This is a genomic window from Arenicella sp. 4NH20-0111 (genome assembly GCF_040366405.1).
Lineage (GTDB): Bacteria > Pseudomonadota > Gammaproteobacteria > Arenicellales > Arenicellaceae > Arenicella.
In genome coordinates this window covers 1-57671 of record NZ_BAABWF010000013.1, presented here as the reverse complement: position 1 = coordinate 57671, position 57671 = coordinate 1, and the positions used below count along the sequence as shown (strand labels likewise).

The 57671-nt window shown below is 46.0% G+C and carries 54 protein-coding genes and 1 tRNA gene (1 of these 55 running past the window's edge); 30 read left to right on the top strand and 25 right to left on the bottom strand.

What is annotated here, in order from left to right; translation table 11 throughout:
* From lolB to ABWW54_RS18670, 16 genes are all read left to right on the top strand, one after another.
* Positions 1-400 carry the 3' portion of a lipoprotein insertase outer membrane protein LolB gene (gene lolB / locus ABWW54_RS18745; protein ID WP_353414575.1) on the top strand. The gene continues 263 nt to the left of window position 1, outside the view, so only the last 400 of its 663 coding nucleotides appear in the window; the start codon falls outside the window, past its left edge; its stop codon occupies positions 398-400.
* Entirely contained in the window at positions 369-1322 is a 954-nt protein-coding gene (gene ispE / locus ABWW54_RS18740) for a 4-(cytidine 5'-diphospho)-2-C-methyl-D-erythritol kinase (RefSeq protein ID WP_353414573.1), read from the top strand. The genes lolB and ispE overlap by 32 nt, the downstream gene beginning before the upstream one ends.
* A 108-nt stretch (positions 1323-1430) precedes the next feature.
* Positions 1431-1507, top strand: a tRNA-Gln gene (locus ABWW54_RS18735).
* Positions 1508-1750: 243 nt separating this feature from the next.
* A complete protein-coding gene (locus ABWW54_RS18730) occupies positions 1751-2707 on the top strand; it encodes a ribose-phosphate pyrophosphokinase (protein ID WP_353414571.1) in 957 nt (318 codons plus the stop codon).
* A 92-nt stretch (positions 2708-2799) separates the two neighbouring features.
* The gene (locus ABWW54_RS18725) at positions 2800-3450 is read left to right on the top strand and encodes a 50S ribosomal protein L25/general stress protein Ctc (RefSeq protein ID WP_353414569.1); all 651 of its coding nucleotides are present in this window, start codon (positions 2800-2802) and stop codon (positions 3448-3450) included.
* Between the two features lie 14 nt (positions 3451-3464).
* Entirely contained in the window at positions 3465-4046 is a 582-nt protein-coding gene (pth, locus tag ABWW54_RS18720) for an aminoacyl-tRNA hydrolase (protein WP_353414609.1), read from the top strand.
* 36 nt (positions 4047-4082) lie between these two features.
* Positions 4083-5174 carry a redox-regulated ATPase YchF gene (ychF, locus tag ABWW54_RS18715; RefSeq protein ID WP_353414567.1) on the top strand — a complete coding sequence of 364 codons (1092 nt, stop codon included), beginning with the start codon at positions 4083-4085 and terminating at the stop codon, positions 5172-5174.
* Positions 5175-5446: 272 nt separating this feature from the next.
* Positions 5447-6064, top strand: coding sequence for a TIGR02466 family protein (locus ABWW54_RS18710; RefSeq protein WP_353414566.1), 618 nt, complete (start codon positions 5447-5449; stop codon positions 6062-6064).
* A 52-nt stretch (positions 6065-6116) separates the two neighbouring features.
* Positions 6117-7028 carry an aldo/keto reductase gene (locus tag ABWW54_RS18705; RefSeq protein WP_353414565.1) on the top strand — a complete coding sequence of 304 codons (912 nt, stop codon included), beginning with the start codon at positions 6117-6119 and terminating at the stop codon, positions 7026-7028.
* Positions 7029-7144: 116 nt separating this feature from the next.
* Positions 7145-7807 (top strand): hypothetical protein, encoded by a 663-nt coding sequence (locus ABWW54_RS18700; RefSeq protein WP_353414563.1) that lies wholly within the window; start codon positions 7145-7147, stop codon positions 7805-7807.
* Between the two features lie 83 nt (positions 7808-7890).
* On the top strand, positions 7891-8649 hold the full coding sequence (modA, locus tag ABWW54_RS18695) for a molybdate ABC transporter substrate-binding protein (RefSeq protein ID WP_353414562.1): 759 nt from the start codon (positions 7891-7893) through the stop codon (positions 8647-8649).
* Complete coding sequence (gene modB / locus ABWW54_RS18690; protein WP_353414560.1) at positions 8649-9329, top strand: molybdate ABC transporter permease subunit; 681 nt, start codon at positions 8649-8651, stop codon at positions 9327-9329. The genes modA and modB overlap by 1 nt, the downstream gene beginning before the upstream one ends.
* Entirely contained in the window at positions 9326-10396 is a 1071-nt protein-coding gene (modC, locus tag ABWW54_RS18685) for a molybdenum ABC transporter ATP-binding protein (protein ID WP_353414558.1), read from the top strand. Before modB ends, modC begins: the two co-directional genes overlap by 4 nt.
* Positions 10397-10423: 27 nt before the next feature.
* Positions 10424-11314 (top strand): DMT family transporter, encoded by an 891-nt coding sequence (locus tag ABWW54_RS18680; RefSeq protein ID WP_353414556.1) that lies wholly within the window; start codon positions 10424-10426, stop codon positions 11312-11314.
* A complete protein-coding gene (locus ABWW54_RS18675) occupies positions 11311-12213 on the top strand; it encodes a DMT family transporter (protein WP_353414554.1) in 903 nt (300 codons plus the stop codon). The genes ABWW54_RS18680 and ABWW54_RS18675 overlap by 4 nt, the downstream gene beginning before the upstream one ends.
* Entirely contained in the window at positions 12206-12574 is a 369-nt protein-coding gene (locus tag ABWW54_RS18670) for a cupin domain-containing protein (protein WP_353414552.1), read from the top strand. The genes ABWW54_RS18675 and ABWW54_RS18670 overlap by 8 nt, the downstream gene beginning before the upstream one ends.
* Positions 12575-12616: 42 nt before the next feature.
* Here the strand turns inward: ABWW54_RS18670 and arsJ are convergent, their stop codons facing one another.
* The 4 genes from arsJ to ABWW54_RS18650 form a co-directional block, all read right to left on the bottom strand.
* Entirely contained in the window at positions 12617-13855 is a 1239-nt protein-coding gene (gene arsJ, locus ABWW54_RS18665; protein ID WP_353414551.1) for an organoarsenical effux MFS transporter ArsJ, read from the bottom strand.
* Between the two features lie 31 nt (positions 13856-13886).
* A complete protein-coding gene (locus ABWW54_RS18660) occupies positions 13887-14903 on the bottom strand; it encodes an ArsJ-associated glyceraldehyde-3-phosphate dehydrogenase (protein ID WP_353414549.1) in 1017 nt (338 codons plus the stop codon).
* Positions 14904-14978: 75 nt separating this feature from the next.
* Positions 14979-16127 carry a serine hydrolase domain-containing protein gene (locus tag ABWW54_RS18655; protein WP_353414547.1) on the bottom strand — a complete coding sequence of 383 codons (1149 nt, stop codon included), beginning with the start codon at positions 16125-16127 and terminating at the stop codon, positions 14979-14981.
* Positions 16128-16153: 26 nt separating this feature from the next.
* Entirely contained in the window at positions 16154-16615 is a 462-nt protein-coding gene (locus ABWW54_RS18650; RefSeq protein ID WP_353414546.1) for an Lrp/AsnC family transcriptional regulator, read from the bottom strand.
* Positions 16616-16769: 154 nt separating this feature from the next.
* Here ABWW54_RS18650 and leuA point away from each other — a divergent pair, with 154 nt between their 5' ends.
* Complete coding sequence (gene leuA / locus ABWW54_RS18645; protein ID WP_353414544.1) at positions 16770-18419, top strand: 2-isopropylmalate synthase; 1650 nt, start codon at positions 16770-16772, stop codon at positions 18417-18419.
* A gap of 131 nt (positions 18420-18550) precedes the next feature.
* On the opposite strand, the gene ABWW54_RS18640 is transcribed toward leuA, so the two are convergent.
* Positions 18551-19276 carry a FadR/GntR family transcriptional regulator gene (locus ABWW54_RS18640; protein ID WP_353414542.1) on the bottom strand — a complete coding sequence of 242 codons (726 nt, stop codon included), beginning with the start codon at positions 19274-19276 and terminating at the stop codon, positions 18551-18553.
* Between the two features lie 224 nt (positions 19277-19500).
* Here ABWW54_RS18640 and ABWW54_RS18635 point away from each other — a divergent pair, with 224 nt between their 5' ends.
* Positions 19501-20361, top strand: a complete 861-nt coding sequence (locus tag ABWW54_RS18635; RefSeq protein WP_353414540.1) for an alpha/beta hydrolase — start codon at positions 19501-19503, stop codon at positions 20359-20361.
* A 47-nt stretch (positions 20362-20408) separates the two neighbouring features.
* Here the strand turns inward: ABWW54_RS18635 and ABWW54_RS18630 are convergent, their stop codons facing one another.
* Positions 20409-22067: a bifunctional helix-turn-helix transcriptional regulator/alpha/beta hydrolase gene (locus ABWW54_RS18630; RefSeq protein ID WP_353414538.1), complete on the bottom strand. Its 1659-nt coding sequence runs from the start codon at positions 22065-22067 to the stop codon at positions 20409-20411.
* 243 nt (positions 22068-22310) lie between these two features.
* On the opposite strand from ABWW54_RS18630, the gene ABWW54_RS18625 reads away from it, so the two are divergent.
* Positions 22311-23672 (top strand): MATE family efflux transporter, encoded by a 1362-nt coding sequence (locus ABWW54_RS18625; protein WP_353414536.1) that lies wholly within the window; start codon positions 22311-22313, stop codon positions 23670-23672.
* Between the two features lie 72 nt (positions 23673-23744).
* On the top strand, positions 23745-24131 hold the full coding sequence (locus tag ABWW54_RS18620) for a hypothetical protein (protein WP_353414534.1): 387 nt from the start codon (positions 23745-23747) through the stop codon (positions 24129-24131).
* Positions 24132-24180: 49 nt separating this feature from the next.
* Here the strand turns inward: ABWW54_RS18620 and ABWW54_RS18615 are convergent, their stop codons facing one another.
* The 5 genes from ABWW54_RS18615 to ABWW54_RS18595 form a co-directional block, all read right to left on the bottom strand.
* On the bottom strand, positions 24181-25245 hold the full coding sequence (locus tag ABWW54_RS18615) for a DUF2799 domain-containing protein (RefSeq protein ID WP_353414533.1): 1065 nt from the start codon (positions 25243-25245) through the stop codon (positions 24181-24183).
* A 195-nt stretch (positions 25246-25440) separates the two neighbouring features.
* Complete coding sequence (locus tag ABWW54_RS18610; protein WP_353414532.1) at positions 25441-26514, bottom strand: DUF2799 domain-containing protein; 1074 nt, start codon at positions 26512-26514, stop codon at positions 25441-25443.
* A gap of 188 nt (positions 26515-26702) precedes the next feature.
* Complete coding sequence (locus ABWW54_RS18605) at positions 26703-28580, bottom strand: DUF885 domain-containing protein (protein WP_353414531.1); 1878 nt, start codon at positions 28578-28580, stop codon at positions 26703-26705.
* A gap of 263 nt (positions 28581-28843) precedes the next feature.
* Entirely contained in the window at positions 28844-29932 is a 1089-nt protein-coding gene (locus tag ABWW54_RS18600; protein ID WP_353414530.1) for a DUF2855 family protein, read from the bottom strand.
* Between the two features lie 3 nt (positions 29933-29935).
* Entirely contained in the window at positions 29936-31372 is a 1437-nt protein-coding gene (locus ABWW54_RS18595) for an NAD(P)-binding protein (protein ID WP_353414529.1), read from the bottom strand.
* A gap of 269 nt (positions 31373-31641) precedes the next feature.
* Here ABWW54_RS18595 and ABWW54_RS18590 point away from each other — a divergent pair, with 269 nt between their 5' ends.
* A complete protein-coding gene (locus tag ABWW54_RS18590) occupies positions 31642-32256 on the top strand; it encodes a TetR/AcrR family transcriptional regulator (RefSeq protein WP_353414528.1) in 615 nt (204 codons plus the stop codon).
* Positions 32257-32366: 110 nt separating this feature from the next.
* On the opposite strand, the gene ABWW54_RS18585 is transcribed toward ABWW54_RS18590, so the two are convergent.
* From ABWW54_RS18585 to ABWW54_RS18575, 3 genes are all read right to left on the bottom strand, one after another.
* Positions 32367-33842 (bottom strand): alanine/glycine:cation symporter family protein, encoded by a 1476-nt coding sequence (locus ABWW54_RS18585; RefSeq protein ID WP_353414526.1) that lies wholly within the window; start codon positions 33840-33842, stop codon positions 32367-32369.
* 31 nt (positions 33843-33873) lie between these two features.
* The gene (locus ABWW54_RS18580; protein WP_353414524.1) at positions 33874-34305 is read right to left on the bottom strand and encodes a hypothetical protein; all 432 of its coding nucleotides are present in this window, start codon (positions 34303-34305) and stop codon (positions 33874-33876) included.
* 329 nt (positions 34306-34634) lie between these two features.
* Positions 34635-37133 (bottom strand): TonB-dependent receptor plug domain-containing protein, encoded by a 2499-nt coding sequence (locus tag ABWW54_RS18575; protein ID WP_353414522.1) that lies wholly within the window; start codon positions 37131-37133, stop codon positions 34635-34637.
* Positions 37134-37515: 382 nt separating this feature from the next.
* On the opposite strand from ABWW54_RS18575, the gene nhaC reads away from it, so the two are divergent.
* The gene (gene nhaC, locus ABWW54_RS18570; protein WP_353414520.1) at positions 37516-39051 is read left to right on the top strand and encodes a Na+/H+ antiporter NhaC; all 1536 of its coding nucleotides are present in this window, start codon (positions 37516-37518) and stop codon (positions 39049-39051) included.
* An 8-nt stretch (positions 39052-39059) separates the two neighbouring features.
* Positions 39060-39929, top strand: coding sequence for a DMT family transporter (locus ABWW54_RS18565; protein ID WP_353414519.1), 870 nt, complete (start codon positions 39060-39062; stop codon positions 39927-39929).
* Between the two features lie 31 nt (positions 39930-39960).
* On the opposite strand, the gene lepB is transcribed toward ABWW54_RS18565, so the two are convergent.
* The 8 genes from lepB to ABWW54_RS18525 form a co-directional block, all read right to left on the bottom strand.
* A complete protein-coding gene (gene lepB / locus ABWW54_RS18560) occupies positions 39961-40527 on the bottom strand; it encodes a signal peptidase I (protein ID WP_353414517.1) in 567 nt (188 codons plus the stop codon).
* Complete coding sequence (locus tag ABWW54_RS18555) at positions 40517-41266, bottom strand: formyl transferase (RefSeq protein ID WP_353414515.1); 750 nt, start codon at positions 41264-41266, stop codon at positions 40517-40519. Before ABWW54_RS18555 ends, lepB begins: the two co-directional genes overlap by 11 nt.
* Positions 41263-41748, bottom strand: coding sequence for a YehS family protein (locus tag ABWW54_RS18550; RefSeq protein WP_353414513.1), 486 nt, complete (start codon positions 41746-41748; stop codon positions 41263-41265). The genes ABWW54_RS18555 and ABWW54_RS18550 overlap by 4 nt, the downstream gene beginning before the upstream one ends.
* A gap of 26 nt (positions 41749-41774) precedes the next feature.
* A complete protein-coding gene (gene metW, locus ABWW54_RS18545) occupies positions 41775-42398 on the bottom strand; it encodes a methionine biosynthesis protein MetW (RefSeq protein ID WP_353414511.1) in 624 nt (207 codons plus the stop codon).
* Entirely contained in the window at positions 42395-43588 is a 1194-nt protein-coding gene (gene metX, locus ABWW54_RS18540; RefSeq protein WP_353414509.1) for a homoserine O-succinyltransferase MetX, read from the bottom strand. The genes metW and metX overlap by 4 nt, the downstream gene beginning before the upstream one ends.
* Before the next feature lie 10 nt (positions 43589-43598).
* Entirely contained in the window at positions 43599-44171 is a 573-nt protein-coding gene (locus tag ABWW54_RS18535) for a YggT family protein (protein WP_353414507.1), read from the bottom strand.
* 39 nt (positions 44172-44210) lie between these two features.
* Positions 44211-45032: a pyrroline-5-carboxylate reductase gene (proC, locus tag ABWW54_RS18530; RefSeq protein ID WP_353414506.1), complete on the bottom strand. Its 822-nt coding sequence runs from the start codon at positions 45030-45032 to the stop codon at positions 44211-44213.
* 71 nt (positions 45033-45103) lie between these two features.
* Positions 45104-45790: a YggS family pyridoxal phosphate-dependent enzyme gene (locus ABWW54_RS18525; protein WP_353414504.1), complete on the bottom strand. Its 687-nt coding sequence runs from the start codon at positions 45788-45790 to the stop codon at positions 45104-45106.
* Between the two features lie 71 nt (positions 45791-45861).
* Here ABWW54_RS18525 and ABWW54_RS18520 point away from each other — a divergent pair, with 71 nt between their 5' ends.
* Positions 45862-46899: a type IV pilus twitching motility protein PilT gene (locus tag ABWW54_RS18520; RefSeq protein WP_353414502.1), complete on the top strand. Its 1038-nt coding sequence runs from the start codon at positions 45862-45864 to the stop codon at positions 46897-46899.
* Positions 46900-46937: 38 nt separating this feature from the next.
* Positions 46938-48065, top strand: coding sequence for a PilT/PilU family type 4a pilus ATPase (locus tag ABWW54_RS18515; RefSeq protein ID WP_353414500.1), 1128 nt, complete (start codon positions 46938-46940; stop codon positions 48063-48065).
* Between the two features lie 104 nt (positions 48066-48169).
* Here ABWW54_RS18515 and ABWW54_RS18510 read toward each other — a convergent pair whose 3' ends face one another.
* Together ABWW54_RS18510 and ABWW54_RS18505 are read right to left on the bottom strand one after the other, a co-directional pair.
* Positions 48170-48580 (bottom strand): DUF2177 family protein, encoded by a 411-nt coding sequence (locus ABWW54_RS18510; RefSeq protein WP_353414498.1) that lies wholly within the window; start codon positions 48578-48580, stop codon positions 48170-48172.
* Positions 48581-48629: 49 nt separating this feature from the next.
* Complete coding sequence (locus ABWW54_RS18505) at positions 48630-49811, bottom strand: metallophosphoesterase family protein (RefSeq protein ID WP_353414497.1); 1182 nt, start codon at positions 49809-49811, stop codon at positions 48630-48632.
* Between the two features lie 160 nt (positions 49812-49971).
* Between ABWW54_RS18505 and ABWW54_RS18500 the strand changes: the two genes are divergently transcribed.
* Positions 49972-51066: a methyltransferase domain-containing protein gene (locus ABWW54_RS18500; RefSeq protein WP_353414495.1), complete on the top strand. Its 1095-nt coding sequence runs from the start codon at positions 49972-49974 to the stop codon at positions 51064-51066.
* A 28-nt stretch (positions 51067-51094) separates the two neighbouring features.
* Here ABWW54_RS18500 and ABWW54_RS18495 read toward each other — a convergent pair whose 3' ends face one another.
* Positions 51095-52873 (bottom strand): S8 family serine peptidase, encoded by a 1779-nt coding sequence (locus ABWW54_RS18495; RefSeq protein WP_353414493.1) that lies wholly within the window; start codon positions 52871-52873, stop codon positions 51095-51097.
* Positions 52874-53014: 141 nt separating this feature from the next.
* Between ABWW54_RS18495 and ABWW54_RS18490 the strand changes: the two genes are divergently transcribed.
* The 4 genes from ABWW54_RS18490 (at position 53015) to fusA (ending at position 57388) form a co-directional block, all read left to right on the top strand.
* Positions 53015-53641 (top strand): LysE family translocator, encoded by a 627-nt coding sequence (locus tag ABWW54_RS18490; protein WP_353414492.1) that lies wholly within the window; start codon positions 53015-53017, stop codon positions 53639-53641.
* 374 nt (positions 53642-54015) lie between these two features.
* On the top strand, positions 54016-54390 hold the full coding sequence (gene rpsL, locus ABWW54_RS18485; protein WP_113954798.1) for a 30S ribosomal protein S12: 375 nt from the start codon (positions 54016-54018) through the stop codon (positions 54388-54390).
* Positions 54391-54513: 123 nt separating this feature from the next.
* Positions 54514-54984: a 30S ribosomal protein S7 gene (rpsG, locus tag ABWW54_RS18480; protein WP_353414490.1), complete on the top strand. Its 471-nt coding sequence runs from the start codon at positions 54514-54516 to the stop codon at positions 54982-54984.
* Positions 54985-55297: 313 nt separating this feature from the next.
* On the top strand, positions 55298-57388 hold the full coding sequence (gene fusA, locus ABWW54_RS18475; RefSeq protein WP_353414488.1) for an elongation factor G: 2091 nt from the start codon (positions 55298-55300) through the stop codon (positions 57386-57388).
* Positions 57389-57671 lie beyond the last annotated feature (283 nt).

The window sequence follows — 57671 nt, the reverse complement described above, 5'->3', positions numbered from 1 at the left end:
ACGTCTTTATGGCCCTTTAGGCGTCGGTGCGGTGCGATTGAGCTTTAATGGCGATCGCGCGGTGTTGAAAGATAATAAAGGCGTCGAACACGTTGGTGTTAGTCCACAAGAGCTGTTGATGCGAGTGGTTGGATGGCCGATGCCTATAGATTCTTTAGCTTACTGGGTGTTTGGGGTTCCAAATGAGTCTCAGTCTTACCAATATCAAGTGTTTGATGGTAGGGTGAGTCTGCTTGACCAAGGAGGTTGGTTAATCAACTACGAGACCTATAAACCACTCTTCTTGGATGATATAACGCTGCCAAAGAAGATTACGGCCAAGCGAACGCTGCTCATCAATGGAGAAGAAAGTCTTGTGAGAGTGAGGCTTGTTGCAAAGTCTTGGACCAGAACACGTTAAGGATAAGGACGTGACCGATTTCATGTTGACTGAATCTGACGATCATAGCTGGCCTGCGCCGGCGAAAATCAATCTTTTTTTGCACGTCGTTGGGAAGAGAAGCGATGGCTATCATTTGCTGCAAACCGCATTTCAATTTCTCAATTATGGTGATGAATTGGTTTTCTCTATTAACGATTCTGGACGCATAGAGCGTGATTACGATTTCGGGTTTAGTGAAGAGAGTGACCTATGCATGCGCGCTGCGCAGCAATTGAAGAGGTTTTCCGATAGCCGGTGCGGCGTGGTTATCGGCATGAAGAAGAACTTGCCGATGGGCGGCGGGCTCGGTGGCGGGAGTTCAGACGCCGCGACGGTACTTATTGCGCTTAATAAATTGTGGGGTCTTAAGCTCAGTCGAGACACATTGAGTCAAATCGGTTTGGGTCTTGGTGCTGACGTGCCGGTATTTATTGGAGGGCAAGCCGCTTGGGCTGAAGGCATTGGAGAAATTTTAACACCCATAAACCCCGTTGAATCATGGTATTTAGTGCTTAATCCGGGCGTTGAAGTGTCAACAGTGGAAATTTTTTCAAATAAACGTTTGACACCGAGACCCGAGATGAAGAAAATACGCGCTCTCGAGAAAGGCACCAACTCGCCGCAGAGTGAAAACGAAGCGAACGGGTATGTCATAGACTCGACTTTTGGGGAAAATCAGCTTGAAGAAATTGTCAGAGCTGAATACCCAGAAGTTAACGAACTTCTTGAGTGGTTGTCGCAATTTGGTCAACCTCGCATGAGCGGCTCTGGCGGTTCTGTGTTCCTTCCGGTTGGGAGTGAGCAAGCGGGATTGGAAATTTTGCACAAGCGACCATTGAATTCAGCAGGTTTTGTTGCCAAAGGTGAAAATTTTCACCCATTGTACAAAGAAATAGAGTAGAATACGCTCCGCTCGTTGTTACGATGAATTGGTAAGGAAGCCGAATGAAGACGGGTTATGGATATTTTTGAGTAGGTCTAACTTATTCAAGATATCAAGAAAGTGTACTGGGGTGTGGCGAAGTGGCCTAACGCACCGGATTTTGATTCCGGCATTCGAAGGTTCGAATCCTTCCACCCCAGCCATTCTTTCTTTCTTTCTCACTTTCCTCTCTTTTATTTAGGCTTGCTCTATCCGCTTGGCTGTGTGACTACAAACCAAGTAGGTGATGGATAAATTGTTTTATCTTTTAGTCTACTTCGCTGAAAAACTCGTGAATTAGTCATATAATTCGCGCACATGTCAGCCGATTCGGCTTTGACCAAAACATACGTTGTCAGTTTTATGGCTGGTCAGCGAAACTGAGGTTTTACCCAAGAGGTTAGACAGTGGCACTCGAAAACTTACTTATTTTTTCTGGTAACGCTAACCCTGAGCTTACCGCTCAAGTGGTTGACTATTTGAAGGTTCCGCTCGGCAAGGCCCGCGTTGAGCAATTCAGTGATGGCGAAATCACTGTAGAAATCCAAGAGAATGTGCGCGGTCGTGATGTGTTTATCATTCAGCCTACTTGCGCACCGAGTCACAAAAATTTAATTGAATTATTATTGATGATTGACGCTTGCAATCGATCATCGGCGCACCGTATCACGGCAGTCATGCCGTATTACGGGTATGCGCGACAAGATCGCCGGCCGAGAAACTCCAGAGTCCCAATCAGTGCCAAACTGATTGCTTCGATGATGAGCACTGCAGGTGCCGATCGTGTATTGACCATGGACCTTCACGCTGACCAGATTCAGGGTTTCTTTGATATCCCAACTGACAATATTTACGGTTCGCCTATATTGTTAGACGATATTCGTAATTTGAATGAAGATAATCTAGTTGTTGTCTCACCTGATGTAGGTGGGGTCGTACGAGCGCGAGCGTTAGCCAAACGACTGGGCGTTGACTTAGCTATTATTGATAAGCGGCGACCAAAGGCGAACGTAGCTAAAGTTATGAACATCATTGGTGAAGTTGAAGGGCGCAGTTGCGTACTTATCGACGACATGGTTGATACGGCAAATACGTTGTGTAAGGCGGCCGATGCGCTTAAAGAGCATGGTGCGACAGCCGTCCGTGCTTATTGTACTCATCCAGTATTGTCTGGAGAGGCTGTTAATCGAATTAATGCGTCAACGATGGACGAAGTGGTTGTCACCAACACCATTCCTCTGTCGGATGCCGCGGCCGCAAGTGAAAAAATTCGACAGTTGTCGGTTGCTCACTTGTTAGGTGAATCTATTCGTCGAATCACAGTAAGTGATTCGGTGAGTTCATTGTTCTCGGATATCGATTAGATATCGAGTAACGTAGTTAGCATCAAGTTCTGATGCGAGTTTGGAAACGTCCGTCGTCAATACTTTCGGCGGATTTAATTTAGAGAAATAGTATGGCTAATTTTATAGTAGAAGCTGAAGTAAGAACCGGTTCTGGTACGGCTGCCTCACGTCGCGCGCGACGCAATGGTCAAGTCCCAGTTGTGGTCTATGGCGGTGGAGAAGATGAGCAATATCTTTTGGTTGATCACAATAAGATCTCACACCAATTAGACGTTGAAGCTTTCCATTCCGCATTAGTACAATTAAAAGTAGATGGAGATTTGCAGCGCGCAATTTTGCGTGATGTGCAAATGCATCCCTTTAAGTCACAGGTAATGCACTTAGACTTTCAACGTGTAAGTCGTAAAGACACAATTACCATGACGGTTCCTTTCCACTTTGTCGGTGAAGATGACGCGCCTGGTGTTAAAACTGAAGGCGGAATCATGAGTCACAACATGGTTTCTGTAGACGTTTCATGTTTGGGTAGCGATCTGCCGGAATACATCGAGGTTGATTGTTCTGAGTTAGGTAAAAGTGAGTCTGTTCATCTAGGTCAGGTTAAATTACCTGAAGGCGTTGAGCTGTCGGCTTCGTACCAAGAACAAGATCTTGAATTGCCAGTGGCTTCTGTGTTGATTCCGAAGGGCCCAAGCGCCTCGTCAGAAGATGATTCTGAAGAAGGCGATGCAGCTGCTGAAGAAGGCGCGTCTCAAGAGTAAGCTATATGCAGTCTATGCCTATAAAAATGATTGTCGGTCTCGGCAATCCAGGCGACAAGTATACGAAGACCCGGCATAACGCCGGGTTTTTGTTTTTAGACCGATTGCTCGAGCAAACAGGTGGCTCTCTTAAAGCCGATAAGCATTGTTTTGGCAGATCGGTGAAAACCTTTATTGCTGAGCAAGAAGTCAGATTGCTTGCCCCTGACACATTCATGAATTTAAGTGGCAAGGCGGTTATTGCTGCTTGTCATTATTACAAAATAGGGTTGGGTGAGATTTTAGTCGCCCATGACGAGTTAGATCTTGACCCTGGTGTCGCCCGGTTAAAGCTCGGAGGCGGGCATGGTGGTAATAATGGACTCAGAGATATTGTGCAGAAAGGCGCTAGTAAAGATTTTGCACGCCTTCGCTTAGGCATCGGACACCCTGGCGTTGGGCGCGATGTGTCTGGGTACGTGCTGAAGCCTGCGAACAAATCAGATCAGTTGCGAATCGACGACGCTATTGCTGAGAGTCTACGTGTCATTGATCTGGTTGTTAAGGGAGAATTCCCTCGCGCAATGAACGAATTACATACAAATTTAAGTAAATAGGTTAGGCAGAACGACTGCCTGAAAGAAGAGGATAATATGGGATTTAAATGCGGCATTGTTGGGCTACCAAACGTTGGTAAGTCTACGCTATTTAACGCTTTGACCAATTCGGGAATTCAGGCGGAAAACTACCCTTTTTGCACTATCGAACCAAACGTGGGAATGGTTGAAGTTCCCGATCCGCGGTTGCATCGTTTGACCGAATTAGCCGATCCTAATAAAACCATTCCTGCGACGATGGAATTTGTTGATATAGCCGGGTTAGTAGAAGGCGCGTCGAAGGGTGAGGGCCTAGGAAATCAATTTTTAGCAAACATCAGAGAAGTTGACGCGATAGCTCATGTGGTGCGTTGCTTCAATGATGACAATGTTATTCACGTATCTGGAAAAGTTGATCCTGCTTCTGACATCGAAGTGATTCACACAGAATTGGGTTTGGCAGACCTTGATACGGTGGATAAAGCCATCGAGCGTGCAGCGAAGCGTTCTAAGTCTGGTGACAAGGAGCAAATCGCACTGAAAGCGGTGTTAGAGAGAGTATCTGCTCATCTAAATGAAGGCGAACCCGTTCGCTCTTTGGGGCTAGATGAAGACGATTACGACAAAATCAAACACCTGTGTTTGATGACGGCAAAGCCAACCATGTACATAGCTAACGTGGATGAAGCTGGGTTTGAAAACAATCCGCATTTAGACACCGTTAATGCAATAGCAGAGAGTGAGGGCGCGGGTGTTGTTGTGATTTGTGCTTCAATAGAGTCTGAGATTGCCGAATTGGATGATGGCGAGAAAGTAGAGTTCTTAGCTGAAATAGGTCAGGAAGAACCTGGGTTAGACCGCGTGATTCGAGCAGGTTATGAACTGCTTGGATTACAAACCTATTTTACAGCGGGCAAAACTGAAGTTCGCGCTTGGACGATACGAAAAGGCGATACAGCACCAAAAGCCGCCGGCGTCATCCATACAGATTTTGAGCGTGGGTTTATCCGAGCTGAGACCACGGCCTTTGCTGATTACGATCAATACCAAGGTGAGCAGGGGGCAAAGGAAGCTGGAAAGTTCCGTTTGGAGGGCAAAGACTACGTAATGCAGGATGGCGATGTCGTCCATTTTCGCTTTAACGTCTAGTGTGGTTTTGACGGTGCGATGAGCGGATCTTGCTTCGTCATCGCATTCCTCTTTCACATCCTTGTTTCTTGGTCTATGCTCAGTGTGCAGCGCCTTCAGTTTTTGAAGATGGCCTACTCATAGTTTAGTTTATTGATAAAGCGATTGTTCGGAGTTGTGTTGTCTTAGGGAATCGTTTTTCGGTTGCATTCTTTGTTGCTTGGCTGGTTTTAAATTCATGTAGGTCGCTTGTATCTACTAATAATTATAAATCACTGGGAAACAATTCAATTATGCAAAACACCGACCTTCAGGCGTTGTTCGCCGAACCAATATTTAGAGCTGATATATCGAATTCCATTAGTCCTGAACAGATAGAGTTCATTAAAAAACTAAAGATGAACCGAAATCAAACGAACTTGATTTCCGAAAACTTGTATCTGTTTGACGCCCCTGAGTTGGCGAGTGTGAAAGCCGCTGTTCAAGGAGCCTTGGATCACTATGCGCATGAGGTAATGGGGATTAAGCAAGCGTTGGAAATTACACAGTCTTGGTCGCTAATCAACGAGCCTGGCGTTGGTATGCACAGTCACTCTCATTCAAACTCTATCGTCTCTGGTTCACTGTATTTTTGCAATATGCCGGAACCGCCTGCAAAAATGGTGTTTGAGAGGCATTCAACTTATCAGCAACTCCAACTATTGCCGGAGGCTGACAAGCGAAACCTATACAACACGCAAATAAATGTCGTTGAACCGCGAACTGGTGAAGTCGTACTTTTTTCGTCAAGGCTACAGCACTTCGTGGAGAGTAATACTTCACCTCAACCGAGGTTTTCCATCGCTTTTAACTCCTTTGTTAAAGGCAAGCTGGGCAATTACCGAGATGTTTCTGAGCTGAGTATCGCCTAGCTATCGAAGCTTGGGTATTTTTAATGAATAGAATTTTAATAGGATGGACAAAATGGCGTTAGTCAATTCCGTGGAAATGGCTCCAAACGGGCCGCATTTTTCAGAGTTTGTGCAGGGTTACTGGCGGATGAATGATTGGCGTCGAACGGTCCAAGAGCACTTAACGTTTCTTAAGCAACATGTGGCTCTTGGCATTACAACGGTTGATCATGCGCATGTTTACGGTCAGGCTCCGAGTTGCGAAGAGCTCTTTGGACGGGTTTTAAAGTTGGACCCGGGTATGAGAGCAAACATTCAGATCGTTTCAAAGTGTGGTATCGAACTGGTTGACGAAGACAGCGTTCAAGTTAATCATTACGATAGTACTCCCCGAGCGATTGAAAATTCAGTGGATCTCTCATTATCTCGACTTGGGGTCGACCAGCTCGATGTTTTGTTGGTTCATCGACCTGATTGGTTAATGGACGTTGACGCGATTGGTGAGTGTTTTAAAAACCTAACTAAAAGTGGAAAAGTTTCTCATTTTGGAGTCTCTAATTTCACGTCAAGTCAATTTGATTTGCTTCAGTCTCGAATTGATCAGCGTCTGGTCACAAATCAAGTTGAGATTAATCCGGTAAATTTTAAGGTTGTGGATGATGGCACTCTGGATCAATTACAACAATACAGAGTTAGACCCATGGCCTGGTCTTGTTTGGCTGGAGGCAGAATTTTTAACGAAGACTCTGATAGGATGAGCCGGCTCCGTACTTGTTTGCTCGAAGTTGCTGCTGAGCATGGTGAATATTCCTTGGAGCAGGTGGTTTTTGCGTGGATTCGCAAATTGCCATCTAGGCCTGTGGCCATATTGGGCAGTGGAAATATCGATCGCGTAAAATCGTCCCTTGATTCCTCTCATCTACAGTTGAACCAGGAGCAGTGGTACCGAATTTGGGTGGCTTCTTCAGGGGTAAACGTACCCTAATGTCGTTGCCGTTTATTTTTTAACAAATTCTTTCATTTTATTATCAATTTCTGACTCAATTTTTTATAATGTCGCGACCTAGGTTTGTTACAAGACTCCCAATAGAGGAAATATCATTGAAAAATATAATTAGTAGAAGAATTTTCGCTCTCGCCGCAGCTTTAGCTGCTTCGATAGCTGCCGGTAATGCGTTAGCGGCTTTTCCCGACGACCTTGATTCTGGGGTGGTGTTTATTGAGGATGGCGCGGTGCCTGGAACGGCCGATTTAGTCAGGAGTTTTGCTCAGACGTCTAACTTGGAAGCGAGCATAAGTGGCAGTACGGTAACGATGAATTACGATAAAAAGGATTCATGGCCGAAGGGGCGAGGTTCAATTGGTACGACGAACCTGAATTGCTGCGTTGCTAATGCATGGGCATTTATTAAGGTGGGTGATACCTGGTACGGCGGAACCTGGGAGTTCCTACGTAACGGTCAAACTGTTAAGCAGCGTTCTGCGCTTCGTGGTTCATCGCATTTGAAGTTTGCGCCTTTGTCGAACTATACCGTTCGAGAAGGAGACGTAATTGGCTTAATGGTTGCTGGTATCACTAGAAACGGACTGCAATTTAACAATGTTCGTGAACGAACTAACATTGTTTTTTATAAAGTTGGCCAAGGAGAAGTAGATCCAAGCGAACTGGGTTTTGGAGAGCCAACGCCAACAACTCCTGAGCCATCAGAAAGCAAAGTTTCCATTGCGCCGATTCTCGAATTGTTAAGAGAAGACGAAAATTAAGAGTTGAGTTTTGATTTGTAAAAAAGAGGTGCTCTGCACCTCTTTTTTTATGGTCTGAGGTAATGCCAATGCGGACAAAGAGGATGAAAAACGTTAAAAGCAGCTTTTCGCTCTTAGTATTCTTATTGACAGTTAGTTGCGTTGTTAACTTATCTCAGGCGCAAATTCGAGTTGCTGTAGCCAGTAACTTTGCTAAAACTGCTCAAGAGCTGTCTCATGCGTTTTCCGAGCAAGGTAATGTAGAACCTATTTTACTCATTGGTTCAACGGGGAAGCATGCAGCGCAAATCGCTAGGGGGCTGCCCGTGGATTTATTCATGGCAGCCGATCAACAACGCCCTCAATACATAGAGAGCATCGGCCTAGCAGTTGACAATTCAAGAATTACCTACGCGATTGGTCGGCTGGCATTTTGGGTGCCAGGCGGTTCCAAAAAACCTAATAGCACACTCAGTGTATTACTTTCTCAGCATAAGAAAATTGCGCTAGCAAACCCTAAATTGGCGCCCTATGGATTAGCTTCAGAACAATCAATTGAGTACGTGATGGCCCAGGGTGAGGCGACAACAAAGAGGGAACCGGAGCGACTGATGGGAGAAAACATCGGACAAACTTTCCAGTTTTTGAATACGGGTAACGTTGAAGCAGGTTTTATTGCATTTTCACAGGTCGAGGGCATTCCTGACGATCAGCTGGTTCTGGTTCCATCTAATCACCATGAGCCTATTGAGCAGCAGATGCTCATTCTTCGAGAATCTCAGGACGTACGCGGATTCTATGAATTTGTTTTGAGTGAGTTAGGTAAAACCATCATTAGAAACAATGGTTACGAAACACGTTGATGATTTCCCCGTCTGATCTTGTTGCGCTTGGCACGACGTTGAAACTGGCTAGTCTCAGTACCGCCATTCTTGTTCTTGTCTGTCTCCCATTTTCATGGTGGCTTGCAACCACTCGTTGGCGATTTAAGTATCTAGTAGAGTCCATTATTGCGCTCCCTTTGGTTTTACCTCCCACGGTATTGGGTTTTTACTTATTAGTGTTATTTAGCCCTAATGGCTACCTTGGAGCTTTCATTAAATCGCTGACTGGCGAAGGCTTGGCGTTCAGTTTCACTGGGTTGGTTGTTGGGTCGGTTATCTATTCGTTGCCATTCGTTGTTCAGCCATTGCAAAATTCCTTTGCTGCGATTGGCCGGCGGCCATTGGAAGTCGCCGCTAGCCTTGGTGCATCGCCGTTTGATGCCTTTCGAAGTGTCGTACTTCCGATGGCAAAGCCCGGAATTCTGACCGCAACTGTATTAGGGTTTGCTCACACTGTTGGAGAGTTTGGAATAGTACTGATGATCGGCGGCAATATTCCTGGAGAAACAAGGGTGGCTTCAATCGCTATTTACGAACACGTAGAAACGTTAGAATACGGCAACGCGCATGCCTTATCGTTGTTGCTGTTGGGATTGTCTATGGCTTTGCTAATCTTGGTTTACGCCAACAATCGACGGGTCGGAGTGTTTCACTCATGAGCCTAAAGCTCGAAATTAATCTGGCTAATCAAGGCTTCGATAAGTGGATACGCATGACGGCACTGGCGCGGCAAGTGACCGGCGTTTTTGGTCCTTCTGGCTCAGGCAAGACCAGTTTATTGAGGGCCGTTGCTGGATTTGATAAACAGCCAAACGCACATGTTTGGTTTGACGGAGAACCGTGGCAGACAGACAAGCATTTCCTGCCAACTCACAAAAGAGAACTCGCGTTCGTTTTTCAAGAAGCCTCCTTGTTTAATCACCTGTCAGTTGAACAAAACCTAGATTTCGCACTTACAAGAGCCCGTCATCGTGGGCGTCAGATCATCGCTAAGAAGGATGCCATCGAATTATTAGGCATTGCCCCCTTGGTCGCTAGAGAGTGCCATGGTTTGTCTGGTGGTGAGCGTCAAAGGGTGGCGATTGCTCGGGCGTTGTGTTCACAGCCTAAGTTGTTGTTGATGGATGAACCTCTATCGGCGTTGGACTCAGCCGCTAAATCAGACATCTTACCTTGGTTAGAGTCGGTTTGTAGTGCTACCAAAATTCCAATTCTTTACGTCAGTCATTCAATCGATGAAATTGCCAGATTGTCTGATAGTTTGGTGTTACTTGATGCAGGCGGCGTACTGGCGCAAGGAAGTACTCGGAACATGCTTTCTAGGTTGGATTTGCCTCTCGCGAATCAACCGGAAGCCGCCAGCATAATACAGGGCGAAGTGGTGCGTCACGATGCGGATTACGGAATTACTTACTTAGCAACTAAGGCTGGCGAGTTGGCCCTGACAAACGCTAACGCTGTAAGCATAGGCCAGAGCGTAAGGGTTAAGTTAAGTGCGCGAGACATCAGTATTTCTCTTTCGGTTAACCATGATACAAGCATATTGAATTCAATAGAGGGTTCAATACTTGAGCTTAAAGATCACGGCAAGGCGCAGACGTTGGTGAAGGTGGTGGCTCACGGCGAGCTCATATTAGCGAGAATAACCAAGCTGTCTTCCGAGCTATTAAAACTAGAGCCTGGAATGGTTGTCTCTTTGCAAATCAAAAGCATTGCACTGCTATAGGGTATTGCGATGAGATTCACTCGATAAATGGGCGTCGGAGAATTCTACGCGTTAGCATGCGCTTTGATGTGGGCCAGCGCGGTCGTTTTATATAAGCACGTTGGTGACAGTCTAAGCTCCAATACACTGAATCTTGTTAAAAATGTGATTGGATTGAGTTTGTTAGCGCCCACAGCATTTTTAGTCGAGGGCCTTAAATTACCCTCTCTTGAGTGGGTTGATTGGGGCGTCATTATAGCCAGTGGTTACTTGGGAATCGCGGTTGCTGATACATTGTATCTTCAAGCACTAAGAGTCATCGGAGCGGGCCGAACGGCAATTGTGGCTAGCTTATACAGTCCGTTTGTAGTGCTTTTATCGATGATGTTTTTGGCCGAAACGTTATTTCTATGGCAGTGGTTTGGTTTTCTATTTGTATTAGCCGGAATATTGATCGTTGTGTACCAAAGACACAATGATGATCTGGATTCTACTAAGGCCCTAAAGGGCTCTTTGTTAGCGGCTGCTTCGGTGTTTTTGACGGCGGCGGGAGTGGTGGCCATGAAGCCAATACTTGTGAATGATGGGTTCTTTTGGATCGTGACCCTAAGGATGCTGGCTGGAGTCATTGGCATGTTAGTGTATTTGGTTTTACGCCAACGTGTGGTGCCCACATTTAACTCGGTGTTTTACGGTGAGCATCGATGGGGCGCCATCATTATTGCCAGTTGTTTTGGCTCGTATTTTGCACTGCTTTTTTGGTTGGGTGGGTTTAAATACGCCGACGCATCCGTGGCATCTGTGCTCAATGAGACTGCAAATATCTTCATAGTCATAATGGCGGCCGTTTTCTTGAAAGAGCCTTTAAGTAAAAGACGATTGTGCGGCGTGGGCCTGACGTTTCTAGGAGTATTGATTTTTCTTGGGGTTTTTGGATGAATTCGGTAACGGTTAAGACTTTTATTCTAACCATGGTTGCGCTTGTCGCCTTCGCCGGCAACTCGATGCTTTGTCGCCTGGCTCTTAAGACGATGTCGATAGACGCCGGGAGCTTTACACTGCTTCGACTTATCTCAGGTGCCGTTGCGCTAATATTCTTAACTCGACTGTTTAGAGAGAGTCGTCAAGATAGAGGTCGATCGATTAAATACAGTGATTCTGGAGGCTGGCTCGGAGGTTTCTCATTATTTGTATACGCGGCGTTTTTTTCTTACGCCTACGTGAGTCTGGATACGGCAACGGGCGCGCTAATTTTGTTTGGCAGTGTTCAGATTTCACTAATAGTGTATGGCATGGCAAAGGGAGAGAAATTGTCTCTCATCGAGGGGCTTGGTTTTCTTGTTTCATGCGCTGGGTTTGCGTATTTGTTGCTACCTGAACTTACTAAGCCTAGCTCAGTAGGGTTAGCATTGATGGTGGTTTCAGGCTGCGCTTGGGCGGTGTATACCGTGCAAGGTCAAGGTTCAAAATCTCCATTGAATGACTCAGCGTATAATTTTACGCGAGCGCTACCATTTTCTTTGTTGCTTTTTATCTTGATGGCGTTCGGTCTTTTAGGCGAGGTGACGTTGTCCTGGCGTGGTGTGCTGCTGGCTACTGCTTCTGGAGCCCTTACTTCCGGTATTGGGTACGCTGTGTGGTATTCAGCTTTGCGTTCATTGAGTACAACGGTTGCCGCCGTGAGTCAGTTGGCTGTGCCGGTGATTGCTGCGATATTGGCAATCATGTTTGTCGGAGAGGCAATAACCATTCGCTTATTGCTATCCAGCGTTGCCGTATTAGGCGGTATATCTATTGTGATCATGTCCAAGCGGAGTAATAAAATCAAATATGAGTAATAAAAGGATCAATTTTCAGAATAAGTTTTCTCTGTTCTCAGAGCAATGGGCTCCGCGCGTTATCGCCGAGCTCAATGATTATCAATTCAAGCTGGCGAAACTTGAAGGGGAGTTCGTGTGGCATAAACATGACCATACAGATGAGGCCTTTATTGTGTTGGAAGGGCAATTGAAAATCGAGTTGCGTGATGGATGTATTGAATTATCTGAAGGAGAAATGTACGTCGTACAAAAGGGTGTTGAACACAAACCAGTCGCTGAAGCGGAGGTGAAGGTAATGATTGTTGAGCCTAAGAACGTGATAAATACGGGGGACGCAGAGCAAGGAGAGCGGACAGCCCAGAATGATATTTGGGTGTGATTGAGGGGCAGTAAGACTTATCCGTTAAATGAGTGGTTTATCCTAGCGCTGAGAATTTGATCGAGGTGATAGATTGCTGCACTGAGCCCCTGGCAGGGTGGCCGAAATTAGAGTTGCTACAGAGAGGAAGGCGCTTGAGACAAGTAAGCAAGCCGTTAGGCCGTGTTCTTGGAAAACCCATCCGGAGAGTAACGTTCCCAGAAGGCGTCCGGCTGCGTTCGCCATGTAATAAAAACCGACATCAGTGGAGACCGCGTCAGCATCTGAAAAGTTCACAATCAGAAAGCTGTGTAAGGCCGAATTAACCGCAAACACAAATCCAAAAACAAACAATCCTAGAATCAATAAGTTAATTGGGTGAAAGTTACTGAACTGGGTGAAAGCAATTGCTGCCGGAATTGCTGACAATGCTAAAGCCCATCCCGTTGCGACAGTTCGATAGGACTTGCTTTTAATGCGAGTAAATTTTGGCGCTTGAGTTTGCACAATGCCGTAAAAAATAATCCAGCAAGCCAATAAGCTACCCACTTGCGAGTGTGACCAGTCTAGTTGTCTCGCCAAGAAAACGGGAAGCGCTATCACGAACCAAACATCGCGAGATGCGAATAGGAATAGCCTTGCCAGTGCTAAGCGGTTAATTGCTTTGGACTTTGAGAACAACTGTTTGAATTTTACTTTTTTCGAAGCTTTGCCTAGGTCTCGTTTTAAATAAAACAGACTGACTAGCCATACGAACATTAAAGAAAACGTCATTATTAAGATTGAGGCTTGGAATCCAAATTGGAACAATAGCGCGCCACCAAGGAAAAATCCGGCTCCCTTGAGTGTGTTTTTTGAGCCTGTTAAGGTAGCAATCCAGCGATATAACGCGTCTTGTTGCTCCTCTGGAACCAGCAGTTTAATCGCGCTCTTCGCGCTCATTTTGTTTAAGTCTTTAGCTACGCCTGAAAGTGCTTGAGCCGCCATAACCCATATGACAGTAAGAGCTGGAGTGGGCAGAGCAAGCATGAGAAGGGCCACTAATTGCAGGAACAAACCTACGTTCATGGTGCGGTTCAAACCGAATTTGGCGCCCAGCCAGCCACCTAGAAGGTTGGTGACAACGCCAAAAAACTCGTAAAAGACAAAAAGAGACGCTATTTCAAGTGGGCTATATCCTTGTTGATGAAAAAAGAGAATCACCATCATTCTTAGGGCGCCGTCGGTGAGCGTAAAAGCCCAATAGTTCGCGGTAATTAACAGGTATTGACGAACATTATGAGAAAGGTCGGTGAGTAACATGTTTGATCAAGCTAAAGCGTGCTAAACCAAATTAAAGGCTTTTAGCGACAACATCTCGAATTAATTCCATTGTGCGGTTTGAGTAGCCCCATTCGTTATCGTACCAAAGGTACAATTTTAGTTGGGATCCGTTGATCACCATGGTCGACAACGCGTCGACAATGCATGAGCGAGGGTCTGTTTTGTAATCAACTGACACGAGCGGCCGCTCTTCATAGCCAAGAATGCCATTCAATTCGCCCTCCGAAGCTTGCTTAAACAGTGCGTTGACTTCCTCGACAGTGGTTGACTGCTCAAGTTCGAATACACAATCAGTTAGCGATGCATTGGTTAAAGGCACGCGAACTGCGTGTCCGTTTAATTTGCCTTTAAGCTCGGGGAAAATTTCAGTAATAGCTGTTGCTGAGCCGGTTGTGGTCGGTACTAAGCTGGTCCCGCATGAGCGTGCTCTCCGTAAATCTTTGTGCGGGGCGTCGATGATTGTTTGTGTGTTGGTGATATCATGAATGGTGGTGATAGAGCCATGTTTGATGCCTAGATGTTCATGGATGATTTTCACCGCGGGGGCCAAGCAATTGGTGGTGCATGACGCGGCTGTCACAATAGCGTGTTTTTTCGGGTCATAATTAGACTCATTAACGCCCATGACAATGTTGAGCGCGCCTTGTTCCTTTACCGGCGCGCTAACGACTACGCGCTTAACCCCTTGATCAAGGTAAGGCTGAAGAGCCGAGAGTGTCTTGAACTTGCCAGAAGCTTCTAGCACGATATCGCAGTTCGACCAATCTGTTGCTTCGATGGTGCGGTTGTTGGTATAGCGAATTTGATGGTTGCCAATCACAAGACTGCCGTCAAGAGTGTCTGCACTATGATTAAAGCGACCATGAACTGAATCGAAATTCAGCAAGTGAGCCATCGTTTCAACGTTACCGGCCGGGTCATTGATCTGTACGAATTCCAGCTCATGTTCGTTCGCCCAAGAGTACAGTGCACGCAGGCTCAATCTTCCGATTCGCCCAAAGCCATTTAATCCAATCTTAATCGTCATCGTATTTAGACCTATCTCTAAGAAAGTGAATTATAGCGATTTGCAACCAAATCATATGACAGCTTTGTTACAACTTTAAAGAATGGAGGTCGCCATTTCTACATATCGTGGGAGCGTGATCGAACGAAAATCCTCATCAGGGTTCATTCGCTCACCCAGACGTACAATTACCGTATTGTGTTCAGGAACGTTGATTATGTATTGTCCTAGGTGACCACTGTACCAGTAATATGCAGGGTTTCTGTCTAATGCTAGCCAGGTGGATAGCCCATAAAAGGGCTGGCCTACCGGTTGTATCATCTGTTTGACGAACTCTTGAGGAACGAGTTGTTGACCGTTCCAGTTCCCGCCATTAATCATTAGCAAGCCCAGCTTTGCGAAGTTACGAGCATTGGTATTTAGGCAGCAATAAACCAATTCCATGCCGCTATTGTCTAAATGCCATGCCGCGTCGTCGTTCATCTGCATTGGCTGCCAAATCTTTTTACTAAGATATTCGCTAAGGGTGTCTGCAGCGCCGGCTTTTTGTAGGGCACGTAGTAAAAAGATTCCCATGATCTGAGTTGATGCACTGGAGTACTCCCAGAAAGTGCCCGGTTCCATTGAGAACTCACCACTGAGTAAAAATTCCTCAATGTTTCCACCATAGTATAGTTCTACTGTTGGACTAAAAGGAGTGTAATAATTTTCGTCCCATTCATAGCCTGAATTCATTAAGGAGAAGTTTGCTATGGTGGCGCTTTTGGCTAATGGGTCAGAACTGAATTCGGGTATGAAATCTGTTATCGGTTGGTCTAGGCCTGTTACGTGTCCTTCTTGGATTGCGATTCCGAGCAGTAAGGTGGTGACGGTTTTCGCCATGGAGAATGAGTTTGTCTTACTGCGGTCGTCATAGCCGTTAAAGTAATTTTCTGAGATGACTTTTCCGTCTTTGATTACTAAAAATGCAGCAGAGCCTCCGACTTTTAACTCGTTTAAAAACTCGGTTGGAAGTGGCGTTTTATTAAATTTTTCATGCTTGAGCAGGGGTGTTTTGGCGGCTGCCGTAGGAATGGATCTCACGTTAAACACTTGATGATCGTTGATATTCGCTGTGATATGCCCGGCAAGGTAGGTGCGCTTGATACTGGTTAATATGAACCCGTTACCGCTAATAAGGAGCCCAACGACAGCAACTAGACAAATAGACATTAGGCCAATGATCAGTGATCTAACTATTTTCAAAACAATACCCTCTAGGTGAATGTAAGTTATAACGGTAATTCTGTTTTATGTATTGGCTGGCGCAATACAAAGCTGGTGTGTACACCCCTCACGCCCTCTAGTTTTGTAAGGCGGCGGAGTAAAAACTCCTCGTAGTGTCGCATATCTTTGATTAACACTTTGATAAGAAAGTCGGAATCTTGCCCTGTGACGACATAACACTCCATCACTTCCGGTAGCGCCGAGGCCGACGCTTCGAATTTTTCAAATCTATCGGCCGTATGTCGATCCATCGTTACGCTGATCATGGCCATTAGCTTTAGGCCAAGTTTTTCGTGGTCTAGCATGGTGATATGGCGCGTTATTATTCCAGACGACTCCAATTGTTTAACACGTCTTGCGCACGGGGTGGGTGACAAATTGACCAAGTCGGCTAATTCTAGATTAGTGATTCGGGCATTTTTCTGTAGATGCTGGAGTATTAGTCTATCGGTTTTATCAATATTCAACTTTTATATCTAATTATGTCCGTATTTTTAGTGATTATATCTAAAGTGTTGTCTTTTGTGTTCGTATATTGCTCAAACTTGCTCGCGCCTAGCAGTTATACTTATATGTAATACGAAACGTCAAGGGAACTTTGATTTCCACGCCAGAAATACCATGTCTCAATATAACCATCGCAAGTACACTAAAATTGCCACTATTGATAAACAAGACCGTCGGTGGCCTAACCGCACGATAGACGTATCTCCTTTATGGTGCAGTGTTGATCTGCGAGATGGCAATCAAGCGTTAATTGATCCGATGACGCCATCTCAAAAATTGGACATGTTTGAGATGCTTGTGGCGGTTGGGTTTAAACATATTGAAGTTGGATTCCCTGCTGCATCGCAAACGGATTTTGATTTTGTTCGCAAACTAATAGTGGAAAATCGAGTCCCTGAAGACGTCACGATTCAAGTATTGACTCAAGCACGAAAGGAGCTAATCGAAAGAACGTATGAGTCATTAAAAGGAGCGGCGAACGCGATTGTTCATGTTTATAACTCTACTTCTACGGTACAGCGCGAACATGTCTTTAAGCTCACCAAAGATGAAATTAAGCAGATAGCGATTAATGGCGCCAAATGGGTCAAACAAGGTGCGGAAAATCAGCCGGAAACCAACTGGCAGTTTCAGTATTCCCCTGAAAGCTTTACCGGTACAGAAATTGACTATTCGGTAGAGGTTTGTAACGCTGTTCTTGATGTATGGAAGCCAACTAAAGCGAACAAAGCAATACTTAACTTGCCCGCGACTGTTGAGGTAGCGACGCCAAATGTGTACGCGGATCAAATAGAGTGGTTTTGTGATCACATCAACAATAGGGAGTCAGTGATTGTGAGTTTGCATACTCACAATGACCGAGGTTGTGGAGTAGCGGCGTCGGAGTTGGGTGTTCTTGCCGGGGCTGATAGGGTTGAAGGTACTCTTCTGGGGAATGGCGAGCGAACCGGAAATATGGATATCGTAACCATGGCGATGAACTTATATAGTGCGGGTGTCGATCCTAATTTGGACTTTTCAATAATGGATCGGATTATCCATGTAGTTGAGAAATGCACCCAATTGAAGGTGCACCCTAGACACCCCTATGCGGGTGAATTGGTGTTTGCTGCGTTTTCTGGTAGCCACCAAGACGCTATCAACAAGTGCCTGTCGATCTATGAGCAAGACAGTACTTGGGAAGTTGCTTACCTGCCCATTGACCCTCGTGACCTTGGTCGCGATTACCAAGAGGTCATACGAATTAACTCACAATCAGGTAAGGGTGGCGTAGCTTATGTTTTAGAACAAGAGCATGGAATAAAAATGCCGCGTTGGCTACAGGTGGATTTTAGTCCCATTGTGCAGGCCGAGGCAGAAAACACAGAGGCTGAGGTCAGCCCGGATCAGATCGCCGAATTATTTAATGCCACGTATTTAGAAGCTAACAAGTCGATGGTGTTAAATGGTTATCAAGTGAATCGTTCTGATGGGGTTGAACGTTTTGAAGCCGGTTTTACGCACAATGGAGTAGAGCATCAATTGAGCGGTGAAGGGCGCGGTGTGCTGGAGGCTTTTATCAGTTCTTTAAGTGACCTTCTCGGTAAAAACTTGGTGATCATAGAGTATAACGAACATACCCTAGGACATAGTGACGGTTCGGAGGCAATGACGTACGTTCAGCTTAGCATTGACGCTAAACGGGTGTGCGGCGCAGGAAAAAGCCGAGATATTCTAGGCGCGAGCTTGGCTGCTATATTGAACGCCGTTGCCAGGGCTCATTAGCCTGTTATGAAGTTAGCCAAGGGAAATATTGTATTCGAATAGCGGCTCTTTATCACCGCTAATACGATTAGCCTCCTGGTTGAGGCACTTTTTTGTGGAGCCCTCTTGGGCCCCACGCTAAGACAGCCAGATTAAGACTCAGTTTCGCCTTCTTCGAGCGCTGATACGATAGTGCTTAGCGCGCCATGCATCAAGCTCGCAGCATTTTCAGCGGCAAGTTGTGGTTGATTGCTAACAATCGCGTCATAGACCTTTTTGTGGTCAGCGTAATTGCCAGTTTTCACGCCCGTCCTCATGTTGGTAAAGCGTATACTGACGCGAAGTGTTGTATCGATGATTCGACCCAGTTGCATGAAGAAGCGGTTTTCACTGGCATCCAGTATGCTCAGGTGAAAGGCGATATCTGACTCTAAGGGGTCATCTAACCCGCTCTCAGCTTTGGCCATGCGATCCAATGAGAGCTTAATCTGAGCGATCTTATCGACATTTTGGCGTTGAGCGGCCAGCATTGCTGCTTCGGGCTCCATTGCCACTCGCAGTTCTGTGAATTCTCGTAGTAATTCTAACGTGGGGTTGGAGTCTCGAATCCAGCGCAGTACATCGGCATCAAACAGATTCCACTCCGTTTCCGGTAGGACTCTAATTCCTTGTCGAGCGCGCGAAGTGATCAGCCCTTTTGCGGCCAAGGATTTAACAGCCTCACGAGCAGCGCTCCTGCTGACTTGCAGTTGCTCGCACAAGGTTGCTTCACTGGGGACTGGATTATGATCACCGTAAACACCCTTGATAATGGCATTTCCTAATGTGTCGGCAACTTGTTGAGTGAGGTTCATACCTCTAGTGTTCGAATTATTCATAAGTGTGAGGCCATCTTAAGGTGAACGAGTCTGGTTGTATGCAACAAGCTTTATAAGAGGCTTATGCATCAAACAGTTTATTAGTGGAATAAATTGTACATAAATATGACAATTCAAACTATCAGTAGTCTCAATATCTATACAATTCTCTTCACATAATAATGAAAATGCTTGTATTATAGTAAATATAACGACGTTATATTTTTAATGAGAGTATTCTTCCTTTGAAAGCGAACCTAAGTTTCACCGATATAGCAGACTTTCCTGACCCAAATTCAGCACCTAGTTCTTCAATGTTTGTGAAAGAACTCAGAGCTATGATTGATTTGGGCGGAGTGCCTTACAATTTATTAAAAGGCATAGCCTTTAAGTCAAAGAAAATCGTTAACGTAAAGAAGCCCCCCATTATTCTATTACCCGGTTTTGCCTCTGATGAACGGTATTTAAAGCCACTTCAATTCCATTTGCGGAGTTTAGGGTATACCGCGGAGGGTTGGGGGCTCGGCTTTAATATGGCGGGAACTAACTTGCCCCATACATTAGAACAGTTGGCACCGTCATGGGACGTTGAGTATTACGATGGTTACACACCTGAAACGTATAGAGGGGAAGGGGGCGTACCATACTTGTGTGATCGTGCCACAGATCAAATTCTTGCAAGATCGAAGGAGATTGGTGAGCCTGTCGTTTTAATTGGGTGGAGTTTAGGCGGGTATGTGGCTAGAGAAGTTGCGCGGGAGTTGCCAGCCCATGTGGCCAAAGTCATTACGCTAGGCGCTCCTGTGATAGGAGGGCCAAAATATACGCGAGCGGCTTCGTTTTTTAAGAAAAAAGGATTTGACATGGAATGGATTGAGAGTGAGGTTGAAAAGCGAAACCGAAAGCCAATCACGCAACCTATTACCGCCATTTTTAGCAAAACAGATGCCGTTGTGGACTGGCGCGCCGCACTTGATAAAGTCAGTCCCAATGTCGCTCACATACAAATCGATGCAGCTCATTTAGGCATGGGGTTTAATGCCAATATTTGGAAGCTAATCGAATTATCGCTTGAGAAATTCCAGGTCGATCAGAGTGCCACTTAGAAGGGAGGTCATGATGGAAATCCTTGGTCCTTTTAAGTGTCTTTAAGTTAAGTGTCTTTAAGAATTTTTAGCACCTCTTTGGTGACGATTTCAGGGGCTACGTATATTAGTAAATTGCCTGCTCCTGGTACCATTTTGCAGTGTGTGTTCTTCCGTTGTTTGCAAAAACGATAAACCGAATCGATCGACGTGAGTCCATCTAGCTCACCATTGATGTAATACACTGGGCGGTCAATATCTTTGAGCTCGAAAGCCATGTTTCGCATGATTTCAATGCCTTCGTAGGTATAGGCAGCGTATCCGTGTTGTGACGCAAACCGATATCCTTTGAGCAGTCTTCTCATGATGTTTTGGTCAGATGTCGCTGCTAAATCCGAAGGGGAGTTTCGATAGCCGATTTGAAACAATCTTTGAATGTTTCCTCTATTGAGCAATGAAACGGCTGCTAATACTAATGCCGGAAGTGTTTTTGGGAAATAGCGGGCTGATTTCGCAATTGCGCGAATTCCTCGCGGTAAGTGCTGCAGTTGCGCTAAATCCACAATGGGTACAACTCCAGAGACATTAATCATGGAGTGTACTTTTTCAGGAAACAGCGAGCAAAATTTAAACGCATGGATACTCCCCGCCATGATACTCAAAAGCGTTGCCTGCTCTATGTCTAAGGCGTCGAGTAACTCTTTTAAATCATTAGCGGCGGTTGATAACAAGTGTTCTTTGTCTGGAGGTGGTGACGAATCACCAAACCATGCTCTTGCTACGCCAATAATTTGATAGCCTGAGTTTACTAAAGGCTTGTGTATCTCTTGCGGCAATTCATGGTCATGCAGAATTCCATGAATAACGATGATGGTGCCCTTTATGGGTTGACCTGATCGATAATAAGACAGTGTGCGCCCATCAGACAACGTCAGGGACTTATTATCTAAATAGGAGTGTTGCCAAAGACTCTGCGGCGCAGGCGCGGCGCTAAGGTTGATACTTGCCAGTAACCTCATTAGTTGAGCCTGAGAATGGGTGTCTGTTTTGTTCAGAAGGGACTTGGATTGTTTACGAACAGTCTCAGTTGATCGATGCTGTTGGGATGCTATCTCCTTGATGCTTAAGCCTTGAAACAACAGGCCTGCGATGTCACATTCTCTTGGAGTTAAGCCGTAGAGTGAAGAAAGCTGACTTCGATGAGATTCATTCCAGCTCATTTGGCTGATGTCGATAACCAGTTCATCGCTTCCTTGAATCGGCTGAATTAACAGTAGACATGGCACTCCTGATTCAAGTGTTGCCAATAGTGGCTTTGCCTTGTGCGATACATCAACGGTTACTAGAGCTTCAAGCAAGTCAGCGGCGGAGTCATGATTAAACAGTTCCGTGACGGTTGCTTTGGAGTCAACGATCGGCTGTGCCAGTTCGTTACAAGAACTAATATCGCCATTGAGAGACACGCACATTGAGGCAACAGAGCGTTGAGGGAGCGAAGCCTTTGCCGTTTTGCTGGACTGCTCCGCCTGTTGCATTGCTGTGAATGCTCGCTGAAAATGTTGGGCCAGTGCCTGATTTATCTGAGGGTCATTGTGATTTAATACATCCTGCTCTATCAAATAGCGCTCCCAAGTCTCGATAAACTGATCAAAACGGTCGGGGTTAATTGCTAGATCGTAGACGGCATCGACCACCGCTCCTTTCTTTATTGAGCTATTCTTAGACAAAGGGACTCTAAAGTATCTGAAAGCTAAAGTTGTGTAACGACAGCAGTATATCGCTCATTTATTTAACGGAGTCTTGTTGAAACACTCTATTACATTCTTGGATTGTTGAGAACGTAGGGTTACCATCACTGGGTTACTCATAGCTTTATTGCTCATGTGGCCTGTTTATTCTTTGGTTCGACTGACTGTCTTCAGTAAACCACGAATCCTGTTACCTTTACCTACCCAACCTAAGCTTACATCATGCATCGTTATCGCAATGTCATTACCGAGGTAAATTCCCTAGTCAAGCTTGCTATGCCTGTGTCTTTAGCGCAATTGTCAATGGTGGGTATGTCGGCAACCGATGTATTGATCGCTGGAAACGCAGGCACGTTGGAGTTGGCAGGCATGAACTTGGGCGTGAATACCTGGCACATGATTATATTATTTTTCATGGGGATAGGCCTTTCCACCCAGCCTTTGGTAGCTAAGCATTTTGGCGCCGGCAGAGATCAAGGCGTGAAGCATCAGTTTAATCAATCGACGTGGATGTGTTTAATGCTAGGGCTGATTGCCACCTTGGTGGTTTGGGGGGGTGTTTGGGGTATGGGTTTTTTGGCGATTGACCCCAGTATTTTATCGATTGCCAGAGAGTTTCTATTGGTTATCAGTCTGTGTGCAATTCCTTTTTGCATGACACCCGCGGTCAGAGGTACGCTTGAAGGAATGAGTTTAACTCGCGTGGTATTCCTAGTAAATTTCACAGCATTTCTACTTAATATTCCACTTGATTATATTTTGGTGAATGGGCTTTTTGGATTTCCACGATTTGGTGGTGTGGGGTGTGCTTGGGCTACTGTTGTACTTACATGGTTAAGTTTTGGTACTACTGTTGCCGTGTTAAAGTGGCATAGAAAACTCAGACGCCAGAGATTGCTTGCGAATTTTGAAAGGCCCAATATCGAGTCAATTAAACGCACATTGATTCTTGGGGTACCAATTGGGGTCTCTTTTGTCGTGGAACTCAGTATGTTTTCCGGCGCTGGCATGATGATCGCCGCTTTTGGCGCGGTAGAAGCGGGTGCTCATGCCGTGGCTATCACCGTAGCCTCAATGAGCTTCATGTTGTACATGGGGCTTGCTCAAGGTGTAACGATAAGAGCCTCGCAGTTTTTGGGCGCGGGTGATCCAGGCTCCGCATGGTATACCATTAAAGTGGGGTCAAGCTTTAATATGTTTATAGCCTTGATTATTTGCATTGCTTTCGTTGTATTTACCGAGCCATTGATACGCTTATTTAGCCATGATGACGAGGTGGTAAAGCTCGCTGTAATTCTGTTGTATTTTGGCGCTGCATTTCAATTAGCTGATTGTTTACAGGTTGCTGTTATTCACGCTTTACGCGCTTACCACGACACCAGCAGTCCTCCCAAATATCAGTTGCTGGCCTTTTGGGGAGTAGGGCTGCCCGTCGGAGTTGGCTTGAGTTTTTATGATCTTTGGCCCGGTTTAGAAGGCGCAAAAGGTATGTGGTTTGCAATGGTTGTGAGCCTTACTTTGGTTGGGTTGCTCTTGCTGGGGCGCCTACAAAGGCATCGTAAGGATTCTTTGACTGTTGCTTGATGGCATTTTGGATGCTTTGATGTTTTATCAAGGTTAAGCACGTCTTAAACATTATTAAGAGAGAGATAATTCATGGGTATTGTGGTTTCTATTGCCATGCTTTTTGGCTTAACCGTATTGAGGCCGACACCATGGCGCAGTCGTGGTGTCGATCCAAAGCTCGGCTCGACGGCGGTGAAACTCGCTATTGGCTTATTAGTTCTGTTAGGGGTATGGAATATCGTATGGTATGGGTTTAGAAATTTAAGTGACCTTTGGGGAGTGATCGCTATCACGTCAGGTGCCGTCATGCTGTCGGCAGCAAGAATCATATACATTGAGCACATAGTCGGTGCTAAGAGCCAGGTAGACATAAACGTTCGTAGCGCAACGATAATACTGCTAGCGGGCTTTTTCCTTCTGTACGTAGTGTCAATAGTGCAACTGAATTTGGGGCTCCCCATTCTTGGCCGACCCTAGGTAGTTGGCCACTTGGCCTATTTTACGCCCATCGTAGATAGCGCCTTTTTTAGTTAGTGTCTTTGCGCGTCTTGAGTTTACTAGCAAGTATTCTTTTTGCTGCAATATCGATTGATTGATAGTCGACCGATGCTTCTAGGGACAGAGGCCAGCGTTCTAGGTTGCCATCTAGCCAAACAAGCAGGTGTGGTTGACTGGTGAATTCAATCGCTGGTTTGACCTCCTCGGTATTTAGATTGTCGCTGACGAATGTAAGGACCACATCTTGCACTACCTGATACCTAAGTGTGCGGCTGTAGTTATCGGTAATATATTTAGTGAGAGCGTTGATGTGTGACTTGTACTTAGAGCCTGTTCCTTTGGCAAAGGTTTTTGGGCGATATAAGATTAACGCGGGTTGCGTCACAAGGGTGTTTTCGCTGACGATAGATTGGTCCTTTGAGTAAGCGCTGTCAGAGGCGTTTCCCTCTGGGTAGTATTGGTCAAATAGGTCTCGATTAAGAGCGGCTCTACGGTGCTCAGCCTCTCGGATGTTAGACCTTAGTGCCACCAACTCTTGGCGAGCAGAAGCACGCCTGGATTTGAGGCGGTAGCGTTCTTTTACTGCTCTTTTTTCAGCTTTTTCGTCTAAATTACCGGAGTCAATTTGATACGCCAGTTCGCGGCGGCGATGGGTAGCGAATTCTATGTACTCCTGTGCTTGGTAAATATCTGATTCAATTTGGTCTACGAAGTTACGAGCTTTAAACAAAATATGACCATCCTTGTAGGCCTCATCGAAATAGTACTGTTGGTCTTCATCACAAATTGGAGCGTAGGCTAAATTCCGCCACCCAAATTCGAACCCATTTTCCTCTCTACAAAACGCCTCTAATCCTAATGTATATCCTTTAGTAAACTCTTCTTTGTCTGACCAGACATTATATTTGAGGCATTTTCGGTCGCTTTTCTCCCAAGCAGATGGGTATGTCTTTCCACTTTTTGCGCTGTCGAATCCCGCGGCTAACCAATCCGTGGTAAAGCAACTTTTATGTGCTGATCGCTCGATCATGGTGGCACATCCGCTAAGTAAGATGAGAATCAATATGGCACTGGCCTTCAACAGAGGTTTCATTGTTATTCGCACTAATTAGTAAATCACAATCCAGTTAATCTAGAGTTAAAAGTGTAGAGGTTGTTTTCTATGCATGCAAATGGATACTGTTTGGATGGCAGATGAGTCGAATGCGGATAGGCTCCAGTCGAGAGGTCGTCTTAACTGGTTTGGATTAATAGTATAAAAAGATGAACACTAGCCCATGCTTGAAACTCAATCGTTCCGTGCGTTGATTTGGTCAGGATGATTAGCTAGTTGGGATAATATTTTTTCAGCGGCAGAGTTAAGAGTATTCTTCTTCAATGGTGACTTAGGATTCAATGCGAGTCGTTCAAGGGTTTGGTTCCACCATACTAACAAGTGCGGCTGATCACCGAACTCTGATGCGGTATTTAGTTCGACGTTTGGGCTGCCGGGTATGTTAAAGGTTACGTTAACATCTTGAATTATTTGGTATCGAAGCTTCCGAGGGTATTGTTTTGTGATGTGCTTGCCTATCGCTTTTATCTGCTTACTGTAGGCGGACTTATTTCGCGTACTCCTTCTGGGTTCATAGAGTAGTATTGCTGGTTCGGAGACCATGATGGATTCACTGAATAGGGTTTTATCTTTCGAATAGGCGGATTGGGAGTCTTGGTCTGCGGGATAATACTTATCAAGTAACGCCCGCCGTAAAATGTTTTTTTCGTTATCAGCTTCTTGTTTCTCAGCGTTTAATTGCCTGACTTCCTCACGCAGCTGATTTCGTGTTGTTTTAAGGGCATAGCGTTCTTTTACTGCCTTCTTCTCCGCATTTTCCTCTAGCTCCCCTGAGTCTATGCTGCGAGCCAATTCCTTGCGTTTACGAGTGGTTTGCTTAATAGATTTCTGAGCTTTAGCTAGACTTGATGCTGCCCTCTCCAATTGCTTGATGGCCAGGTACAGCTGGGCTCCATCTTTAAATGCAGTGTCGAAGTCACGCTGAGGTTGGCCCTGGCATATTGGTTGGTAATCAAGATTTCGCTGTCCGAATTCGAAGCCGTTCGCCGGCAAACAGAAAGCGGCCTTTCCCATTTTGTAGCCGCGAGAAAACTCCTCTTGATCAGACCAGACATTGTGTTTTTCGCACTTCTTATCACTCTTCTCCCAGCCTTCTTTGTATGTGACTCCGTTTTTGGCACTATCAAAGCCAGCCGTAAGCCAATCCTTTTTGAAACACGTGTCTGGAGATGACTTTGCCATCACCATCGTAGCATCGCTAAAGATCACATAAAATAGGGTGATGATGGCTGTTGCGGAGATCTTCATTCTTAAATAGAGTCCATTCGTAAATCATAGTGGGGCGGTTCGCGTCCCAAAGTGTAGGAGTTACACTCACTCATTACAATTCAAAAGTCCATTAAGTTTTTTGGGTGGTATTTGAGTGATTGTTCAGAATTCGTTACCCATAAAAAAAGGCAGGTTACCCTGCCTTTTTTGTTGCGGTAACTCGAGAGCTATTTTTGCTCGGCAACCCATGCATCAATTTTAGCTTCTACTACGTTCAGAGGTAGCGGGCCGTATTTCAAAATTTCATCGTGGAACCCACGGATGTCAAATTTGTCGCCAAGGGATGCCTTAGCTGACTCGCGAAGTTCTAGGATTTTCAGCATGCCAATTTTATAGGCTGTTGCTTGTGACGGCATGACAATATGGCGCTCGACCATCTTGACGGCATCCGACACAGCGTTAGGGGTGTTGTCCGTATAGTATTTAATCCCTTCCTCGCGCGTCCATTTCTTAGCATGAATGCCGGTATCAACCACAAGTCGGCAAGCGCGCCATAACTCCATAGCAAGGCGCCCAAAGTCAGAATACGGATCGGAGTACATGCCTATTTCCTTAGGTAGGAATTCAGAATATAAGCCCCAGCCTTCAATGTACGCAGTGTAACCACCAAACTTACGAAATTTTGGTACCTCTTTTAGTTCTTGTTGTATTGCCAGTTGCATGTGGTGCCCGGGAATGCCTTCATGGTAAGCAAGCGCTTCCATTTGATATGTCGGCATGGCCTTCATGTCGTACAGGTTTGCATAGTACAGACCGGGTCTCGACCCATCTTCGGACGGACGTTGATAAAAAGCTTTGCCGGCAGACTGCTCGCGAAAGGCTTCAACGGCCTTAACTTGCAGATCGGCTTTTGGTTTTGTGATGAATAATTCATCTAAGCGGCCTTTCATTACATCAATTAGTTGCGTCGCTTCGCTTAGGTAGCGATCTTTTCCTTCCTTATCATTGGCGTAATAGAACTGATCATCGTCACGCATGAACTCCATGAATGCTTTTAGATCGCCCTCAAAGCCGACTTTCTCTTTGATCGCACTCATTTCGTTATGTATGCGGTCAACTTCTTTAAGGCCAATGTTGTGAATTTCATCGGCTGTCAAGTCTGTCGTGGTTGTGCGCTTTAACGCGACATTGAAGAACGCATTGCCATTTCGCCATTTCCAGACTCCGTCGTCGGTGTTGGCTTTAGTTTCCAATTCAGTTAAATGAGAAACTAATTTCTCATACGCCGGTTTTACCGATGTTAGCAGAGCAGACTTAGCATCTTTCAATAGCTCCGCACTTTTCTCTGGTGTTAGATCACTCCCTTCTTTGTCAGCTAATTTTTCAAGTTTACTTGAAAAGTCGGCGAGTAAAGTGCTGGGTTCACCGTCATCGAAGGGCGCTCCTTTAATGATGTTTTTGCTGTCACGGATGACGTGTGGGAATACAAACTTAGGCGGTACGATATTGGCGGCAGTTCGTGCTTCGATCCCGGCAACCAGTTGATCAAAGAGCGTGCTCACGCCATTTAACCGAGATACATACGCTTCGGCGTCTGCAACGCTGGAAATACGGTGTTGATTGATTAACAGTGACACAACGCCAGAATGGCGCCCGAACATTTGATTAACAGGGTAGTTATACAAGCGCCACTGATAATCCTCAATTTCGTTTTCTAAAGACTGAGTTAGCAGGTCATAACTCAAAGCGGTGGCTTGGTCTAACTTAGAGCGATCGAAAGTTTGTAGCTCTTTTAAGTTTTGTTTACTGAACTCCAGTTCCTTAGCCGCATTTTCGTCACTAAGATCGTTCCACTCGCCCATGCGTTCCTTTCTCCCTAGATAGGTCAAAAATTCTGGGCTTCGAGACAGTCCTTCCTCGAAAATTCTTTCGTAGAACTCGTTGGCTTTTTTAGATTCGATGGCGACTAAGTTCTTAGAATCAACTGCTGGGGATTCACTTACAATCGGGGCTGTTTCTTGTTTTGATGTGGTTTGCTCTGGGGCTTGATCGCATGCTGCTAGAACGGCAGCGGCTATCAACGCAATACTTAACGGTTTACGCATGGTCATGCTCCTAAAATTCGTGGCTTTTTATTTTCTTTTCATCAACGCGTCGCGTTTTTGATGATAGGAATAATAGATGAATTTTAAAAAGAAAACGTTGCAAATATTGCGCTTTTAAAAGAATTAAGTTTCCATCATATTCTAGAATGGAAGTTTAACGTGCTTCAACGTAAAGTCTATTCACGCAGCGGTCCAACTTGAGGCTACCGTTGGATCGCTACGTATGGCGAAATGATCGGAGTGCTTTACACAGAAAGCCGTTGCTAGGTATTGATTACCATAAGCCCAGTGTTAGAGTCTATGTTTCCCTCACAGACATCGATGTATCGCTCGCTAAGTTGTAAAAGTCCGTTTAACTCGACGCACTCTAGCCAGCTTCTCGTTTTTAGCGCTGACTCGACAACGAACGTTCCTGAGTTGACCTGAAACTCTTTTGGCCCCATACGTTTTATCATTTCTTGAATATGCCCTGGCGCAAAAAATTGTTCGCAGCGGTCAGTGTTGATGCCGCTGACTTCCGACAGATCGTTCCAGTGCGTAATTCCAACGTTAAGCGTGTGTTTCATATTATCGCTCAAATGTTGATGTAGGGCGCTTAGCAGTGATTTGTTGCCTGACATATCGACAATAATCGTAGACTTAGTCGCGTCTATATTCTCGATTTCTTCGTAGCTAAGAACCTGATCGTATAGGTTGAGGTTTTCCACAGAGGACCGATTGCGTTTAGAGGTCAAGCCAATGCTTTTCGGTGAACCCTCATCGTTTTGTAGCGCATACGCGACCCCCACACTGGTCTTGCTTGACGCGCTAATTATTAAGATTTGATCAGCATTGAACCAATCTTTGTCAGACAATAGATCGTGAATGCTGTAAGCGGTTACAAACAACGGAAACAACAAACTGCGTTCGTTGTCAGCTTGATGATCAACAGCAGGAGCCGAACGGTATATATTGTATCCAGCTGGAAGGTGAGCACGATGCTCGCTACCGTCGATGTAACTGCCTCGTTCCACGTTGCTTGGTTTCATTACGCACTCTTGTGCCGGCGGAAAGTAGCCAAAGAAACGTTCCCCAACATTGACATGCTCGCAACGTGACTCGGTGACCACGCCAAAGCCCCATACTGGTATTTGTCCCCATTCGGTCGAAGCATCGGTCCCATCGGCATTTTTCGCTGGGAAAAACGACCAGTATTTTAGGTAGTCTCCTAATACGGCGTAGGTAACATTGTTCGCGGTGAACGAAAACCGTTCCACATTAACTCGTATTTCGCCAAGATTCACTTCCTGCGTCGGCACGTCGATGACGCGGAACTCGTTGAAATTTTCTTTTTTGCTTTGTAATACCTGCATTGTTCAGTTTCCCGCTTGCGCTCTTATTTTCATCGCTTCTGGCATCAGTCTTTTTACACCCTCAATGGCGGCTGGTACCGCTGCTTTCATTCTACCAAGAAGTTCCATTTCATCCGGAGTCGTTGTCTCGTCGGGAACCGTTAATGCAGTAAACCCATCGAGTCGATTTTCAATTAGCCAATCTCTAAGCCCCGGTTCTTGCGACCAGCGGTATTGGTTTTTCATTTGCGCTGCGATCCCCATCAGCCAATCCGTATCGTGATTTGGCAGAGGGACGATGCCGCAAATGTCGTTCTTTGTGTCTTCATCATCATAATTTGCTTCAATATGGGCAATAAATGCTGCACTGAATACGGGTTGATAAGATCGAACTGTTTGTACGCAGATGGTTTTTCCGTCAAACACAGGAAAGCTTTCGCTCACAGGTACCGCTCTGGCTGAGCAGTCAACAAATATCGCGTTCCGAGGGATAGAGACTGTTTTGTCTTTAAATCGGAGTTCTCCGGGGCGGATTTCCTCCACTCGGCCGTGTCGAATTACATTCTTAATTTTACGCAGTTGCGATGCCTCACCCTGACTGACGGTGGCTCCATGAAACATGGTGGGCGTAACATTTTTGTCCAGACGCATTAGCACGCCTCCTTTTTCCAAGCGCTCAAATAGATCCCGAATTGATTCGGCAGCCCCCAAAGCTTCAAGTTGTGTTACTTGAGCCCCGATCGAATCGAAAAAGAAATCTTTGCTTGGCTGAGTATTCTGTCGATCGATCCACCAGGCGTCTCGCGGCATGATCCAAGAAATTTTATCTGGGTCTATTTGATTGTCTAGTAACCACAAGCACGCGTCGATGCCGGTCTTGCCTCCGCCCACCACAACGTAGGCATCTCTCGGACAGGATAGCTGAGGTAAATCATTGAGGGGGGCAAAATCCACTTCCGATGAAATTTTAAAGTTAGGTGTGTGGGTCGACGGAACCGATGTTTTAAAATAAGTGCCGTCAATCACTTTATTACGCACATTGACTTTGAAACTTTGGTCAGAGATTAACGAGCTAAACTCGCCATCCCCATGGTATTCACACATGGGGTGATATTGAACTCTGCCTGACGGAAGAAATACATGTTTCATGATCTGGTCATAGTAAGCCATTACTTCCGCTCCAGATGCCAATTCATGCAGTCCTTTATTAAGGCCAACCTCATCACGCTTACCAGAGCTCAGTTCCGTTGAACTTACACCGTAGAATTTAGATGGCTGGTGAAGAGAGACAAACGAGTAGGCGTCATTCCAGTGGCCGCCGGGTTTATGATGCTTGTCGACGATAATAATATTAGCGTCAGTTTCAGTAAGTAATACATCTGCAACAGCCATTCCTACTGCGCCAGCCCCAATGATAAGGTAGTCCGTTTCCAGCTGCGTCTTGGGTAAAGAGTTCGTCATAGTGGTTTCCTAGTGTTTAATAGCATCGCCAAGGTTTGATATTGTCATCGTCATTTTTGGGTCGATAACAGACGGTTGAATAATGAGTGCAAATTTCATTATTCGAACAAAATATAACAGTGTTATATGCTAATATAACGATGTTATTGTTGTCAACCGTAATCTCGACGCCGAAACAGAGTGTGTAAACAACTGGTATTGCATTAATGCTTAGCGCAAACTCCGTTTGGTAAACTAATCTTCTAAAAGCCATTTCAAATAGTCATCGCATGCAAGATCAATACAAAACTCCTGAAAAGAATGTCAATGAGAAAGGCTCAGCAACTCGGAATAAGATCTTGTTGGCTGCTTCGGAATTATTTCTAGAAGGAGGCGTGGCCGCCTTAAGTGTGAGAGCAATATCAAAGCGCGCCGGCCTCTCTACAATAGGTATTTACAGCCATTTTAATGGGAAGCAAGGGGTTTTGGATGCTTTGTATATCGACGGCTTTAATATGGTTTATGAAGCAATGAATGTTGAGCTAAATGATGATCTAGGGATACAGCATGTGTTGATGTCTTGCCAATCTTACCTGAAAGTGGCTTTTGAGAATGAAGCTCATTATCGGTTGATATTTGGCGAGAGTGATATGGGGTACGAGCCCTCAGCACAGGCTCGAGAAGCCGCTACAAGGGCGTTTAAAAAGCTTGTTTCCAACACAGACGCTTACGTTAAAAGTATGTCGCTGAATGTCGATCGATTAACCGGTGCCTTAGATATCTGGGCTGTTATGCATGGTTACGTGAGTATCAGTCATCATGCGATGGCGAATGAAAAACTAGATTGGATGGGCATGGCCTTGAAAGCCGTTGAAAGACAAATTAATTCTTGGGGCTCGTTTTAACGCTGACGATTAAATGAGAGCGGGTGTCTGGTGTGGTGTATCGAGCTAGGCAACGATTGTTTTAGCAATCCGAATCGCAGCATACGATTCGGATTGCCAAGAAAGCGTGCCTATTCTTTGTTCTCCCAATACTCAGCGTTTTTGATTCCAAGTTTTTTGGGGTCGAATGTGTAGTTTTTCACACCCGCTTTTTTCTGGGCTTCGTAGTCTTTGAGTGCTTTAATCGCAGGTTTTCCCATAAAGAAAATGATCAGTATGCCGATGATGTTTACCCAAGCCATTAAACCCACACCGATGTCTCCTAGTGCCCAAGCAAGGTTAGCTTCTTTAACAGTCCCAAAAAACACGGCCGCTATGAGTCCAATTTTTAGAATGTTAACAGCGCCAGGTATTTTAATAAATCGGCGAATGTAGACTACGTTACTTTCAGCAATGTAGTAATAAGCCATTAGCGTCGTGAATGAAAAGAAGAACAGAGCCACTGCGACAAATGGGTTACCTATTCCTGGCATCACACTCTCAATGGCCATTTGGGTAAATGCAGGGCTATTGGCCGCTGTATCAGCGGCAACATTTTGGATGATCAAAGACGTCGAGTCAGGTCCAACATTGAACATGCCAGTGATTAAGATCATTAAGGCAGTGGCAGTACACACAAATAGTGTGTCAATGTAGATCGAAAACGATTGAACTAAACCTTGTTGAGCAGGGTGCTGAACTTCCGCCGCCGCCGCCGCATGGGGGGCGGTTCCTTGACCTGCTTCGTTTGAATAGACTCCACGCTTCACGCCCCAGCCGATAGCTGCACCAAACCCAGCCATTGGGTTAAAGGCGTCTTTTACAATCATCGCCAATATGGCAGGTACTTCAGTAACGTTGATGGCGATGATGATGCATGCGGTGATGACGTAAGCTAGTGCCATAAACGGGACGACGATTTGAGCGAAACTCGCTATCCGTTTTACACCACCGAAAATAATAAACCCAAGAATAATGCAGATTATGGTGCCTGTGATGATTTTCACTGAACTCATATCACCGAGGGCTGAGCTGATAATGCTCCCTTCACCGAGTGTCTGCGTTACCGCATTGCCGATTGCATTTGATTGGACAGTCGGCAGTAGAAAACCACAGGCAATGATGGTCGCAATGGCAAATACCCAAGCGTACCAAGTTTGCCCCATGGCTTTTTCGATGTAGTAGGCTGGCCCGCCTCGATACTCACCCTCATCAACTTCTTTGTAAATTTGCGCTAGCGTCGCTTCAATATAGGCGGTGGCTGCGCCAAAAATAGCGACTATCCACATCCAAAAAACCGCTCCGGGGCCACCAAAACCAATCGCGGCTGCTACTCCAGCAATGTTGCCTGTTCCAACGCGACCTGAAAGCGAAACAGCGAGTGCTTGAAATGGAGAGATACCCTTTTCAGAGCTTTCTCCGGACCTAAGCAGGTGTATCATTTCTTTGAACAGGCGGACTTGCATAAACCTGGTCATTATTGTGTAGAACAGGCCAGCGGCCAGGCATAGATAAATTAGCGCTGGGCTCCAAATTACACCGTTAATGGCATTTACAATCGATTCCATAATATCTTGTTTTCTTTTATTTGTTGTTTGATTAACTTAACCAGCCGAGTTGATTGCGCGAACGAGCAAATAGCACCAGAGCGATCGCAATAATCAGGACCACGCCAGCCATTGCGATGTTAAACGTGCCAACAATGTTATGCAGTTTCGCGATTAAGAACGAGTAGGTATGCTGAGTGATCACGGCGAGCAGCGAAATAATTAAAACAGGCGTCGCGGCTTTCTTTTTCAGCAGTAACAATACTGACCCTAACAACCCAGCAAACACGGCGATTGCGAAGGCAGCAGTAACCCAGGAAGGGCGGTTGTTGTATGCTTCTTGTAAATTAGAAGGCAACTTTGAAAATTGCTCGGCTGTCATATAGGCCTCACCTAAATAGGCCAATACTCCGACACCATTCCAGGTGATGGCCGTTAGACAGATGATCCAATACCAGATAGGTGTTTTGGAAATATCGCTCACAGTTTTTCTCCAGAATTTGCTCCTTCGGATTATGGGAGCGTTTAGAAATTATTATTTTGCAGTCGTATGATTACGAGCTTGCGAAGCACTTTAGCATATTTTCCAGCCGATTCTTTGGTTGATGAATTGAAATGGCTAGTACATCTATTTGTTTTGAGTCGTCGAATGACTTGGGCGAAATGCTAGGGTTGAGAATAACGTTGATGGCCTTGTCGCGAGCGGAGTGCTAGTGAAAAAAATAACCGCGGGCAGGCCGCGGTTATTTTTGTATTTATGCTAATCACACTTGAACAGCATGATTAGCATTGTGAGGGTGGCTAGGCGTTTGTTTAGAACGCGTAGCTAGCCTTACCATAAAGGAATGTACCGTTAAAACCGAATGGAGTGAACTGGCTGTATTCCAATCCAAGTACGGCACCGAAGTCGAAACTTCCAACGTCGGCTGCACGATCGCCTTGTTCGTCCGTCACGTTACGCGCACCAAAAGAAAGATCAATACGATCTGAGAGCGTGTAGCCAATTTCTAGGTCAAGTAAGTTGTTTGACCCAAAAACACCGCCAGCTTCATTGTCGTAATAATCACCGTAGTGGCTCAAGCGTGCCATTAAGCGAAGCTTGTCCATTTGATGTGAGGCAGTAAAGTTCCAGCGAGTGTCTGGCACACCGTCTTCAATTTGACGTACACGGTTGTCACTCAGTAAGCTCGCGTTGCGACGAGTCACGGTTGTGTCGGTTTTATTGAATGCAATGTTCCATGTGGTGTTTCCGCCAGCCCAGTCTGTATTCCAAGTTGCTACGATATCGACACCTTCTGTTTCTGTGTCGAACTGGTTAGTGAAAAACGAGAACGTCGCAATGTCAGACGCATCGATACCTTGACCTGCCAGCGTCGCTAGATCAGCGGCAGAAAGAGAGAACGTATTAGAAATATTCAGACGATCATCAACATCGATCTTAAATAAATCCACCGTAACGTCCAATCCGCCAACTGCAAAGTAACCACCTAAGGTGATGTTGTTGGATTCCTCTGGGCCTAATTCTGTACCGCCACGTAATAGGGCAGCAGGGCTAGTCGAAGGAATTACACCTTGGTTTGTTAACACGCCATTGACCAATTGCGTCGAAATATTAGATGCATTTGATTGGCCTGGTGTCGGTGCTTTGAACCCTGAGCTAATCGTCGCACGCATACCGGCTGAACTGCCAAACGAGTAGTTACCACCTAACTTATAGTTGGTTGTGCTGCCAAAGCCGTCAAAATCTTCAAATCGAACAGCCGCTGCAACCAAAAGGTTGTCACTCGCTTGCCACTCTAAGTCAGCGTAAGCTGACGTGTTTGCGCGGTCAAATGACCCGGCAATCTGTGGTGAGAAGCCTGGAAAACCATTGGTCGACGTAGAAAAGCCTTGAGATCCTAGGCCGCCGTCAATGTAAGACTCGAGTTGTCCCGCAATGATTGAAAACTCTTCTTCACGATATTCCGCACCAAAGGCCAGCGTTACGTTGTCTGAAAGAGGCATGCTGAAATCGGCGTTTAAGCTGATGTCTTGTTGCTCGTAAGCACCTGGGTTGAAATTTCTTGGGGTGTTCGGGCCCAAGCTTGCGTTTACTGTATTGTTAATGAAAAAATCAGCTTCGTTGTTACCGTAATAAGTGCTAACCGACCAACTCAAACCGCCATCGGTTTCACCTCTTAGGCCTAGCAAAAATGACGTGTCCGTGACTTCACCACCAAAGTTTGGCGTGAACCCTCCAGAAATGAGCTCAGCAAAGTTAAAGCATTCTGGACGAGCCGCAGCGGCAGCGAAAGCAGCGCTGGTTAAGCCAGCGGCCGTTGCCGGAATGTCAGTTGGGCAGTTGCCGCTTCCATCCGCCGTTAGGTCAGCAAACAATAGATTGCCGTCGGACGCGTTAACGCCGCCTCGATTAGATGGGTTACGATAATAGAAACCGCCTGTTGCTTCTTTATTATTGTAGTTGGCGTTACCAAATAATTCGATACCATTACCAAATTCAGCGCCGAAATTCGCCCAGAGCTTTACGTCACCGTCGATTTCAGGCGTGCCCCAAACTTGCGCTGGCGTTCCCACGTTTTGCACTCCGGCAGCAATAAGGCCAGCCGCGTCAGCGCGCTGCACCGATCGATCGGTGGCCTCGGCTTCCGTGTATTCAGCGGTTAAATTCAAAAAGCCGTTGTCGCCAAGAGCAAAGCCTTGATTCACAGCAAGCGTGTATTGGTTTTCGCCTTCTGTGTATTGGCCGTACTTAATTTCGGCCGAGCCTTCAGAGTTAGAGTTTTTCAGGTTGAAGTTGATTACGCCAGCAATCGCGTCAGAACCGTATTGTGCCGCTGCACCATCGCGCAGTACTTCCACACTTTGTAATGCCAGTGATGGAATTGCGGCAATATCAGGGCCTTGTGATCCATCAGCCAATCCTGCGCCAAGCCAAGTGATTACGGCGGCACGGTGGCGGCGTTTACCATTTACTAGAACCAATGTGTGGTCAGGGGCCAGGCCACGTAGATTTGCAGGGCGCACCAAGGTGGCTGCGTCGGAAATAGGTTGATCGTTTACGTTAAATGACGGGACTACGTTACGCAGCAAATTTGAAGTGTCTACGCCGCCTTGCGACACAAAGTCTGATGCCGAGATAACATCAACAGGCGCAACAGATGCTGTGGCTGAACGTGGTTTGCCACGAGTACCAACGGTTACAATTTCTTCAATGGTGGTGTCTTCAGACTGGGCAAAACTGGGCGCCGAAACGCCGGTCATTGAAGCGACTACGATCGCAATTGCGGTAGCCCTAGGGTGAAATAACTTCATATACTTACTCTCCTGCAAATATCTAAGATTTGCTAATATAAGTGTCGATGGATTTTTTGTATGACTTCAAGTCAAGCTTGTATCCTCACATCTGAATACAAGCTTTGCTCAATCCTACGCTGGTTTTTTTTTTGCAACAAGATGTCTAGCCCGCAAATTAGTGGATATATGTCAATTAATTGAAAAAAAGACACGATTTTTGTCGGTTTGATATGCTGATTACCGAATAATTTTCTCTCGTTCGAATTTCTAACTCGTTTATGATGTTCAAGTAGGCCGTCTATTAGAAAAATGCCTTTTATAACAAGACATTAGATGCTAAGAGAATTGTCTGCAAAAAATCCTCCATTGGTTTAAAAAAATAATTAGAAAGAAGGTTTTTATGGAATTGCCCCCAAATCGCGCCACACAAGAAATGCCGCTGTGGTTAGCTCTTTTTCCGGTTCTGATACTGATCGCTGCCCTCACATGGAATGTTTTGTTTGTCTATGGTGATAATGCACTGTCTGGTTCCAGCCAAATGGTGATCATTTTGGTTGCTGGGCTGACCGCTGTTATTGGTATGGTGCGTGGAGTTGCTTGGTCGTATATTCAGGAACGAATTGTGGCGACCATCGGTAATGCAATGCCATCAATACTGATATTGTTGCTTGTCGGCGCATTGGCGAGTATTTGGTTGTTGAGCGGCACCGTACCCACCATGGTGTACTTTGGTTTGAAGCTATTGAATCCCACGATATTCCTCGTTGCATGTTGTATTGCATGTGCGTTGACCTCGGTCATGAGTGGCAGCTCTTGGTCAACCGCGGCGACAATCGGTGTTGCAATGGTGGCGGTTGGTAGAGCATTGGAAATACCAGATGGACTGATTGGCGGGGCGATAATTTCGGGCTCTTACTTTGGTGACAAAATTTCTCCGTTATCAGATACCACTAATTTGGCTGCGGCGGTAACGGACACTCCGGTGTTTGATCATATTCGATACCTGATATTGACTACTGGGCCATCGATGGTTATTTCGTTGATTCTCTTTACGATTATTGGCCTAAGTTTAGAAACAACGGGTTCTGCTGTGGATGTCTCTGTTGAGTTGGCTGCCATTCGAGAAACCTTTAATATCACAGTTTGGTTACTCATCCCGCCCGCGGTTGTGTTGACGCTTATTATGAAAAAAGTACCTGCAATTCCATCGCTGTTTGTCGGTATTGTGGTTGGAATCGTCTGCGCCGTGATTTTTCAGCAACCATTATTGCAGTCGTTGACAGGCACCGTCAGTGCCACCCCAATTATCGGCGATGGAACGAGCAGTTTCGCGCCGAGCGCAGGGTACATATTGGTGATGGACACTTTGTTTAAAGGGATTTCGATCACGACGCCCATCGAGATGCTGTCTGAACTCTTTAGTGCCGGTGGAATGGAGGGTATGTTAGGTACAGTTTGGTTGATTTTAGCGGCAATGTCATTCGGCGGAGTGATGGATGCGTGCGGAAACCTTACTCGCATCATGGAGTCAGTTAAGGGTTTGGCTCGTGGCTTTTTCAGTTTAGTTGCCTGTACGACAGGCACTTGCATTGTGACTAATCTGAGCACATCTGATCAGTATATTTCAGTAGCAATACCAGGCAAGATGTACAGTGATTTGTATCGTGAAAAGGGCTTTGCTCAAGAGAACCTCAGTAGGACATTAGAAGATACTGGCACCGTGACCTCGGTGTTGATACCGTGGAATACTTGCGGGGCATATCACGCCAGTGTGTTGGGGATTGGGACGTTGACCTACCTTCCCTATTGTTTTTTCAATTTGTTGAGCCCGTTCATGACCCTTCTTTTTGCATGGTTTATGATTAAAATTAAGCGTTCTCCGAAGCCTGAGCAAGCGTCAAGCAGCAATTCAAATCAAACTTCTCAAGCAGTCTAAGACCAACAGTGTTTTCGTCTAGGTTGGCCGTTAATGCAGCTCTTTTACTCGTGGCTGTAATTTGGGGCTTTGGATTCGTTCCTCAAAAATTGGGAATGGATTATGTTGGGCCTGCGGCCTTCAACGCATTGAGGTTTTCTTTGGGGGCGCTGACGCTATTGCCTGTCATTTTATTCTGGCAGCGAGAAAGCCCTCGGCCAATTGGTACAGAAACGTTAAGGCTGGGGCTAGGTCTTGGAGTGTTGCTCTTTTTTGGAGCTCTTTTGCAACAGAAGGCGCTTCTTTATACGTCAGTTGCGAACGTAGCGTTTATTACCGGGTTGTACGTGATTATAGTGCCCATGATCGGCTTTTTTATCGGTCTGAGATACGCCCTAATAGTGTGGTCCGGTGGAATCATAGCAATTGTGGGTTTGTACTTAATGACCGGAGGGAGTACTGATACTTCGCTTAAGGGCGATATTATTGCGTTGATGGGGGCAATCATGTGGGCGCTGCACATTATGTTGCTTGCTAGGAAAGCGGGCGACCATCCTCAGGTACCTCTCGCAGCGTTGCAGTTTGTTTTCTGTGCCGTGCTTAGTTTGGTCTTCGCACTGATAACGGAGCCAATACTCTTTCCATCTGAGCCTTTGGGCTTTCTGTGGCCAGCGGTTAATGGTGTGATTGTGGTTGGATTTGCATACACACTTCAAGTGGTGGTAATGGATAAAGCTGAGCCATTTCAAGCTTCAATCATTTTTTCTCTCGAAGCGGTGTTTGGTGCGATTGCTGGCTATTGGGTATTTTCGGAGAGCTTTACACTTGCCGCGTTGCTGGGCGCTGGGCTTATGCTGATTGGTTGCTTGTTGGCTCAAGTGCCAGAAAGTGCTAATTAGATTCTCTGTGGTCCACGACGCATGTGGTGTGTTATTCGTCTGACCGAATGGTACGTGTTCGTGCGTTGATGATATAGGCCACTTGTCCTACGATCGCGCCTTGGGATACCGCTCCCCAGTTGCGACTGTCAGAGCTATTGTGGCGATTATCGCCGAGTACAAAAACATGACCGTCTGGAACTCTCCATTCAAGCTTTCTGGTTGAAGGTTTGGTTTTCGTTTGATCTTTGTTTTGAATGTACGGTTCTTCAATGGGGTTTCCATTGATATGAACGATATCGTTAAGTATTAACACGGTATCGCCTGCCAAGCCAATAACTCGCTTAACGTACTCTCGTGATGGGTCTTTGGGGTACTGGAAAACAATGACATCCTTAGTTTCGATGGGATGATTTTTATAGGCGTAAGTGGATACCAAAATATAGTCACCTGGATTTATGGTGGGCTCCATCGACGTTGATGGTATGTGAAACGGAACTATTCCGAACACTCTTCCCCTGAAGTCGAGAGAGGCCGTGCCACTCGGGTTAAGAGTGTAAAGCCCTAGGCTTAACGTCGTCAGAGCGAATACTATTATAGCCAGTCGTTTAGCCCTCATTTAAGAAGTCAGCCAGCTTATCGGTCGGTCTAAAAAGTGTAAAGTCTGCCTTACGCACTTGCTCTTCTTTAGGAAAACTAAAGTAATTTCCGTTGCCCGTTTGTCTTACGGAGCTTAGTACTTGCCCATGATTAAGCGCTTTTACCGTTGAAACGATGTTTTCGCAGCCGCATTTATAAAGATTGAGAGTGTTCCAGAAGTATGATTTTTGATAGTCTACGGGCGTCTTGGACGTTTTGAGAATGGCGCCTGTATCAATTGATTCATCCTCGATGAAATGTAATGTCGTGCCTATGGATTTTTCGCCATTGAGCATAGACCAAAATGTCGCCATGACGCCTTTATAATTCGGCAGTAGGCCTGAGTGGAGGTTAAGCGTACCGAGCGTTGGGAGACTAATAACATGAGGTTTGAGGATGGTCATGTGACGGATGCTGATCACCAGCTCTGGTGAGCTGGCGCCTATGCGCGCGATTCCTTCGGCGCTATTTACATCGTTTAGCCGCGTGCCTCCTCTTGCTGAAAGAATTGAGTCAGTTTCTCTAAGCGACTGTTCGAACTGAGCCAAGCTGGCTAAATTGTTCGTCAAATTGGTTTTAGATGCTCGCTTGCTGAGGTGAAATCGAGATGCTTTTGAGGTGTAAAAAACCGATACATCATGACTATCAAATACAGGTTGTAGCCAGTGTAATGCCAGCGCGGAAGCGGCATCCTTGTTAGTTAATATTGTTAGCCTCATTCGCCTCTGATTTGTTCTGTCAACCCCTTGATAAAGTTACGCAATACTTGGTTTCCGCAGGCCCTATAGTGTTTATGTCCGGGTTTTCTAAACAGCGCGCCGAGTTCCCCTCGAGATAAGGTTGAACCTCCGATCTCAAGAGTCTCTAGCATGTCTTCTTCGCGAAACGTAAGGGCAATGCGTAGTTTCTTTAATACGTCGTTCTTGCTTAATCGAAAGTCATCTGGCTTTGAAGGCTGTGGAGCTGGGGCCGGTTCGCGCAGGCCTCTTTGATGCACAACAAAGCCATCGAGAAATGCACATAGCTCTCCATCAGTACACAAGACAAAACTAGGGTCTTCATCTTTAATGAGTCTTGCCAAATACCCAGGCTTATCCATTGGTGCGTTCGAGCTCGGATCTAGGCTGAAGAAGCTAACCGCATCGACATCTGTAAAATCAAAGGCGTATCTGAGTCGGCGGAGAATGTCGTTATTGTTCATGGTTTTGGCGTTTAAAAAAGACTAGGTTATGGTTTACTGAATCGGCACAGAGCAATCTCACCGAAGAGGTTAGGGAGTGCGCGTAGGCCAAGGGTTTGTCTGCCATCCATTCTAACGGCAATGGATGATTCAATTTGAAAACCCAGTTCGTGACACAGTACATGAAAATCATTGATTGTACACAGGTGAATATTGGGTGTGTCGAACCATTTGTGCGGTAACTGCTCGCTCTCAGGCATTTTGCCTGTCATCGCGATTTGCCATCTATTGCGCCAATGAGCAAAATTGGGGAAGGTAACGATTCCTTCCTTGCCCACTCGCATCATTTCTTTTAGTAGTTCTCTTGGCCGTCGCATGGCTTGCAATGTAAGAGATAAAATAACGGTGTCAAAAGAGTTTGTGTCGAAATGGCCTAACCCTTTGTCCAAGTTAAACTGAATCACATTAATTCCGGTATCAATGCATTGCGAAATCATCTCTGGGTTTAACTCAACCCCGTATCCAGTGACGCTCTTTTCAGTTTGCAAATAGGACATCAGAGCCCCGTTTCCACAGCCCAAATCGATGACACGGCTATTGGGTCTTACCCAATTTGATATCATTTGGTGATCGTAGCGTGTGAGTGTTGATTGATTCAAAGACTTGATCATCCAGTGCCCCCATGCTCACTCAGCTTTTGGTTAGAAAGCTCATTGGCTACTCGGCCAAGATATGACTTCATGACGTTTACATAATGCTCTATTTCTAGCAAAAATGAGTCGTGGCCTTGATCGCACTTAATCTCAGAGTAGCTGACGTTTGCCCTGTTGCTTTGCAATGCACGTACAATTTCGCGTGACCGTTCAGGAGCAAACCGCCAGTCACTTGAAAATGACACCACTAAAAAATCGGATTTCACTTGGCTCAAAGCTGACGTCAGCGAATTTCCTGACTCGGCAGCAGGGTCAAAGTAGTCGAGGGCTTTAGTCATGAGTAAGTAGGTGTTTGCGTCAAAGCGATTTACAAAGCGATCTCCTTGATAGCGAAGGTAGCTCTCAACTTCAAACTCAGGCGTAAACTCATAGTCAAACTTAGATTTCTTTCGAAGATTTCGTCCAAATTTTAAAGCCATCATGTCTTCGGATAGGTAGGTTATGTGGCCAATCATTCTGGCCACTCGCATTCCGCGTGCCGGAGATGTGTTCAAGCTATAATAGTTGCCGCTGTGGAAGTCTGGGTCGGTTCGTATGGCCTGTCTAGCGACATCATTAAATCCGATATTCTGCGCATTGAGTTTTGCAGCGGAAGCTATGATCAAACAGTGTTTTAAACGATCTGGGTAGGTAATGCTCCATTGCATGGCTTGCATTCCCCCGAGACTGCCTCCTATGACCGCCGCCCAGGTTTGAATGCCTAATGTATCGCTTAGACGAGCTTGAGAGCGCACCCAGTCGATGACGGTGACAATCGGGAAATCCGGACCGTATGGCTTACCGGTATCGGGGTTGATGGAACTAGGCCCTGTGCTTCCGCTGCATCCGCCTAGGTTGTTGGGGCAAACCACAAAAAAACGGTTGGTGTCGATGGGCTTGCCTGGACCAATCATTGTGTTCCACCAGCCAACACTTTTTAGGGTGGATTGTTCGTCCTTTAGTTGGTGGTATCCTGCCGCATGATGGTCACCACTTAACGCGTGACAAATTAGAATGGCATTAGTCTTGTCAGGGTTTAGCTTGCCGTAGGTCTCAAATACAATTTGATACGACTCCAGACGGCCACGGCTTTCCAGCTCCAGTGGCTGGTCAAATTTAGCCAATTGAGGTGTGACTGTGCCAACGGAGTTATGAGGGGGTTCGAACATAACGAAGATGTTAGATTCTGAAGCCTAACAATGGGGCAACCAGCAATTGGAGTGATACGTTTAGAAATAGAATAACGAGCATTGGGGATAGGTCTAACCCTCCAATTGTCGGGATCAATTTTCGAGCTGGGGCTAGGAGGGGCTCACTGATCGATCTCACAACGGACAACACTGGGTGATAGCTGTGAGGTGCTACCCAGCTTACAATAAAGCTAATAAAAATAGCGGCCATGAAAAGGTAGATACACGCTTCTAAAAGAGCGCCGATTGCGACCACAAGCAGAGTGGGGAAGTAAGCGCTCCATGGAATACCAGAATTGCTGATTGCAACCAATGCAAGCAATTTAATCAGCGCAACTATATAGGCTAAAAATAACGTTGCCGTATCCACGGTTTTAATGCTCGGAATAATTCTACGCAGCGGAATTACAACGGGATTGGTGGTCGAGATAATAAACTGACCAACTTCGTTTCTAAAGTCTGCTCTGACCCATTGCATCCAAAATCGTAGCAGCACGACGTACAGCACTATGGCTAATAGTGCTTGAGTTAAGTAAATGGTGGCGTTTTGTAGGTATTGCATTATCTTTTATCTTTGTAATCCGATTCTCAACCGAGTTTCTCAACCGAGCTCATCCGCGAGTTCTTCCGAACGTTGTTTTGCCGCAATAAATGCGTTTAGAACGGCGGTATTTAAGTCATCATTGGCGAAGGACTCCAGAGCTCGTTGCGTCGTGCCGTTAGGCGAAGTCACATTTTCGATCAATGTTTGCAGGGGTAAATCACTATTTGCCACCATTTTTGCGGCCCCTGCGGCGGTTTGCGTTGCTAGCATCTTGGCAGTCTCAGAGCTAATTCCAGCTTGTTCTGCTGCGCCGATCAGGCTTTGCATGAATAGCATGAAGTAGGCGGGACCGCTGCCTGATAATGCGGTGACGGCATCGATGTCAGATTCACTTGGGACCCACGCAGAACGTCCTACTGAATTCATTAAATCTTCGGTAAAGTCTTGTTGATCACTGGAAACTAAAGAATTGGCAAACAGTCCGCTGGCACTCATTCCAATCAGTGCTGGCGTGTTGGGCATGACTCTGACGATCGGCATCTCGGTCCCACACCACGCTGAAATGGACTCAGACCGAATGCCGGCTACAATGGATACGATCAGCGGTAGCTTACTTTGCAATTGCGCTTTGATCGGTTCGAGTACAGACTCTAAAACTTGTGGTTTTACGGCAAGAACTATAACGTCGCAATGCTGAACAAGCGCGGCGTTGTCAGCCGAGAGTTGCACGTTGAACTTTGATCTTAATTGAGTCGCCTTATCAGTATTGGGCTCATACAAATATAAGTCTTCACCGCGAACTTTGCCCTTTTGGATTAAGCCCCCAATAAGGCTGGTCGACATATTTCCGCCGCCAATGAAACCAATTTTTTTCGTCACAACAGTTAAAATAATAAAGTTCAGAATGTTTGAGTATCTGTATTGTAGCTCGTTACGTGCTGATCGAGAACTTATTTACGTGCACCAAATAGGTCTGTGCCTATTCGGACCATGGTGGCCCCCTCAGATACGGCCGCCTCAAGGTCGCCGGACATGCCCATGGATAGTTGATTGAGGTCAAGTGAATACCGTTGATTGGTTTGCACCAAGAGCTCGTGAACTTTGGCGAACGTAGATTTCTGGCGGTCTGGTTTTTTTTCGGCTTGTGGAATTGTCATAAAGCCCCGGATCTCGACATTATCCAGTTGCGCAATCTGGTCGGCTAATTCTGCGCCCTCACTCAATGGCACACCGCCTTTACTTGTTTCTTCGTCAGGGTTGATTTGAATTAACAGTTTTATGGGCTTGGTGCTCTGAGTGGCTAACCGAGAGGCGATTTTAAGTCGGTCGATGCCATGCACCCAGGTAAAGTGTTCTGCAATAAGTTTGGTTTTGTTGGACTGAATTTGTCCAATAAAATGCCATTCAATGTCATGTGAATTCAGTGCGGCCTGCTTTTCTATCGCTTCCTGTAAATAATTTTCACCGCAATGGCGCAAGCCAGCCTCATTAAACAAGGCTATCAAGTGGCTCGATTGCTTTTTGCTGGCCCCAATCAGAGTCACGCTATTGGCTGGGCGCCCGGCTTGAATTTCGGCTAATCTTATTCGAGAACGGATTGCTTCCAATTTCTCTTGGACTTTTAGTTGCTGACTCATTGAGAAGATTCTGGTTATACTGTTGTGAATACATTCTGTTTAATTTTACCTTACAAAACCTTGGAGAAGGAATGGACATAGCTGAGTTACTAGCATTCGCTCAAAAAAATAAGGCCTCTGATTTACATATATCAGCCGGTTTGCCTCCAATGATTCGTGTTGATGGAGACATGAGACGGATAGATTTACCTGCATTGGATTCTGAAGTTGTGATCAAAATGATTTTCGACATCATGAACGATAAACAACGTAAATCTTATGAAGAGAATCTTGAGGTTGACTTCTCGTTTGAGATACCAAATGTGTCTCGCTTTCGTGTTAACGCATTCAATCAAGATCGAGGGCCTGCGGCTGTATTCAGAACAATTCCTTCGGTGGTTCTAAGTTTAGATGACCTTGATGCGCCTACTATATTCCGAGAATTAGTAAATAAGCCAATAGGTTTGATTTTGGTTACCGGCCCAACCGGATCCGGCAAGTCCACGACATTGGCCGCAATGGTCGACTACATTAACGAGAAGCATCGTTCACATATTCTGACGGTTGAAGACCCTATTGAATTTGTTCATCAAAGTAAGCGCTGCCTGATTAATCAACGAGAACTTCATAAAGATACTCACAGCTTTGCTAACGCGTTGAAGTCCGCCTTGCGTGAGGATCCAGACGTTATTCTGGTGGGTGAGTTGCGTGATTTGGAAACTATTCGACTTGCAATGACGGCGGCGGAAACTGGGCACTTGGTATTGGCTACATTGCACACAAGCTCAGCGCCCAAAACGATAGACCGTATTGTGGATGTGTTTCCAGCTGAAGAAAAATCGATGGTTCGTTCTATGTTGTCTGAATCTATTCAGGCTGTCATCGCCCAGACATTAATTAAAAAAGTTGGTGGTGGCCGAGTTGCTGCTCACGAGATTATGGTTGGAACATCAGCCATTCGTAACTTAATTAGAGAAGATAAGATCGCGCAGATGTATTCGATGATTCAGACCGGCCAAAATGATGGTATGCAGACTTTGGATCAATGCTTGCTCAACCTGTTGCGAGATCGTCAGATCACCGCCAGTGATGCTCGTTCGCGCGCCGTTGATAAATCCAAGTTTATGTAGGTTAGTTCACCAACCTTACTTTTTAGGAGCTTCAAGATATGTATAAGATGGCTGATCTTTTGCGCGCCATGATGGTGAAAAATTCTTCCGATTTGTTCATTACGGCCAACGCTACGCCCAGTTTTAAAGTGGATGGTAAGATTTACCCAATCGCTGGTAACCCTCTATCTGGGCGTGAATCTCAAGAGCTCTGCTATAGCATCATGAACGAAGAGCAGCGGCGAGTATTCGAAAGCACAAAGGAATGTAATTTTGCCATTCACCCAAAACAAATTGGCCGCTTTCGGATTAATGTATTTATCCAGCAAGGCGCCGTGGGAATGGTTTTGCGAGCGATCAAGACCCAAATTCCGACTTGCGAGGAACTGCAAATACCAACAGTTTTACAAAAGATGATTATGAAGAAGCGAGGGCTTCTGATTTTTGTAGGGGGAACCGGAACGGGTAAAAGTACATCAATGGCATCGTTGGTGGATCATCGAAATCGTTCTGCTCAAGATCATATTATTACGATTGAAGACCCTATTGAATACATGCATACTCATAAGAAGTCTATTGTGATGCAGCGCGAGGTTGGCGTTGACACCGATTCGTTTGAAAACGCGTTAGTTAACGCCTTGCGTCAAGCCCCGGATGTGATTCAAATTGGTGAGATTCGAACCCGTGAGACAATGGACGCCGCGGTGACATTCTCTGAAACAGGGCATCTATGCATAGCGACCTTACACGCGAACAACTCTTATCAAGCCTTAGATCGAATCTTCAATTTCTTTCCTTCTGATCGTCGCGATCAATTGGCGATGGATCTTTCGTTAAATTTATACGGCCTTGTCTCTCAGCGATTGTTGCCGGTCAAAGATCGAGAGGGGAGGGTGCCTGCCGTGGAGATTTTGATAAACAGCCCTATGATTGCAGACATGATTAAAGATCATCGGATTGATGAAATTAGGAGCGCTATTGAAAAATCAAACGAGTGGGGTATGCAGACTTTTGATCAGTCGCTGTTTAAGCTTTATGAGGCCGATTTAATAACCTACGACGACGCTATTAAGAATGCGGAATCTGAAAATGACCTGCGTCTAGCGATAAAATTACACGGAAAAGACGCAGCCAAAACAGAATTCGGGGAAACGCTTGCAAACGTAACCATCGATGAAGAGGATTGAATGATTGCTGTTTAAATCACTAAGCTCACTAACTGCTGTCTATCTTAACGAGGGTTACTTTTAGGCCTCGTTAGAGGCTCGGGGTTGCCGGATGGGCTTGTGTTTTAGTTTGCGCGGGTAGTGTGGTCGGGTTTATAGCGTGATGCGTAATAGCCAGCCAGTGCACACGTCGCGGTTACAAACCCTCCCCAAAGAATGTCCGTAACAACTAATGTTAGAGTCCAAGCGCTTAACATCGAATAATTGGTAACGGTGTAGGTGCCATAGGCAATGACTCCCAAGATGCTTCCATTGAGTAGCACTGCCGATTGGGATTGAGAGTGTTTTATTGCCAGCAGGACTACAGCGCCAGCGTAAGCGACGTAAAATAGAGCCGCAAAACCCATTCGAGGGCTGTCCAACATGATGCTCGAGATTTGTTCCCGATAAAGGTCTAGCGCAACCAAGCCAATCCAGGCGGCATCCAATATTAGAAACGCGGTGATAAACCCGAAAAATGCTTTTAAGTCTTTCATCCGATTAGGATACTTTTACGGATGAAATATAGTGTGATGAGCCTCAATGTTAGGCTTGATGGAGCTTGGTATACCAGTCTATTGTTTTCTGAGCCTTGGCTTTCTCGAGCTTTAATAGGTGGGTGTGACTGCGATGTAACGACCAAGGCATGTTGAGCGACGCCCATTCAAAATTGACCGGCCTTTCCGGCTCGATAGTGCCCACCAGAATTCTTGCCACCTGACGTTGAAGCACAATGTCTTCGTGACCTAGCCCTTCACCAACCGTGTACTGCCTGAGTCCGGAAAAATCCAATTCGGTGCTGTGATGGACATGGCCAGCTAGGAGGTGGCCTCCGCCTGCATGGCTAATGGCATTAACAAGCCAAGGAATTTCGTTGACCCCTCCTATTGTGTGGTCTTGGCCAGGGCGAGGGTCTCTGAATGGACGATGAGTAAAGAAGATTTGGCGCTCGGTTGGTGATTGCGCCAGCGTGTTGAGTAATGCCCCTCTATTGCCAGAGCCTGCTGGGAAAAAGTCAGCCGCGGTATCTAAGTTAACAAACCTGACTCCGTTAAGCGTGAACGCATTGTTCATGGGGCCCAGTTGTCTTAAAAATTGTTGATAAATTAGTCCACTATCATGAAAATCGTGGTTTCCAATTGAAATGTAGCAGGGTAATGGGGCTGTATGAAACTTACTTATTGCGTTTTCATAATCATCTAGGCCGTAGTTAAAATCACCTAGATGGAGCAAGAATTGAGCGCCTAAACTTTTGGCCCTAGTCAGGCACCAATCGAGCTCCGAATTGCCTCCAGTGTCACCAATTACCGCAAACTTGGTTTGCTCTTTGGTCGGCAGTTTCCAGCCGATGTTGATGGTTTGGCTGTTTGCGGTTTCAATGGTTATGTGTCGATCAATTCCTCGTACTTCCTCCTCAAGATCACAGATGCCTTTATCTTGTATGTCGAGTACCGCGTCTTCTGAAATATTGTTTACGTAAAATGCAAACTTCCCTTTATTGGCGTAGAGGCTGATTTTGGGCTCTGGCGCAATTGCTCTGAAGCACAAAGCATCTTGTTCTATTTGTATGGCATCGACCAACGTAACGTCGCCAATACTGTCAGTCAAGGCGGTTGCGTGGGCGAGTGGTTCAAAGCTCAAGCGAGGATATCTAAGCCCCCGGTTGTAGCTGTAAAGACCAAGCGCTGCCAAAGAGCCTGTTATGATGAGTTTTCGCCTTGTAGTCATATCGTTAGTTTCTCATAAAAACAGTTTATGTATATGGTTTGTCTATGAAAGGCCTGATTATTTGCACCGGTCTTGTACGGTGTAAAACAAAAAGACGCACTATCGACCTCCATTAATACGCGGTAAAATCAACACCTAACTTCATAGAATGATATAAACAATGAACGAAAAGCTAACTTACAATCAGGTTAAAGACTATTACGGAAAAGTGTTGCAAAGCAGCGATGACCTTAAAACGGACGCGTGTTGCACCGATGAAGGTTTACCATCCTATCTAAAGCCGATTTTAAGTAAAGTCCATGATGAAGTGCTGACACGCTATTACGGTTGTGGCTTGGTGTTGCCGGAGTTGCTTGAAGGGGCGCGAGTCTTGGATCTCGGGTCGGGTGCCGGTCGGGATGTGTATGCTCTATCGGCTCTGGTTGGTGCGGCTGGCGAAGTGGTGGGTGTGGACATGACTGAAGAGCAGCTTGCTGTTGCCCAAGAGTATCGACAGTACCATGCAGATGTGTTCGGATTTGACTCCTCCAATGTGGTTTTCAAAGAAGGGTTTATAGAGCAGCTCGATCAATTGGATCTAGAGCCAAATTCTTTTGACGTTATTGTGTCTAATTGCGTGATTAACTTGTCGCCTGATAAGCAAGCCGTGCTTGAGCAGTGTTTTGACTTGTTAAAGCCCGGAGGGGAAATTTACTTCTCTGATGTATACGCTGAGCGACGAACGCCGCAATACTTGGTGGATGACGAGGAATTGTACGGTGAATGTATTTCTGGTGCTTTATATTGGAATGATTTCATTAATTTGGTTAAGCGGTGTGGATTTAAAGACCCGCGCTTGGTCAAAAGTCGCCCGCTAGCAATTGAAAATGCTCGGTTACAAGAGAAGCTCGGCGGCAGACGGTTTTTTTCGGCCACCTATCGGTTGTTTAAAATCAGCGAATTGGAGCCTGCGTGTGAAGATTATGGGCAGGCTGTTACGTACAAGGGGACCATCGAGCACCACAATGAACGGTTTGTGCTGGATGAGCATCATGTCATTGAGACTGGTAAAATTTTTCCGGTGTGCGGAAATACCTATCGAATGCTAAATGACACGAGATTTAAAGAGCACTTTGAGTTTCATGGTGATTGGTCTAGGCACTTCGGCATATTCGAGGGTTGTGGAACCGTGATGCCGTTCGATGGCCGAAGCGAAGCATACGCTGACGGTGCCCTCGAAGTAAGCTCTACGCCAAGTTCTGGCGGGTGTTGCTGAATCAGTAATTGGCTTAATCGGCGGTCTATTACTCGTCATTTAATAAAATAAGAATTGGGGTGATTACCTTTTTCTTGTCTTCGGGTGACAGCGGAGAGCTAGGATCTGTAGCGGAAATTGTCACATTGAGTCGCTCGAAGGCCGCGAATGCATTTATTCGGCCGCTGCCGACATCGGATCCGCCGCCGCCCCCTGAGGCCGATGCTAATAGTGCAGATCTCACCTTTTGAGGGGTTACGTCATCGCTTGCGCTAAGAAGCTGCGCAGCAACGGCGGCGGCGTGAGGAGCGGCGGCTGAAGTCCCAAAAAATGTCGTTGGAAATCCGCCTGCGCCAGTGACACTTACTCCGTCAGTCGCCGCCATGTCGGGTTTGGCGCGGTTTTCGAATGACGGATAGTCAATTCGGGTGGGGCCACGCGAGCTGTAAAACGCCACCGAACTTTTATCTGAATTAATGGATGCTACTGCCAGTGCCCTTCTCGTTCCTGCGTGCCCGAAAACGCTGCCTGCGGGTGTTGGATATTCGATGGCGTTCGCGCCTAAGAAAAACATTTCAAGTCTGCGGTCTGAACCAGAAATTTTATCAATGACGGCAAATCTAACGGCCTCGGTAGAGCTACTATTGTAGATGCAGGTTCCTTCAATCGCGGTCGTGTTGCTGCCTGTGCTGTTGTCGATTTCGCTGTTTTGGTCAAACACAAACAGATCGTAGTTGCTGTTAGGTTGTTCATACCGGTCGTTCCATTGAAGAAGAACAAAGGCGCCTCTGTTGGCGCCAATTGAGAAGCCAATGGCATCATCATTTCCTCCCGATTGAGAGCCAAAATTATGCCTAGAGTTAGAGGTAGCAGAGTACTGGCGTTCATAGTGGATGTTTGCGGCATTACCAGCGCTGGAAAAGTACAGCACATTGCTCGGTAGGCTGCTCACGGCGCGAGCTAAATCGCCATCCTCAAAATACGGTTCGCCGTAAAAACCTAAATCATCAACGATGATGTCGGCGCCAAAAGTGTTTGCAAGCCGGTTGATTTGTTGAATGAACTCCAGTGATGTGCTCACAGCAGCGACGGCCAATTCTGCGTCTGGCGCGATATCATGAATGATCTCCGCCATTGCGGTTCCTTCATTGCAAGTGAGTCTCGAGCGGCAGTTTTGTGGGTCTGCGGATCGTTTGGTGCAACTTCCATAAGTTGTAATGTTGTTTGGTAAGTCACCTGAATTTGCAGCCGTTCTCCAGTCGCTGGCTCCGTCAGAAATAATGCCGACCTTGACTCCCTTGCCCGTCACGCCGAGGTTGCGAAGCTGGTTGGCTCTGAGGATAGAGTCTCCTTGCGTAGTAACTCTTCCTGCATGAGCTCGTGAGTACGTTGGGGCGGTTATTCTAGTTACGTTTTCGAGTTGGCTGAGAGCGCTAATTTTATCAATGTCTACCCACCCTTGAATCTTGTTAAGTGAGGAGTTTTCGATTTCGATTATTAAGGAGTGCTCTTTTAAATGTGTGAGGCTTTGTTCGCTAGTATCTTTTAGGGTGATGTAAACTTGGACTCGAGAGTCATTCTTGAATGTTAGAAACGGACTTTCCAGTACCTGTTGTGACGTTTTTTGTTTGGAAATTGCGGCCTGTAAGAAGCGACCAACCTTAACGTTGCTCGCTTCCTTGGGGCGAGAATGATTGTTGGCTTCTAATGCGGCGTTAACTGCATCCGCCGACGGCGTGCCATTTAGTTTGGCTGGGCTAGATTGAGCGATAGCTGAATTGCCTATAACGGCACAAGCATACAGGGCAATGATTATTGGAGTATTCATACGATGCTAAATCATAAATGTGGGGCTTAGGTAAACAATAAAGACATGCGGTATCTTTATCAATCGGAAATAGCGATCAATGCTTGCTCAAATTCCACTGATGGCTATCATGTGCGTACGTTAATCTACTGGTTTGGTTAGTTGGATATTTCAGCCGCCTTTTTATTGTTTGTGGTGTCGGCCGCATTTACTCCGGGCCCCAACAACATAATGATCATGACTTCTGGTCTAAATTATGGTGTGCGTTCGAGCCTGCCCCACCTACTGGGTATTTGTTTTGGCGTTCCCACTATGTTTCTGGCGGTAGGATTTGGCTTGTCTTTCATCTTTGAGCAGTATTTGTGGGTTCACGCATTGGTGCAGCTGTCGGGCGTTATCTACCTTTTCTATCTTGCGTGGGCTATCGCTAACTCGGAACCTGATTCTCTCGGAGGAGCAGGGGGGAATTCGACAAAGCCTTTGAGCTTTCTTAAGGCGGCTCTATTTCAATGGGTAAACCCAAAGGCGTGGATGATGGGGACGGGCGCCATTGCTGCTTTTTCCACGGTGGGTGGGAATGTGAATGCTCAAATTTTGACGATGGCTCTGGTGTTTTTCTTAATGGCAATACCTAGCGCCGGTGTGTGGTTGGTTTTTGGTGCGTCATTAAAGCGCGTATTTAGCCAGCGGACGCATTTAGTTATATTTAACCGGTGTATGGCCGCACTGTTGGTTTTGTCGGTGCTGCCAATCGTTATTGAGCTGATCAGGTCCGCACAGTTAGTCTAGTGCGTTTGAGTGCTGCCTTCTGGTAATGATTCAATTATAAAAATGTAGCTCAGAAGCTTGATTGGTTTTTCATGAATGCCTAGAATCGCCCTCCGGCGACGCGACTATGATGATGTCTTTGATTGCTTTGCATGGCGGTTCTGAATTCTGTTCTTATTGCATTGTTTGACGTGTGCGATCTTTTGTCTGCCTTTGCTGGTGTTTATCTAGTGAGAATTAGGTGTTTATTCAGTAAGTATTTCCTTGACTTGAAGGGGTTGAATGCCTAGAATCGCGACTCTTTTCACCTTGGCGAGAGCTGAGGGAGTTTTTGTCGCTCTGAGAACACTTAAAGATGGGTGTTTTTAACGACGTATAATTAAAGTTAGACCGATATGCCAACTATTAATCAATTAGTTAGAAACCCGCGTAAGAAGCAGGTTCAAAAATCAAACGTTCCCGCGTTGATGGCTTGCCCTCAGCGTCGCGGTGTTTGTACTCGTGTGTACACGACAACTCCAAAAAAGCCAAACTCGGCATTGCGCAAAGTAGCGCGTGTGCGTTTGACGAACGGGTTTGAAGTGACAAGTTATATTGGCGGTGAAGGCCATAATCTTCAAGAGCACAGCGTGGTACTTATTCGCGGTGGTCGTGTAAAAGATTTGCCTGGTGTTCGCTATCATACCGTGCGTGGAGCTTTGGATACTTCTGGGGTCGCAGCGCGTCGCCAAGGTCGTTCTAAGTACGGCGCAAAACGTCCTAAGTCATAGTAGACACTACCCAAAAATTAATTTACCAGTTTAAGACATAAGTATTGGTGGCAGTTGTTAACGCAATGAACCCGAAGTGGGTGAGCCAAGTCACTGAGAATAAACTGCAAAAGAGAAACAGTTATGCCTAGAAGAAGAGAAGTCCCGAAACGCGAGATATTACCTGATCCAAAATTCGGTAACGTTACCCTAGCAAAATTTGTAAATATCCTTATGAAGGATGGCAAAAAATCGGTCGCTGAAAAAATCATTTATGATGCGCTAGATTTGATCGCTGAGCGACGCTCAGAGGATCCGCTTGAGTTGTTTGATCAAGCATTGGAAAACGTAAAGCCAATGGTGGAAGTTAAAAGTCGTCGTGTTGGTGGTGCTACCTATCAAGTGCCTGTCGAAGTTCGCGCGAGTCGTCGTACAGCTTTGGCGATGCGCTGGGTGGTTGAATATGCTCGAAGTCGTTCGGAGAAGTCGATGACTCAGCGTTTGGCTGGTGAATTGATTGATGCGTTTGAAAAGCGTGGTGGAGCGGTTCGTAAAACTGAAGACGTTCATAGAATGGCTGAGGCGAACAAGGCATTTAGCCACTTTCGTTTCTAGTTTTTTATTTGCGGCGTTTGGTCGCAAGATGTCGCCCTCATTGAGTTGGGTGACTGGGTTCGCGGGCTTTGTTTTCTCTATAGTCTGCGCCCCATTGAGATGTATTGTGTGGCTTGCGGGGCGGGTTTTGCTTTGTGAGCCGCAACAGCAGTGCGCTATTGTGGTGTTTGCTGTCTAAAGTATGGGCCTTCGAAGTCGATTGTGTTTTGTTTTCAGTCGACTAGAAAGCAACGCTCTTTTACAACTAGAAAGTTTTGATAGTCATTTAATGGGCCTTTGCAAAGGTCAAGTTTAAAATTATACGTAGATAAATATGGCACGTTCGACTCCAATCAGTAGATACCGAAATGTAGGCATCATGGCGCACATCGACGCGGGTAAAACCACGACGACTGAGCGAGTGTTGTTCTATACTGGGATCAGCCATAAAATCGGCGAAGTGCACGATGGTGCTGCGACGATGGATTGGATGGAGCAAGAGCAAGAGCGTGGTATAACCATTACATCTGCAGCGACTACGACTTTCTGGCGAGGTATGGATGCCTCATTTGAAGAACATAGAATTAATATCATTGACACCCCTGGGCATGTCGACTTCACAATTGAGGTTGAGAGGTCGTTGCGTGTGCTCGATGGTGCCGTTGCCGTCTTTTGCGCCGTTGGTGGGGTAGAGCCGCAATCGGAAACGGTATGGCGTCAAGCGAATAAGTATCGTGTCCCACGACTCGCATTTGTAAATAAAATGGATCGTTCTGGGGCTAATTTTTTGCGTGTTGTAGAGCAGATAAAATCTCGCCTTGGCGCAAAACCGGTGCCGTTGCAATTGGCTGTCGGAGCCGAAGAGGAGTTTGAAGGGGTTGTTGATCTCATTAAGATGAAGGCCATCTATTGGGATCAAGATTCAATGGGCGTTAAATTTGAAGAAAGGGATATTCCCGGCGACATGCTTGAGTTGGCGAATGAGTATCGCGAATTGTTGGTTGAGACAGCCGCAGAGAGTTCTGAAGAGTTGATGGACGCCTATCTCGAGGGTGGCGATTTGTCCGTTGCTGACATCAAGTCTGCGCTGCGCACGTTGACCATAGATAACGAGATTGTGCCGGTGATGTGTGGGTCAGCCTTTAAGAATAAGGGGGTCCAAGCCATGCTGGATGGTGTTGTAGAGTACTTGCCGTCCCCCGTTGATGTTCCTGCAATTCAAGGGGTTGATGAAAAAGAAAACGACGTTGTACGTCCCTCAGAGGATGATGCTCCTTTTTCAGCATTGGCGTTTAAGATCGCCACTGATCCATTCGTTGGTCAGTTGGTGTTTTTTAGGGTGTATTCCGGTGTTCTTAAGTCTGGCGATGCAGTCTATAACCCAGTTAAAGGTAAGAAAGAAAGAGTGGGTCGAATTCTCCAGATGCATTCGAATAATCGTGAAGAGATTAAAGAGGTGCGTGCTGGTGACATAGCTGCCGCGGTCGGTCTGAAGTTGGTTACGACAGGCGATACGCTTTGTGATGCTAAAGATGTAGTTACACTGGAGCGCATGGAGTTTCCAGAGCCTGTCATTTCTCAGGCGGTTGAGCCTAAAACCCAGTCGGATCAAGAGAAGATGGGCGTAGCGTTAGGCAAATTGGCCCAAGAGGATCCTAGTTTTAAGGTTGCAACCGACGAGGAGTCGGGGCAAACCATCATCTCGGGTATGGGTGAGTTGCATCTCGATATTATCATTGATCGGATGAAGCGTGAATTTGACGTTGAGTGCAATGTTGGCAAGCCTCAAGTTGCCTATAGAGAGGCTGTGAGTCGTTCTATAGAGCATGAAACCAAATACGTGAAGCAGTCGGGTGGGCGCGGTCAGTATGCGCACGTTAAGCTTCGTATTGAGCCGCTTGCTCGAGGCAAAGGCTTTGAGTTTGTGGATGAGATAAAAGGAGGGGTGGTGCCTCGCGAGTTCATTCCTTCGGTTGAAAAAGGGGTCTCTGACGCCCTTGAGGGTGGCGTGCTTGCGGGTTACCCCATGATAGACGTTAAGGTTTCGTTGTTTGATGGAAGTTTTCATGATGTGGATTCTTCCGAGTTCGCATTTAAGGCGGCGGCGAGCCAGGCTTTTCGCGAAGGCTGTAGAGAGGCTGGGGTCGATTTGCTTGAGCCCGTGATGGCAGTTGAAATTGTAACTCCTGAAGAATATATGGGGAACGTGTCGGGTGATATTAGCTCGCGACGCGGCGTTATTCTTGGTATGGATGATACGCCGTCAGGTAAAGAAATCGAGGCTGAGGTTCCCTTGGCTGAAATGTTTGGTTACGCCACGTCGTTGCGAAGCGCAACTCAAGGGCGTGCTGCTTACACCATGCAGTTTAAAAAGTATCAAAAGGCTTCTAAGGCTGTTGTTGATACGATTATTAATAGGTACTGATTGGCGGTCTAAGTTCGTCAGTCGCGACGTTGGTCGTGAGGTCAAGGCTTCCGAGTGGGGGTCTTGGTGGAAAAGATTTTGATGTTGCCCTTCGTTGGGTGGCGTAGAAATGTTCCAGTGTTTGCTGGAGAGTAGAGCAGAGGTCTTCGCACAAGAGTCATTTGTGGCTCAAAGCGAAAGCTGGTTTTCATTCTTAGTCTTGAGGGCCGGGGTGAGCGTTGGGCTAGAAATGGCCTTGTGCAAAGACTTCAGCAGAAACAAGTTAACAATATAGGTATTTAGT

What these genes read in the sequence shown, in the direction of transcription:
- ABWW54_RS18725 (WP_353414569.1), top strand. Translation starts at nt 2,800, where the DNA reads ATGGCTAATTTTATAGTAGAAGCTGAAGTAAGAACCGGTTCTGGTACG.
- pth (WP_353414609.1), top strand. Translation starts at nt 3,465, where the DNA reads ATGCCTATAAAAATGATTGTCGGTCTCGGCAATCCAGGCGACAAGTAT.
- ychF (WP_353414567.1), top strand. Translation starts at nt 4,083, where the DNA reads ATGGGATTTAAATGCGGCATTGTTGGGCTACCAAACGTTGGTAAGTCT.
- ABWW54_RS18710 (WP_353414566.1), top strand. Translation starts at nt 5,447, where the DNA reads ATGCAAAACACCGACCTTCAGGCGTTGTTCGCCGAACCAATATTTAGA.
- ABWW54_RS18705 (WP_353414565.1), top strand. Translation starts at nt 6,117, where the DNA reads ATGGCGTTAGTCAATTCCGTGGAAATGGCTCCAAACGGGCCGCATTTT.
- modA (WP_353414562.1), top strand. Translation starts at nt 7,891, where the DNA reads ATGAAAAACGTTAAAAGCAGCTTTTCGCTCTTAGTATTCTTATTGACA.
- modB (WP_353414560.1), top strand. Translation starts at nt 8,649, where the DNA reads ATGATTTCCCCGTCTGATCTTGTTGCGCTTGGCACGACGTTGAAACTG.
- modC (WP_353414558.1), top strand. Translation starts at nt 9,326, where the DNA reads ATGAGCCTAAAGCTCGAAATTAATCTGGCTAATCAAGGCTTCGATAAG.
- ABWW54_RS18680 (WP_353414556.1), top strand. Translation starts at nt 10,424, where the DNA reads ATGGGCGTCGGAGAATTCTACGCGTTAGCATGCGCTTTGATGTGGGCC.
- ABWW54_RS18675 (WP_353414554.1), top strand. Translation starts at nt 11,311, where the DNA reads ATGAATTCGGTAACGGTTAAGACTTTTATTCTAACCATGGTTGCGCTT.
- ABWW54_RS18670 (WP_353414552.1), top strand. Translation starts at nt 12,206, where the DNA reads ATGAGTAATAAAAGGATCAATTTTCAGAATAAGTTTTCTCTGTTCTCA.
- arsJ (WP_353414551.1), bottom strand. Translation starts at nt 13,855, where the DNA reads ATGTTACTCACCGACCTTTCTCATAATGTTCGTCAATACCTGTTAATT.
- ABWW54_RS18660 (WP_353414549.1), bottom strand. Translation starts at nt 14,903, where the DNA reads ATGACGATTAAGATTGGATTAAATGGCTTTGGGCGAATCGGAAGATTG.
- leuA (WP_353414544.1), top strand. Translation starts at nt 16,770, where the DNA reads ATGTCTCAATATAACCATCGCAAGTACACTAAAATTGCCACTATTGAT.
- ABWW54_RS18640 (WP_353414542.1), bottom strand. Translation starts at nt 19,276, where the DNA reads ATGAATAATTCGAACACTAGAGGTATGAACCTCACTCAACAAGTTGCC.
- ABWW54_RS18625 (WP_353414536.1), top strand. Translation starts at nt 22,311, where the DNA reads ATGCATCGTTATCGCAATGTCATTACCGAGGTAAATTCCCTAGTCAAG.
- ABWW54_RS18620 (WP_353414534.1), top strand. Translation starts at nt 23,745, where the DNA reads ATGGGTATTGTGGTTTCTATTGCCATGCTTTTTGGCTTAACCGTATTG.
- ABWW54_RS18615 (WP_353414533.1), bottom strand. Translation starts at nt 25,245, where the DNA reads ATGAAACCTCTGTTGAAGGCCAGTGCCATATTGATTCTCATCTTACTT.
- ABWW54_RS18610 (WP_353414532.1), bottom strand. Translation starts at nt 26,514, where the DNA reads ATGAAGATCTCCGCAACAGCCATCATCACCCTATTTTATGTGATCTTT.
- ABWW54_RS18605 (WP_353414531.1), bottom strand. Translation starts at nt 28,580, where the DNA reads ATGCGTAAACCGTTAAGTATTGCGTTGATAGCCGCTGCCGTTCTAGCA.
- ABWW54_RS18600 (WP_353414530.1), bottom strand. Translation starts at nt 29,932, where the DNA reads ATGCAGGTATTACAAAGCAAAAAAGAAAATTTCAACGAGTTCCGCGTC.
- ABWW54_RS18595 (WP_353414529.1), bottom strand. Translation starts at nt 31,372, where the DNA reads ATGACGAACTCTTTACCCAAGACGCAGCTGGAAACGGACTACCTTATC.
- ABWW54_RS18590 (WP_353414528.1), top strand. Translation starts at nt 31,642, where the DNA reads ATGCAAGATCAATACAAAACTCCTGAAAAGAATGTCAATGAGAAAGGC.
- ABWW54_RS18585 (WP_353414526.1), bottom strand. Translation starts at nt 33,842, where the DNA reads ATGGAATCGATTGTAAATGCCATTAACGGTGTAATTTGGAGCCCAGCG.
- ABWW54_RS18575 (WP_353414522.1), bottom strand. Translation starts at nt 37,133, where the DNA reads ATGAAGTTATTTCACCCTAGGGCTACCGCAATTGCGATCGTAGTCGCT.
- nhaC (WP_353414520.1), top strand. Translation starts at nt 37,516, where the DNA reads ATGGAATTGCCCCCAAATCGCGCCACACAAGAAATGCCGCTGTGGTTA.
- lepB (WP_353414517.1), bottom strand. Translation starts at nt 40,527, where the DNA reads ATGAGGGCTAAACGACTGGCTATAATAGTATTCGCTCTGACGACGTTA.
- ABWW54_RS18555 (WP_353414515.1), bottom strand. Translation starts at nt 41,266, where the DNA reads ATGAGGCTAACAATATTAACTAACAAGGATGCCGCTTCCGCGCTGGCA.
- ABWW54_RS18550 (WP_353414513.1), bottom strand. Translation starts at nt 41,748, where the DNA reads ATGAACAATAACGACATTCTCCGCCGACTCAGATACGCCTTTGATTTT.
- metW (WP_353414511.1), bottom strand. Translation starts at nt 42,398, where the DNA reads ATGATCAAGTCTTTGAATCAATCAACACTCACACGCTACGATCACCAA.
- metX (WP_353414509.1), bottom strand. Translation starts at nt 43,588, where the DNA reads ATGTTCGAACCCCCTCATAACTCCGTTGGCACAGTCACACCTCAATTG.
- ABWW54_RS18535 (WP_353414507.1), bottom strand. Translation starts at nt 44,171, where the DNA reads ATGCAATACCTACAAAACGCCACCATTTACTTAACTCAAGCACTATTA.
- ABWW54_RS18525 (WP_353414504.1), bottom strand. Translation starts at nt 45,790, where the DNA reads ATGAGTCAGCAACTAAAAGTCCAAGAGAAATTGGAAGCAATCCGTTCT.
- ABWW54_RS18520 (WP_353414502.1), top strand. Translation starts at nt 45,862, where the DNA reads ATGGACATAGCTGAGTTACTAGCATTCGCTCAAAAAAATAAGGCCTCT.
- ABWW54_RS18515 (WP_353414500.1), top strand. Translation starts at nt 46,938, where the DNA reads ATGTATAAGATGGCTGATCTTTTGCGCGCCATGATGGTGAAAAATTCT.
- ABWW54_RS18510 (WP_353414498.1), bottom strand. Translation starts at nt 48,580, where the DNA reads ATGAAAGACTTAAAAGCATTTTTCGGGTTTATCACCGCGTTTCTAATA.
- ABWW54_RS18505 (WP_353414497.1), bottom strand. Translation starts at nt 49,811, where the DNA reads ATGACTACAAGGCGAAAACTCATCATAACAGGCTCTTTGGCAGCGCTT.
- ABWW54_RS18500 (WP_353414495.1), top strand. Translation starts at nt 49,972, where the DNA reads ATGAACGAAAAGCTAACTTACAATCAGGTTAAAGACTATTACGGAAAA.
- ABWW54_RS18495 (WP_353414493.1), bottom strand. Translation starts at nt 52,873, where the DNA reads ATGAATACTCCAATAATCATTGCCCTGTATGCTTGTGCCGTTATAGGC.
- rpsL (WP_113954798.1), top strand. Translation starts at nt 54,016, where the DNA reads ATGCCAACTATTAATCAATTAGTTAGAAACCCGCGTAAGAAGCAGGTT.
- rpsG (WP_353414490.1), top strand. Translation starts at nt 54,514, where the DNA reads ATGCCTAGAAGAAGAGAAGTCCCGAAACGCGAGATATTACCTGATCCA.
- fusA (WP_353414488.1), top strand. Translation starts at nt 55,298, where the DNA reads ATGGCACGTTCGACTCCAATCAGTAGATACCGAAATGTAGGCATCATG.